This window comes from Streptomyces showdoensis (genome assembly GCF_039535475.1).
GTDB lineage: Bacteria > Actinomycetota > Actinomycetes > Streptomycetales > Streptomycetaceae > Streptomyces > Streptomyces showdoensis.
Map to the genome: position 1 here is coordinate 115,344 of NZ_BAAAXG010000002.1, position 57,671 is coordinate 173,014.

A 57,671-nucleotide genomic window follows, 5' to 3' on the forward strand; every position below is an offset into this window, starting at 1 on the left:
ACTCTGTCGCGCATTTACGAAATCAGCGCGATATCTTGCGTTCACTTGTCGCGGGTGGTTGAGTGTGGCCCACCCCACTCACCCACCCGCGCATCGCCCGAAGGGGACCACCCATGAGAAGTGCCCGGCTCCGCCGTGCCCGCAGAACCGCCGCCGTCGGCCTCGTCTCCGCCCTCACCCTGACCGCTCTCGCCGCCTGCGGCACGAGCAGCAGCAGCGACGACGGCAACGGCGGAGCCGGGGCCGGGGGATCCTCCGACCCCTCGAAGCCGCTCGACCCCAAGACCAAGGTCACGCTCACCATCGACTGCATGCCGCCCGCCGCCAAGGCCGCCGAGCTCAAGGAATGGCAGGCGGACGTCGCCGAGTTCAACAAGACGTACCCGAACGTCACCATCGAGGGCCGCTCCACCCCCGGCCAGTGCCTCGAACCCCCGCGCTTCACCGCGATGCTCAAGGCCAAGTCGCAGCCGGACGTCTTCTACACCTACTTCACCGACCTGCCGCAGGTCCTCTCCGAGGACGGCGCCGCCGACATCACCGCCTACGTCAACGACAAGACCGTCCCGGCGCTGGCGGACATCGACACCAACGTCCTCGGCTCCCTCAAGCACGACGGCAAGCTCTACGGCCTGCCCACGAGCAACTACACGATGGGCCTGCTCGTCAACCGCAAGCTCTTCAAGGACGCCGGCCTCGACCCCGACAACCCGCCCCGCACCTGGGAGGAGGTCCGGGCCGCCGCCAAGAAGATCGCGGGCCTCGGCAACGGCGTCGCGGGCTTCGGCGAGTACAGCGCCGGCAACACCGGCGGCTGGCACTTCACCGCCCAGATGTACAGCCTCGGCGGCGACGTCGTCGACGCGAGCGGCACCAAGGCCGCCTTCAACGACGAGATCGGCAAGCAGGTCGCCAGGAACCTCCACGCCATGCGCTGGGAGGACGACAGCATGGGCAAGACCCAGCTGCTCAAGTGGGGCGACCTCCAGAAGCAGATCGCCACCGACAAGCTCGGCATGTTCCTCGCCGCCCCCGACGACATCGCGTACATGGTCCAGCAGCTCGGCGCGAAGTACGAGAACTTCGGCATGGGCCCCATACCCGGCGGCAAGAACACCCTCGCCGGCGGCAACAACTACATGATCAAGAAGGGCATCTCCGGCGACAAGATCAAGGCCGCCGTCGCCTGGCTGAACTTCAAGAACCTCACCGTCGGCAAGGGCCAGTTCGACTGGGCCCGAGCCAAGACCGACGGCCTCCCGGTCGGCGTCCCGCAGCCCAACTTCTGGCTGAACGACTCCAAGACCAAGGACGACGCCCAACGCGTCCAGCACGCGACCATGCCCGTCGCCAACTTCAAGACCTTCATGGACAACCCGGTCGCCGGCAAGGCCGAGCCGCCGAAGGCCCAGGAGGTCTACAAGGTCCTGGACAACGTGATGTCCGCGCTCCTCACCAACAAGGACGCCGACGTCGACAAGCTCCTCGCCACCGCCGAGACGCAGGTCAACCAGGTCCTGGCCCACCAGTGACCCGCCCGGGCGGCGGCGGACCGGCCCGGTCCGCCCCGCCCGTCCGCACCCTCAGCAGCGGCACCCAGCACCAAGGAGCGACGATGCCGGCCCTCAGCACGATCCCGAGCGAGGCGGGAACCCGCCGCCCCGCCCCGACCGGCGCGGCGGACCCCCGCCCGGCCACCGGACGGTTCGCCACGTCCCTGCGGCGCAACCTGACCGCCCACGGCTTCCTCATCGGCGCCGTCCTCTGCTTCGCGGTCTTCTCCTGGTACCCGATGATCCGCGAGGTCCTGCTCGCCTTCCAGAGGACCGAGAGCGGCCGCACCACCTGGGTCGGCCTCGACAACTTCCGCACCGTCGCCGACGATCCCGCCTTCTGGCAGGCCTGGGGCAACACCGTCCTCTACACCGCCCTCGCCCTCGTCCTGGGCTTCGCCGTCCCCTTCGTCGCCGCCCTCGTCATCAACGAGTTCCGCCACGCCCAGGCCTACCTCCGGCTCCTCGTCTACCTGCCGGTCATGCTGCCCCCCGGTCGCCGCGGTACTCCTCTTCAAGTACCTGTACGACCCCGGATACGGCCTCCTCAACGAGCTCTTCGGCTTCCTCGGCCTGCCCGAGCAGCAGTGGCTCCAGGACCCGGACCTCTCCCTGCTCGCCGTCGTCGTCGCCTCCACCTGGATGAACATGGGCGGCGCGACCCTCATCTACCTCGCCGCGCTCCAGACCATCCCCGGCGAGCTGTACGAGGCCGCCGAACTCGACGGCGCCGGCCTGCTCCGCAAGATCTGGCACGTCACCGTCCCGCAGACCCGGCTCGTCCTCTCGCTGATGCTGCTCATGCAGGTCATCGCCACCATGCAGGTCTTCGTCGAGCCGTTCCTGCTCACCGGCGGCGCCGGACCCGAAGGGTCCACCACCACCGTCGTCTACCTCATCTACCAGTACGCCTTCAGCTTCAACAACTACGGCGCCGCGGCCGCCCTCGGCCTGATGCTGCTCGTGCTCCTCGCCGGATTCTCGGCGGCGTACGTGAAGCTCAGCCGCGCCGAGGACGAGTAGCACCGGGGAGACACAGATGTCCACACGCACGCTCATCGCACCCGGGCGGCTCGCCCGGCCCGGCGGCAAGGCCGCCTACCGGATCGTCCTCGGCCTGGTCCTCCTCCTGTTCACCCTGGTCTTCCTCGGCCCCCTCTACTGGCTGGCCTCCAGCGGCCTCAAGGACGCCCAGGAGGTCATCCAGACCCCGCCCACCCTGGTCCCGGCAGCTTCACACCGGGGAACTACACCCGGGCCTGGGAGGTCATGGACCTCGCCACCCTCCTCCTCAACACCCTCTACTACGCCTTCGGCGCCCTCGCCTTCCAGCTCGTCCTGGACGTCGCCGCCGCCTACTCGCTCTCCAAGCTGCGCCCCGTGCTCGGCAAGGCCGTCCTCGGCATGATGCTCGCCACCCTGATGATCCCGGCGACCGTCCTCGTCGTCCCCCAGTACCTCACCGTGCTCGACGTGCCGATCGTCGAGCGCAACCTGCTCAACAGCCCCTGGGCGATCTGGCTCCCGTCCGTCACCAACGCGTTCAACATCTTCCTGCTCAAGCGCTTCTTCGACTCCATCCCCGGGGAACTCCTGCACGCCGCCTCCATCGACGGCGCCGGCCCCCTGCGGACCCTCTGGTCGATCGTCCTGCCGATCTCCCCGGCCCATCCTCGGCGTCGTGTCGATCTTCGCGGTCGTCGGCGTCTGGAAGGACTTCCTCTGGCCGATGCTGACGCTCCCCGACCCCACCAAGCAGACCCTCAACGTGGGCATCTACTCCCTCTCCAACGGGGTCCCGGTCAACATCCTCATCGCCGCCCTGACCATCGCGTCCCTGCCGACGCTCGTCGTCTTCCTGCTCTTCCAGCGGAACATCATGAGCGGCCTCACCGCCGGCGGCCTCAAGGGCTGACCCGCCCCCCGCCCACGGCCCTCCGCACCTCCACCGCACACACCCCTGCCCGAAAGGACCGTCACGTGGCAGCCCCCAACCCGTCCCGCACCGCCGACTGGTGGCGCGACGCCGTCATCTACCAGGTCTACCCGCGCAGCTTCGCCGACGGCGACGGCGACGGCACCGGAGACCTCGCGGGCGTCCGGGCGAGACTGCCCCACCTCGCCGAACTCGGCGTCGACGCCGTCTGGTTCACCCCCTGGTACGCCTCCCCGATGGTCGACGGCGGCTACGACGTCGCCGACTACCGCGCCATCGACCCCGCCTTCGGCACCCTCGACGAGGCGGAGAAGCTCATCGCCGAAGCCGCCGCCCTCGGCCTGCGCGTCATCGTCGACATCGTCCCCAACCACGTCTCCGACCGGCACGCCTGGTTCACCGCCGCCCTCGCCGCCGGCCCCGGCAGCCCCGAACGCGCCCGCTTCCACTTCCGCCCCGGCCGCGGCGAGCACGGCGAACTCCCGCCCAACGACTGGCCCTCCCAGTTCTCCGGCGACACCTGGACCCGGGTCCCCGACGGCGAGTGGTACCTCCACCTCTTCACCCCCGAACAGCCCGACCTCAACTGGGCCCACCCCGACGTCCGCCGCGAACACGAGGACGTCCTGCGCTTCTGGTTCGAACGCGGCGTCGCCGGCGTCCGCATCGACTCCGCCGCCCTGCTCACCAAGGACCCCGAACTCCGCGACTTCGTCGAGGGCGTCGACCCCCACCCGTACATCGACCAGGACGAGATCCACGAGGTCTACCGCTCCTGGCGGGCCATCGCCGACGCCTACGGCGGCGTCTTCGTCGGCGAGGTCTGGCTGCCCGACGCCGAACGCTTCGCCCGCTACCTCCGCCCCGACGAGCTCCACACCGCCTTCAACTTCAACTTCCTCGCCTGCCCCTGGGAACCCGGACGGCTCCGCTCCACCATCGACGACACCCTCGCCGAACACGCCCCCGTCCACGCCCCCGCCACCTGGGTGCTTTGCAACCACGACGTCACCCGCACCGCCACCCGCTACGGGCGCGCCGACACCGGCTTCGACTTCGCCGCCAAGCGCTTCGGCACCCCCACCGACCTGGAGCTCGGCACCCGGCGCGCCCGCGCCGCCGCCCTCCTCACCCTCGCCCTGCCCGGCTCCGTCTACCTCTACCAGGGCGAGGAACTGGGCCTCCCCGAGGCCGACATCCCCCGGGACCGCATCCAGGACCCCATGCACTTCCGCTCCGGCGGCACCGACCCCGGCCGCGACGGCTGCCGGGTACCCCTCCCGTGGGAGGCCGCCGCCCCCTCGTACGGCTTCGGCACCGGCACGGACCCCTGGCTGCCGCAGCCCGAGGACTGGGCCCGCTACGCCGTCGACCGGCAGAGCGAGGACCCCGGCTCCATGCTCACCCTCTACCGCACCGCCCTCGCCCTGCGCCGTACCGTGCCCGGCTTCGGCGACGGGCCGCTCGCCTGGCTCCCCGCCGAGGACGGCGTCCTCGCCTTCGCCCGCACCCACGGCCTCGTCTGCGTCGTCAACCTCTCCGGCGCCCCCGTCGCCCTCCCCGGCCACGAGGAACTCCTCCTCGCCAGCGGCCCCCTCGGCCCCGGGGACACCCTCCCGCCGGACACCGCCGTCTGGCTGCGCGCCTGAGCCGCTCCCGCCACCCCGAGAGAAACGAGAGCCCCGCATGGCCCACCCGTACGGGAGGGCGACGGCGGTCGCCGCCGCCCTCCTCGCCCTCGGCACCGTCCTCACCAGCGCCCCCGCCGCGGCGGCGGACCCCGACCCGGCCCGGCCCGTCGTCACCCGGGCCGGACTCGACCCCGCCCTGGTCGCCGGGAGAGGCGCCGACGTCGCCTTCGACGAGCAGGAGGCGGAGAACGCCCGCACCGACGGCACCGTCATCGGACCGGACCGCACCCCGTACACCCTCCCCTCGGAGGCCTCCGGCCGGAAGGCGGTCCGGCTCGCCCCCGGGCAGTACGTCGAGTTCACCCTGCCCCGCGCCGCCAACGCCCTGACCGTCCGCTACAGCATCCCGGACGCGGCCGGCGGCGGCGGGATCACCGCACCCCTGGACGTCACCGTCGGCGGACACCACCGCCGCACCATGACGCTGACCTCCCAGTACTCCTGGCTCTACAACCAGTACCCCTTCACCAACGACCCCGGGGCCGGCCTGCTCCACCCGGACTGGTGGCTCGCCGAATGCTCCTGCGTCCCGGCCGCCACCACCCCCGCGCCCGAGCTCACCAAGCCGTTCCGCCCCACCCACTTCTACGACGAGCAGCGCCTCCTCCTCGGCACCACCCACCGGGCCGGGGAGCGCGTCCGCCTGACGGTCCCGGCCGGCAGTCCCGCCGCCTGGACCGTGATCGACCTCCTCGACACCGAACGGGTCGCCGCCCCGCACGTGGAGCGCGGCGGGGTCGACGTCCGCGCGTTCGGCGCCGACCCCACCGGCCGCCGGGACGCGGCCCCCGCCATCGAGCGAGCCATCGCCTTCGCCCGCCGCGCGCACCGGCCCGTCTACCTGCCGCCGGGCACCTTCCGGGTCGACCGGCACCTCGTCGTCGACGACATCACGATCGTCGGCGCGGGCAACTGGCACACCGTCCTCAAGGGCCGCCGGACCGCCCTCCCCGAGCCCGCCCCCGACGGCTCCCGCCACACCGGCGTCGGCCTCTACGGCAGGAGCGCCGCCGAGGGCGGCAGCCGGAACGTGCACCTCTCCGGCTTCACCGTCGAGGGAGACGTCCGCGAACGGATCGACACCGACCAGGTCAACGCGATCGGCGGCGCCCTGAACGACTCCACGATCCACGGCCTCCGCCTGCACCACACCAAGGTCGGCATCTGGCTCGACGGCCCCCTGCGGAACGTACGGATCACGGACAACCTGATCACCGACCAGATCGCCGACGCCGTCAACCTCCACACCGGCGTCACCGATTCGCTCGTCCGCGGCAACTTCGTCCGCAACACCGGAGACGACGGCATCGCCCTCTGGTCGGAGAAGACCGCCGACGCCCGCAACACCCTCGCCCGCAACACCGTCCAGTCACCCACCCTCGCCAACGGCATCGCCGTCTACGGGGGAGCGGACACCACGGTCACCGGCAACCTCGTCGCCGACCCCGTGCGCGAGGGCAGCGGCCTGCACGCCGGCGCCCGCTTCGGCGCCGAACCCTTCACCGGCGCCCTCCACTTCACCGACAACACCACCGTCCGCGCCGGCACCCTCGACCTCAACTGGCGGATCGGCCTCGGCGCCCTCTGGTTCTACGCCCTGGACGGCTCCGTCGACGCGGACGTCCGGGTCACCGGCGACCACTACCTCGACTCCACCCACAACGCGATCATGCTCGTCAGCGAGTACGGGGTACGGGACCGCTACGGCATCCCGGCCGTCCACTTCAAGGACATCCGCGTCGACGGCACCGGCAACTCCGTGCTCAGCGCCCGCACCAAGGGCTCCGCCACCTTCGAGAACGTCGACGCCCGCAACGTCGGCGCCGTGGGCGTGAACAACTGCGGCTCCTTCGGCTTCCCCGCCACCGGCTCGGAGTTCTCCCTCACCGACCTCGGTGGCAACGACGGCGGCTGGCTGGCCCCCTGGCTGCTCCCCAACACCGTCACCTGCGACGACCGCCCGCCGGTCGTCACACCCCCCGGCCCCCGCGCCCTGGTCCTGACACCGGGGCGCGGGACCCGACCGAGGCGGTGGAGGACCTGGGCCTGGCAGCGGGATCCTCGGACAAGGCCCTGGTGAAGTCGGCCGAGATCTCGCTCGCCTCCGCCTGATCCACCCGGGCCGCACGACGGGAAGGCCGCGCCCCCCGAGCGGGGGCGCGGCCTTCGCGCGTGCAGGGGCCCGCGAGCGGACCCCTTCCCGGGCTCAGAGCACGACGACCGTCGCCTCCGTCGCCTTGACGCTGGCCCACACGGACACTCCGTCGGCGAGAACCAGTTCGGCCGCCGCCTGGGGCGTGATCTCGGCGACGACGTCCGGCGCCCGGTCGGACGTGACCAGCACCCGCAGCCTGCTCCCGCTCGCGGTGATCTCGCGCACGGTGCCGGGCCAGACGTTACGGGGGCTGCCGGCCGGCTTCTCGCGGTGCAGCGACACCGCCTCCGGCGCGACGATCGCGAGCGCGGGCGTGCCGGCGGGCGGCGCCTCGGCCGCGACCAGGGTGCCGCCTCCGTCGAGCGCGAGGCCCTCGGCGGTCGCGGTGCCGGGCCAGGCGTTGCGGCCCAGCATCCGGGCCACCCAGGGGGAGCGGGGATGACGGGTGACCTCGGCCGGCGTGGCGTCCTGCAGGGCCCGCCCGTCCTCCAGCACGAGCACCCGGTCGGCCAGCGACACCGCCTCGACCGGGTCGTGGGTGACGATCAGGCAGACGCCGCCGAAGCCGGTGAGGTGGGTGCGCAGGGTGTGCCGCACGTGCGCCCGGGTGGTCTGGTCGAGGGCGGCGAGCGGCTCGTCGAGGACCAGGAGCCGGGGCCGGGCGGCCAGCGCCCGGGCCAGGGCGACGCGCTGGGCCTGGCCGCCGGAGAGCTGGCCGGGGCGGCGGAGCGCGAGGTGCCCGACGCCCAGGCGGTCGAGCCAGGCCTGCGCCTCGCGGCGGGCCTCGGCGCGGGCGACGCCCTGGGCGCGCAGGCCGTACGCCGTGTTGGCGAGCGCCGTCAGGTGCGGGAACAGGGCGCCGTCCTGCGGCACCCAGGCGACCCGCCGGCGGTGCGGGGGCAGCGCGGTGACGTCCGTGCCGCCGAGGGCGAGCTCCGCGTGGGCCCGGGGCGTGAGGCCGAGGAGGGCCCGGAGCAGGGTGGTCTTCCCGGCTCCGTTCGGCCCCACGACCGCGATGGTCGTGCCGGGTTCGGCGTCCAGGGTGAGCCGGGTGAAGCCGGTGACCTCGGCGTGCAGCGAGCAGCGGGCACCGGCCGGGGCGGGGCTGACCTCGACGTCCGCCGCCGGCTCCGCGGGCGCGGCATCGGCGTCGGGAACGGCCGCGGCGGGGCGGACCCGGTCCACCGGGGTGCCGGTCCAGCGTCCCCGCAGGGCGATCAGGACCGCCATCGCGATGGCGAGGAGCAGCAGGGAGACCGAGGTCGCGGCCTCCGGCTCGTCCTGGAGCAGGAGGTAGACCTGGAGCGGGAGGGTCTGGGTGGTGCCGGGCAGGTTGCCGGCGAAGGTGATCGTGGCGCCGAACTCGCCGAGCGCCCGCGCCCAGGTCAGGGCGGCGCCCGCGACGACTCCGGGCGCCACCATCGGCAGGGTGACGGTGAAGAAGACCCGCACCGGTGAGGCGCCGAGCGAGGCCGCCGTCTCCTCGTACCGGGGACGCAGCCCGCCCAGCGCGCCCTCCAGGCTGATGACCAGGAACGGCATGGCGACGAACGTGGCCGCGAGGACGGCGCCGGAGGTGTGGAACGGCAGGGTGATGCCGAAGGTGGACTCCAGCCAGGGGCCGAGGAGCCCGCGCCGCCCGAACGCGAGCAGCAGCGCGACACCGCCGACGGTCGGCGGCAGCACCATCGGGAGCAGGACGAGCGAGCGGACGAAGGCCTTGCCGGGGAACGGCACCCGGGCCAGGAGCCAGGCGAGCGGCACGCCGAGCAGGAGGGACAGGCCGAGCGCCCACAAGGAGACGAGCAGCGAGAGCTTCAGGGCCTGGACGGTGCCCGGCGAGGTGAGGTGGCCGGCGAGTTCGCTCCACTCGGTCCGTACGAGGATGCCGAGGAGCGGGAGGCCGAGGAAGGCCACGGCCGCCAGCGCGGGCAGCGCCAGCAGGAGGGGCGGACGGGCGCCGGAGCTTCGGCGGCCTGCTCGTTTCATCGATGATCCCGGAGACATGGGTGCGTGGGGCGGAGGGGCCGTCCCTTCCCCCGGGAGGGACGGCCCCTCACGAGCTGAGGGAAGCACGGGGACGGGGCCGCCCGCGCCGACGGCCGGGAGGTCCCGGCGCCGGGACCTGGGTGAGGGGTGGTCAGGTGCGGTCGATGTGCACGCTGGTCGACTTCACGCGGGCGGTGGCCTGCATGCCGACTTCCAGTCCCAGTTCCTCCACGGCCTCCCGGGTCAGGAGGGAGACCAGCCGGTGCGGACCGGCCTGGATCGTCACCTGGGCCGCGATGTCGCCGAGCTTGATCGCCGTGACGATGCCCGGGAACGCGTTGCGGGCCGACGTGTACGACGCGTCTTCGCCGTCGCCCTGCGCGATCTCCACGGAGAAGGCGGCCAGCGACTTCCCGTCGATCACGCGCCGGCCGCTCTCGTCGCGGTGCGTCGCGACCCGGCCGGCGTCGGCCCAGCGCCGCGCCGTGTCCGGGCTGACGCCCAGCAGACGCGCGGCCTGCCCGATGGTGTAGGACTGCATGTTCGACACCGTAGGACGCTCAGGATCGCATCTGCAAGAAAGCCGTGCGACCCTCCATGGTGAATGAGAGAGCGCTTGGAGGAACTGACGAGCTGTGGGGCCGGTGGTCTCACCCTGCGGAGCACGGCGCCGGCCCCGTCGAGGGGCTCGGTGATGTTTCGCGATGGTGTTCGACGAGAACGGGCGGGTAGCGGGACTCGTGGGGGCGCAGGAGAAGGCGCTCGCGCCGTTCGCCGGGCACTCCGTGCCCGGCACTCCGGCGGGCCACGGGCGAAAATACGTGGACGGAACCGCGGAGGATCTCGTACGGTGTGGCCCCACGCCCTGAGACGGACGGAAGGAGGCGAGTGCCGTGCAGTTCACACCATCCCAGCGCTCCCTCTTCCGCGTTCCCGGCGTGGTCCGTCGGTTCTGACCGGGAGCGCTCCGAGCAGCCTGTTTCCCGGAGGAATCCATGACCGGTCCGGTCATCCGCGCGCTCTCCGCGAGCGACGCCCATCTCTTCGACGCACTCCCCGACCCGCTGGGGGCCCGTGAGGGCCATCGGCTCACCCGGTTCCGCCCCGACTGGAAGCGCGTCGCCCTGCGCGACGGCGTGGTCGTCGCCCGCGGCGCGTGGTGGGGCGGCCCCGACGACACGGAGCCCGTCAACATCAACTGGTTCGACGTGGCCGAGGGCGAGGAGGAGGCCGGGGCCGCGCTCCTGCGCTCCGCTCCCCGGCGGGTCGAACTCGAGATCAACCTGCCCGGCGGCTGGCGGGAGCGGCCCGGCCTGCGCGCCGCCGCCGAGGCCCGCTTCGCCGCCGCCCGCGCCGCCGGGTACGCGCTCCTGGTGGAGCGCTTCCTGTACCGCTGGACCCCCGAGCGGGGCCTGCCCGAGCGGCCCGGACGCCTGCGCTTCCGCGCCGAACCCGACGACGCCGTGTTCTTCGACGCGCTGCGCCGCATCCACTCCGTCACCCTGGACGCCCACGCGCTCCGGACGAGGGAGGAGAGCGGCCTCGACCGGGTCGCGCAGGACGAGCTCGACTTCTTCCACTGGTGCCCCTCCCCGCGGGAGTGGTGGCAGGTCGCGCACACGCCCGAGGGCGACCTGGCCGGCATCCACATCCCGGCCCACAACCCCTCCGGCCCGACCGTCGGCTTCGTCGGGGTGGTCCCGGAACAGCGCGGCCACGGGTACGCCTACGACCTCCTCGCGGAGTGCACCCACGTCCTCGCCGAGGAGGGCGCGGAGTTCATCGGCGCGGCGACGGACCAGGGCAACGTCCCCATGGCGGCGACCTTCGCCAGGGCCGGCTTCCCGGTCGTGAGGGAGCGCGTCAACTTCCACCCGTCGGGCGAGGTCGCCTGACGGGCGGGAGCGGGCGCGCGCGGTGACCGGCCGGTCGGACCGGCCTCAGCGGCCCAGCCGGGCGTCCAGCCAGGTGAGGACCTCGGGGGTCACGGGGTCGGTGATGTCCGCGAACTCCTCGTGCTTCTTGAGGAACTTCGCCACGTACGGGCAGACCGGGACGATCCGCAGTCCCGCGGCGCGGACGTCGGTCAGGGCCTGCTCGACCAGGATCGCGGCGAGGCCCTGACCCGCGTAGGCCTCGTCGATCTCGGTGTGGAAGAACACCCGGCGGTCCTCGCGGTCGCGGTAGGCGGTCAGGCCGGCGCGCTGCTCGTCGACGAGGATCTCGTAGCGGTGGCGCGCGTCGACGCGGCGGACGACGGGGGTGGCGGCGGTCGTGGCGGTGGTCTGCTCGGTCATGGCGGGGTTCCCTTCGGGAGTGAGTGCGCGGGGACCGCGCGGGGCTTGCGCCGGGGTGGTTCGGGGGTGGCCCGGGCGCGGGAGGAGCGGGGTGGTCAGGGGCGGGGCGGGTTCTTCCGCGGGGTGATCACCGCGTTCGGCAGTGCCGGGGCCGGGAGCCGGGCGCCGGGGTAGCCGTCGACGGCGCCGAAGCGGTCGGAGGCCCGCTCCCACTCCTCCCGCGCCTCGACGATGTCCTGGTGGTCGCGGCCGATGAAGTTCCACCACATCACGATCTCCTCCTCGAACGGCGGGCCGCCGAGCAGGACCGTCCGGGCCGTGCGGCCGGAGTGGTTGGTGAGGCTCAGGGCCGTGCGCCCGGGCGCGGCGTAGCCGAGCTCGGCGGGCTTCAGGGGCGTGCCGTCGAGGCGTACGTCCCCCTCGTCGACGAGCAGGCCGTGCTCGAACTCCGGGTCGACGTCCAGGGTGACCGTGGTCCCCGCGTCGATCAGGACCTCGGCTCCGAGGAGCGGGGTGAACGTGCTGACGGGGGAGGTCTCGCCGGCCAGCGTGCCGAGGAAGACGCGGAGTTCGGCGCCGTCGACGCGGAGCGGCCGCGGCGCGTGGTGCTGGAAGGCGCGCGGCGCGTGCCGGTGCGCGTCGGGCAGGGCCACCCAGAGCTGGACGCCGTGCAGGACGGTGGTGCCGGGGGTGGAGACCTCGGTGTGCGCGATACCGTGGCCGCCGGTCATGAGGTTGACCTCGCCGGGGCGCACGAAGGCGTGGGTGCCGAGGCTGTCGCGGTGCTCGATCTCGCCGGCGAACAGCCAGCTCACCGTCTGCAGGCCGGTGTGCGGGTGCGGGGCCACGTCCATGCCGCCGGAGTCGGCGACCCGGTCGGGGCCGTAGTGGTCGGCGAAGCACCAGGCGCCGATGAGCGTCCGGGCCCGCTGTGGCAGGGTGCGGCGTACGGTCATCGCGCGGGGTCCGCCCAGCGGGACGTCCCGGGCGGTGAGGACCTGAACCTCCGTGTCATCCATCGTTCTCGGCCCTCTCCGTCTCGGGTAGTTTCGTTTTCAACAATGATGGGTGATCATAGACCCGATGGCAACCCACGACAACGGGCGAAGGAGCACAGGGTGACCGAGACGGCACAGACCACGGCGGCGGCCCACCGGACGAACGGCCGGATCTACCTCGACAAGCAGAGCCCCGCCGCGTACCGGGCGCTGGTGGGGACCGCCGACGCCGTCCGCGCGACGGCCGCCGAGGCCGGGCTCGACCGGATCCTGGTCGAACTGGTCAACCTGCGCGTGTCCCAGCTCAACGGCTGCGCCTCCTGCCTCGACGTGCACACCAGGGCCGCGCTGCGCGCCGGGGAGAGCACGCGGCGCCTCGGCGTGCTCGCCGCCTGGCGGGACACCGAGCTCTTCACCGCCCGCGAGCGCGCGGCCCTCGCCCTCGCCGAGGCCACCACCCACCCCGCCGACGCCCTCGCCCAGGAGCGGGCCTACGCGGAGGCGCGCACGGTCTTCGCCGACGACGAGCTCTCCGCCGTCCTCTGGGTGGCCGTCACCATCAACGCCTTCAACCGGGTCGCGATCCTCAGCAAGCACCCCGTACGGGAGACCCCCGGGCACTGAACCGGCTACGGCGCCGCCGCCCAGACCGCGCCCGCCGCCGAGACCCGCCACAGCACCGCCGCGCCCGCCGCGAGGAGGGCCAGGACCGCGCCCAGGACCACGGAGAGGCCGACCGACAGGAGCGCGGCACCGGCGAGGGCGCCGAGGAACATCGCGAGTACGGAGAGGGCCCGTCGGCCGGGCCGGGGCGCCGTCCCGCCGACGGGGCCGGAGTCGGCGGCGAGCCCGGTCAGGGTGCGGGTGAGCACGGTCGTCGTCAGGTCCGGGACGCCGAGCCGCCGGACCGTCGCGTTCTGCAGCCCCATCGAGAGCCCGAGCAGCACGATCAGGGGGTACCGGAAGGCGGCGTCCGCCCGGTCGTGCCCGGCGAGGGCCACGACCAGCGCCCCGGCGACCAGCACCGCCTGCACGGTCATGCCCGAGGCGAGCAGCCGGCCCCGGTGCGTCCCGAACCGGACGCCGAAGCGCCCGCCGGCCAGGGCGCCGGTGAGGAAGGCGGTCAGGGAGACGACCGAGGCCAGGGCGGACAGGCCCTCGGCCTCGGCCAGGGCGAAGCCGAGGAACACCACGTTGCCCGTCATGTTGGCGACGAAGACGTGGCCGAGCCCCAGATAGCTCACCGCGTCCACCAGGCCCGTGACGACCGTGAGGACCAGCATCAGCGGCGGCAGCGGGCCGTGCGGGTCGCCCTTCGGCGGAACCAGCGTGCGGGCCGCGTCGGCCAGCAGTGCGCGCATCCTCGGGGCTTCCTTCCGGGGGAGCGGGGCGGGGCGGGGTGGGGGAGGGGTGGTGGTGCGGGGCAGCAGCGTACGCGCGTCGCGATCATGCTCCGTGGCCGTTCACCCGTGTGGGCCATGACGGCGTGGCCCCGGCCCAGCGGGCGGGGCGGGACGCCATGTACGGGAACATCGCCCCCATGACGGTCGGTCAGGGCATGCAGGGCGGCTGGGGGTTCGGCATGGCGGTCCGCACCCGACGCGGCGACTACGCGCCGCTCGGCCAGTTCGGCTGGGACGGCGGCACCGGCACCTCCGTGTACGCCGACCCGGTCCACGGGGTCACCGGGGTGCTGCTCACCCAGGTGGGCGTGTCCACCCCCGATTCCCCCCGTCTCGTCCACGACTTCTGGACCACCCTCTACCAGGCCGTGGAGGACTGACGGCGGCTTCCCCGGCTCAGCGGACCGGGGAACCGGCGGTCTCCGGGGAACAGGTGAGCACCGTCTTCGCGATCGTCGCGCGGGCCTCCAGTGCCGTGTGGGCGTCCGCCGCCCCGGCGAGGGGGAAGCGCCGGCCGACGCGGACGTCCAGGGCGCCGTCACGGGCCAGTCGCAGGACGGCCGTGCCGCGGCGCAGCAGCTCGGACCGGGCCGTGATGTGGTGCTCCAGATTGGGGCGGGTGACGAACAGGGACCCGGCGGCGTTGAGGCGTTGCAGGTCGAACGGGGGGACCGGGCCGCCGGACTGGCCGTAGACCGCCAGGACCCCGCGGGGGCGCAGCGCGGCGAGGCTCTCGTCGAAGGTCGGGCCGCCGATGCCGTCGAAGACCGCGGCGGCGCCGAGGCCGTCGGTGTGCTTCCGGACCGCGGCGAGCAGGGCGCCCGGCCGGTAGTCGACGACCTCGGCGGCGCCCGCCTCCCGTGCCGCCTCCGCCTTGGCCTCGGTCGAGGCGGTGCCGATCACCGTGCCGCCGCGCATCCGCACGAGCTGGGTGAGCAGCATGCCGACGCCGCCCGCGGCCGCGTGGACGACGACGGTGTCGCCCGGCCGGACCGGGTGGGTGTCGTGGCACAGGTAGTGCGCGGTCATGCCCTGGAGGAGGACGGCCGCCGCCGTCTCCGGGTCCAGTCCGGCCGGCACCGGCACCAGGCGGTCGGCGCTCAGCAGGGCGTACTCCGCGTAGGAGCCGGGCAGGTTGGCCCAGGCGACCACGTCGCCGACGGCGACCTCGGTCACCCCGGGCCCGAGCTCGACGACCGTGCCGGCGCCCTCCTGGCCGGGGACGTACGGCAGTTCCCTCGGGTAGCGGCCGGACCGGAGGTAGACGTCGATGAAGTTGACCCCGGCGGCGGCGAGGCGCACCAGCGCCTCGCCCGGTCCCGGTGACGGGCGGGGCACGTCGACGAGCTCGAGGACCTCGGGCCCGCCGGCCCGGCTGACGCGGATGGCTTTCATGGAGGGGATCGTACGGAGGCCGGACCGGGCGGGACCGGCGTTCGGGCGGTCAGGCGCGGTCATAGCCGGCTTCCTCGGCGAGGTCGGCGACGAGCGGCAGGACCTGGCGGATCTCCTGCTCGTGGCGGCGCCACTTGTCGGGGTCGGGGACGGTCTGGGTCATCACGACGGGGAGGTCGCGGCGGCCCCAGGCGTCGGCGAAGGGCAGGTCCACGGCCTCGGCCACGGCCTCCATCGTGGCCACCGGGTCGGCCTGCACGTCCTCGTAGCGGACCAGGACGGAGTTGCCGGTGGGGGCGAGGGCCCGGGCGGCGTCCAGGACGGCCCGGTTGTGGGCCAGCCAGTTGCGGGCGCAGACCTCGGCCAGCGGCAGGTCCACCCAGTCCCGCCAGCCGGGCGGCAGGCTGAGGTTCCACCACTCCTTGCCCCAGGGGAAGACGTCCGAGTACCCCTTGATGCGCAGCGGCTCGGGCACCGGGTAGGAGAAGAACATCCGCGGGTTGAGCCAGGCGTCCATGAGCGAGCCGATGCTGGTGCGCGGGTCGCGGACGACGAAGACGTACTTGGCGTCGGGGTAGAGGGCCTGCAGGAACGGGATCCGGAAGCAGGACTGGATGCTCTTCTCCACCAGCCGGATGCCGTCGGCGAGTTCGGCCTCGGTGGGGCGCGGGCCGCGCGGCGGGAAGCAGAACGGCGTGATCTCGTCGAGCTCGCCGCCGTCCCGCGTGGTGGGCGGGCCCTCGGGGAGCTCGCCGGGGAAGCGCTGCCGGAGGGCCTTGAGCGGCACGTCGTAGTAGTACGGCTGCGGGCCCTGGGCGCTGATGAAGTCGAGGTAGTCGAGCTTGTCGTCGACGGACCACTCCGCGCCGGGCCTGCGTGCGGCGGCGAGCAGGTCGGCGTCGAGCCGGGCCGCCACCTCGGGGGTCGCGTCGGAGGCGTCCAGGGCGTTGGAGTGCCAGCCGCGCCGGCTGGGGTGCAGTCCGTCGCGCTCCCAGATCGGCTTGCCCTCGCGGCCGATGCTCCAGACGTGCTCGCTGCGTTCGATGAGGCTGCGGACCAGACTGGTGCCGGAACGGGGGTGGCCGACGATGAAGATGGGCTGCTTGAGCATGGCTGAGGTCGCTTTCGTGAGGAGGCGGGTACTCATGCGGGCCAGCGGGCGGACCGGACGTGCCGGTTGGCGAGGCCGGCCGCGGTGATCAGGGCCTGGGCTCCGGCGATCAGCACGATGGCGCCGGTGACGCCGAGGAACTGCAGGGCCAGGCCGCCGACCAGCGAGCCGAGCGGGGATCCGGCGCCGATGAGGGTGATGGTCGCGGCGATGGCGCGGCCCCGGCGGTGGTCCGGCGTCTGCCGGAAGATCATGATGTCGACGAGGATCTTCAGGGCCGGCAGCCCGAGCGCCGCCAGGGTGAGCATCGCGAAGACCCAGACCGGTCCGAACGGAAGGGCCAGCAGGGCCACCGCGAGGGTGGTGAGCGTGGACGCGGAGAGCAGCAGGCCGCCGGGGCTGAGCAGCCGGTTGAGCCGGGGCACCAGCGCCGAGCCGACGAGCATGCCGACGGCGGTGCCGGACAGCGCCAGACCGATCGTGCCGGCGGAGTGGTCCTGCTCGCGCAGGGTCACCATCACCATGAGGATCGCGGCGGTGATGCTGAAGTAGAAGATGCTGATGAGGAGGAGGGCCGAGCGCAGCAGGCGGTCGGTGAGGAGTTCGACCAGGCCGGAGAAGGCCGTGGTCAGGGGGCTCAGCGCGCTCTTCGGCCCGGCGCGCTCCGGCCCGACCGGCCCGTCAGGACCGTCCGGTTCGTCGGGCGCGGTCGCTTCCGTGGTCTTCGGTACGCGGACGAGCAGGGCGCAGACGAACGAGATCACGAAGCCGGCGATCGCCGCGAGGAACGGGAAGGTGCGGGAGACCAGGTAGAGCGCGCCGCCGAGGGGCGGTCCGGCGAGGGCGGCCGCGCCGCTGCGCGCCTCGTCCTGGCTGAGTGCGGCGGTGAGTTGATGGTCCGGCACCACGGCCCGGATCAGCAGCATCCGGGCGGGTGCCCCGAAGGCCGTACCGGCGCCCAGCACGACCGCGGCGAGGATCAGAAGTCCGAAGTTCGCCCGGCCGGCCATGAGACTGATCACGATGAACGCGAGAGTGAGGGCGCGGACCGCTTCGGAGATCAGCAGGATGCGGCGCCGGTCCCACCGGTCGACCACCGCGCCGGCCGGCAGGCCGACGAGGAGGGCGGTACCGATCTGGGCGAAGCCGAACAGGCCGGCGAGTGCGGGGGAGCCGGTCAGGGACATGATCAGGAGGGGGTAGGCGACTTCCACGGTTTCGAGGCCGAGGTTGGCCGATGCGGCCCCGATCCAGAGAATTTGGAAGCGCCGGTTTCGGCGCAGGGGTGTCGGCGTGGGAAGAGTCGCGCTATCACTTAGATGTAAGCGTTCACTCATGCGTGAACGGTAGCATGGACATGAATGATTTCGCTACGAGGAAACGGAGTTGGGCCCATGGCCGACGATGCCGACGCGGTGACGGTCGTCCGCGAGGTGGACGACGTGGAGACGCTGAAGGCCCTGTCCGACCCGCTGAGGCTGGCGATCCTGCGCACGATGATGAGCGACGTACGGGCCTCGCACCGGGTCAAGGACATCGCCCGGCTGCTGGACCAGCCGCCCACCCGGCTCTACCGGCACATCAAGGTGCTGGAGGCCGCGGGCCTGATCAAGGTGGCGCAGACCCGGATGGTCTCCGGGATCCAGGAGAGCCAGTACCAGGTGGCGCAGTTCGCCCTGCGGCTGAGCCGCGACCTGCTGGCCGCGCCGGGCAACGCGGGCGACCTGGCCGACGCGTTCGCGGCCACGCTCAACGACTTCCGCGACCGGCTCGTACGGGACATCATCAGCGGCCGCTTCCAGCCGGAGCCGGACCCGGAGGCCGCCGAGCAGCCGGATCCGCTCGGCCCGATGGTCGTGGCGCTCGACCGGCGGCTGACGCCGGAGCGCGCCGTCGAGTTCCGGTCCCGGCTGACCGCGCTGATGGACGAGTTCAACCGGCCCGACGACGAGGAGAAGGCCGATGTGCCGGTCGAGTTCCTGCTGATGTTCTGGGCGCCCAAGGAGCCGGCCGAGGAGTCCGGGGGGAAGTCCTAGGGAAGGCCGGGGACGCACACGGACGCCCTCGGGCCCGGCCGTCGAGGCCGGGCCCGAGGGCGTCGGGGGGAGGGCGGCACGGCCGTCAGGAGGCCGCCCGGATCACTCTGTCCGCTCTGTTCGCTCCGCTCACTTGGTCGCGATGAAGAGGCGGCCGCCGGGGAAGCGGTGCGGCACGCACTCGGCCTGCTCGAAGCCGGCCTGCCGGAAGCGGGCCAGCCAGTCCTCCTCCGGGGGCAGCGTCACGTTCATGAACCCGGCGTGCAGGTAGGTGAACAGCGCGCTGAACCGGCGCTCGCGCTCCGCCGACGCGTACGGCACCGCGTCGGTGATCGCCATGATGCCGCCCGGGCGCAGCGCCTCCCGGCACTGCCGCAGCACCCGGTCGAAGACGTCGCCCTCCAGCACGATGTCGTGGAAGACGAACCCGGCGTGGATGACGTCGGCGCCGGCCACCGGGCCGGGGTCGTCGGCGATGGACTGGATCGGCCGCTCCACCACCGTCAGGCGCTCGCCGACCCCCGCGTCCCGAGCCGCGCGGGCCGCCTCCTGACACGCGCCGGCACTCATGTCCAGGGCCACGCCGGTGCTCTCCGGCAGCCGGCCGAGCAGGTCGATCAGCAGGCCGGCGGCACCGGCACCGAGGTCGACGATGTGCTTCGGCCGCGCGGCCAGGATCGCCTCGGTCGCGGCCGGGTAGAAGCCCTGGCTGCCGATCCACCGGGAACTGACCGCCACCTCGCGCCCGTTGCGCCGGAACTGCGCTCCGGCGGCGGCCGGGTCGCGCAGGAACGCGGCGGGGTTCTGGACGTACGGCTGGTTGGCCCGCAGCGACCAGGTGAGGTAGCCGGAGTCGTGGATCCGGTCGGCGAAGTCCTCCGCGACCCGGAACTCCTTGACACCGGTCGGCACCACCAGCGCCGCGGCGACCAGGGTGGCCAGGAAGCCGTCCATGCCCTCCTCCGGCACGTCCGCGGCCACGGCCAGCTCGGCCGAGGTCACCGGCTCACCGCGCTCCAGCAGCGGGACGATGCCCAGCCGGTCGGCCATTTCGAGCAGCGTGGCGACGGCGGCGAGATCGGCTGCGGTCTCCCGGGGGCTGATGCTTGACATCGCGTTCTCCCACTCCAATTCGACGGTCATCTCGGGATCTACGGTCATCGGGGGTCCGGCTGGGCGCCGGAGGGTTCGGTGCGCCGGCGGAGCTTCGGCCGGCTGCGGCCGGCGGACCGGCCGAGGCGTTCGGCGAGCGCCGCCACCGTCGGGGACTCGAACAGGGCGGCCACGCTGAGGCTCGCGTCGAAGCGGGTGCGCACCCGGTTGAGCAGGCGGGTGGCGAGCAGCGAATGGCCGCCGAGGTCGAAGAAGTTGTCGTGCACGCCGACCCGTTCGGTCTTCAGGACCTCGGCGAACATCGCGCACAGCGCGGTCTCCCGCTCGTCCCGCGGCGCCACGTACTCCATGGCGGACGTGCCCGGGCCGGGGGCCGGCAGCGCCTTCCGGTCGACCTTGCCGTTGCCGGTCAGCGGCAGCCGGTCCAGCGTGACGAACACGCTCGGCACCATGTAGTCCGGCAGCGTCCGGGCGGCGTGCTCCCGGACGGCGGCCACGTCCACGTCCGCCGGCACGAGATAGCCGACCAGCCGCTCGCCGTCCCCGGTCACCGTCGCGTGGGCCACGTCCGGGTGGCCGGTCAGGGCCGCCTCGACCTCGGCCGGTTCGATCCGGAACCCGCGGACCTTCAGCTGCGCGTCGACCCGGCCCTCGAACTCCAGCACCCCGTCGGTCCGGTAGCGGGCGAGGTCGCCGGTGCGGTACATCCGCCCGCCGGCCGGGCCGTACGGGTCGGCGACGAAGCGGGCCGCGGTCACGTCCGGCTGGTGCGCGTAGCCGCGGGCCAGGCCGGTCCCGGTCACGTACACCTCTCCGGGCACCCCGGGGGCCACCGGCCGCAGCCGCTCGTCGAGCAGGTACAGCCGGGTGTGGTCCATCGCCCGGCCGATCGGCACCGTACGCGCGGGCACCGTGGCGATCGGGTACCAGGAGGAGATGACGGTGGTCTCCGTGGTGCCCCAGGCGGCGGCGACCGCGGTGTCCGGAGCGTCGGCCACCAGATCCGCGACCGAGGCGGGCGACACCACGTCGCCGGCCATCCACACGAGGTCCAGCGCGGCCAGCGCCGGCCGGGCCTCCGCCGCCATCAGGTTGAACAGCGCGGAGGTGAAGACCGCGGTGGTGGCCTTGCCCTCGACGATGGTGCGGGCCAGCACCTCGGTGTCCAGGTCTCCCTCGGGAGCGATCACCACCCGTCCGCCGGTCAGCAGCGGCAGCCAGATCTCGTACGTGGACGGGTCGAACGAGGTCGGCGAGTGCATCAGCGCGTCCGCCGGCCGCAGTTCCGCCCAGGCGCGGTCGGTGACGAACTCGGCGACGCTGCGGTGCGAGACGCCGACCGCCTTGGGCGTGCCCGTCGAGCCGCTGGTGAACATCGTGTACGCGGTGAGCTCGGGGTGGGTGGTGACGGCGGGTCCGTGCTCCTCGGCGCCCGGGGAGGGCGCCACGACCGTGACCCCGGTCAGCGCGGTGGGCGTGTCGGTGACGAGCAGCGACGCCCGCATGTGGTCGACCATCCGCTGCTGCCGGGCGAGCGGCGCGGACGCGGGCAGCGGCAGGTAGCCGCCGCCGGCCTTGACGACCGCGAGGACGGTCACGAGGTAGTCGATGCCGCGCGGCTGACGCACCGCCACCGGGTCGTCGGGCGCGCAGCCCGCCGCGACCAGGGCGTGCGCCAGGTGGTTGGCGCGCCGGTCCAGGTCCCGGTAGCTGATCGACCGGTCGCCCTCGACCGCGGCGACCGCGTCCGGGGTGGCGGCGGCCTGCCGGGCGAAGAGCACGGCGAGGTCCTCGTCGACGACCGGCCGCCCGGTGTCCGCCCGGTCCGACAGCGCGGCCCGGCGTTCGGCGTCGGAGAGCAGGTCGATCCGCCCGATCGGCAGGTCCGGATCGGCGACGGCCGCGCTCAGGACCCGTGTCAGCCGGTCCATCAGAGCGGTCACGGTCTCCCGGTCGAACAGATCGGTGCGGTAGCGCACCTCGCCGGTGATGCCCTCGGGCGCCCGGCCCTCCCCGTGCCGCTCGGCGAAGCTCAGGCTGAGGTCGAAGTCGACCGGGCCGACCCGGATCGCGTCGAGCGCGCCCCCGGTCGGCGCCGGCGACACCTCGACGCCCGGCAGGGCGAAGGAGGCCTCGGCGTTGTTCTGCAGGACCAGCATGGTCTGGAAGAGCGGGTGCCGGCTCAGCGTGCGGGCCGGGTTGAGCGCCGTGACGATCCGGTCGAACGGCAGCTCCTGGTGGGCGTAGGCCGCCAGGTCCAGCTCCCGCACCCGGGTCAGCAGTTCGCGGAAGCTCGGGTCCCCGCCGGTGTCGGTGCGCAGCACCAGGCTGTTCACGAAGCAGCCGACCAGCTGGTCGAGGCTGTCGTCGCTGCGGCCGGCGACCGCGGTGCCGATCGGGATGTCGGTGCCCGCCCCGAGCCGGGTGTAGAGCGTCGCGAGCGCGGCGTGCAGCACCATGAACAGCGTGGTGTGGGTGCGCCGGGCCAGAGCCAGCAGTCCGGCGTGCAGCGGTGCGGGCAGCGTGACCGGGAGCAGGGCGCCCCGCAGGTCCGAGGAGTCCGGCCGGGGCCGGTCGTAGGGGAGGGCCAGCTCCTGCGGGAGCGCGGCGAGCCGCTCGGACCAGTACCCGGAGAGGCGTTCGCCGTCCGGTCCTTCGAGCAGGGACCGCTGCCACAGGGTGTAGTCGGCGTACTGGACCGGCAGCGGGCGCCAGACCGGCGCGTCGCCGCGGACCCGGGCGGCGTAGGCCTGGGCGAGGTCGTGCGTCAGCGGGGCCTGGGACCAGCCGTCGCCGGCGATGTGGTGCAGGAGCAGCAGCAGGGTGTGCCGGTCCGGGCCGGTGGTGAACAGGTGCAGCCGCAGCGGCAGTTCGGTGGTCAGGTCGAAACGGTGGCCGGCCGCGGCCGCCAGCTCGCGGTCCAGGTCGGCCGGGTCCACCCGGAGCGCCCGCAGCACCTCGTCGGGGTCGGCCTCCTTCAGGATCTCCTGGCCGGGCGCCCCGTCGACCTCCGGGAAGCGGGTCCGCAGGGTCTCGTGCCGGTCCAGCAGGTCGCCCACGGCGGCGCGCAGCGCCCCGGTGTCCAGGGCCCCGTCCAGGCGCAGCACCAGCGGCCAGCCGAGCCCGTTCCACCGGGACAGGAACCACAGCCGCTCCTGGGCGTAGGACAGGGGCAGCGGGCTGGGCCGTTCGGCCGGCACCAGGGCGCCGCGGGTCCGGCCCGACGCGTCGCCGGAGGCGATGCGCGCGGCGAGCGCCGCCGCCGTCGGCGCCTCGAACAGGTCCGCGACGCCCAGGTCCGCGCCCAGGTGCGTGCGGACCCGGTTGACCAGCCGGGTGGCGAGGAGCGAGTGGCCGCCGAGGTCGAAGAAGTTGTCGTGGGCGCCGACCCGGGACCTGCCGAGCAGCTCGCCCATGAGCTCGACGAGGATCTCCTCGGTCGGGGTGCGCGGGGCCGTGTACCCGGAGCCGGTCTCGAACGCGGGCTCCGGCAGGGCCCGCCGGTCGACCTTGCCGTTGCCGGTCAGCGGCAGCCGGTCGAGGACGACGAAGGCGCTCGGCACCATGTAGTCGGGCAGCGCGGCGGCGACGTGGTCCCGTACGGCGGCGAGGTCCGGGGCCGCGTCCTCGGGGACGAGATAGGCGACGAGCCGGCGTTCGCCCCCGTGGTCCTCGTGGGCGGTGACGAAGGCCTGCCCGATCTCCGCGAGCGCGGTCAGCGAGGACTCGACCTCGGCGGGTTCGACCCGGAAGCCGCGGATCTTCACCTGGGCGTCGGCCCGCCCGACGAAGTCGAGGGTGCCGTCGGCACGCCACCGGGTGATGTCGCCGGTGCGGTACATCCGGCCGCCGGCCGGGCCCCACGGGTCGGCGGTGAACCGCTCGGCGGTCAGGTCGGGCCGGCCTGCGTATCCGCGCGACACCCCCGAGCCGGCGATGTAGAGCTCGCCGGGGACCCCGGCCGGCACCGGCTGGAGCCGCTCGTCGAGCACGTACAGCCGGGTGTTGTCCATCGGGGCGCCGATCGGCACCCGGCCGGGCACGTCCTGGCCTGCGGACATCGAGAACCGGGAGGAGCAGGTGGTGGTCTCGGTCGGGCCGTACAGGGCCCGGACCGTGAGGCCGGGGTGCCGGTCCAGCAGCCGCGCGACCGCCGCGGGCGGCACCACGTCGCCGCCGGTCAGGATCTCCCGGACGCCCGCGAAGCACTCCGGGTCCTCGGCGAGTGCCGCGAACAGGCCGGAGGTGAGCCAGACCCGGTCCACGCCGGACTCGGCCACCGCGCGGGCCAGACCGGCGTCGTCGAGGACGCCGTCGGGCGCCACGACGACCGTGCCGCCGGTCAGCAGCGGGGTCCAGATCTCGTGCACCGACGCGTCGAAGCCCGTGGCGGAGTGCATCAGCACCGTGCCGCCGGCCCGCCAGAGCCGGTCGCGGACGAACCCGGCCGCGTTGCGGTGCGTCAGGACCACGGCCTTCGGCACCCCGGTCGAGCCGCTGGTGAACATCACGTACGCGGCCTGGTCCGGGTGCGGGTCGGCGCGGGGCGGCTCGGCCGCCTCGCCCTCCTCGGGCGCCAGCACGGTCAGGCCCGTCAGCTCGTGCGGCCGGTCGGTCACGAGCAGGGCGGCGCCGGCCCGTTCGGCCATCGCGCGCATCCGGTCGGCGGGCACCGTCGAGGGCAGCGGCAGGTACGCGGACCCGGCCTTGAGCACCGCGAGCATCGACACGATCAGCTCGGCCGAACGCTCCTGCAGCAGCGCCACCGGCCGGTCCGGGAGCGCCCCGGCCGCGACCAGCCGGTGGGCCAGGTGGTTGGCCCGCCGGTCGAGCTCGGCGTACGTGAGGACGACCGGTCCGGCGACCGCCACCGCGTCCGGGGCCGCCGCGACGTGCTCGGCGAACAGCCCCGGCAGCGAGGCCTCGGGCAGCGCGCGCCCGGTGTCGTTCCAGGAGCGCAGGATGGTGTCGCGCTCGTCCTCGGCGAGCACGTCGAGCCCGCCGAGCCGGGCGTCGGGGTCGGCCGTGACGGCCCGCAGGACGCGGACGAACCGGTCGGCCAGGGCCTGCACGGTGTCCCGGTCGAAGAGCCCGGTGCGGTAGACGATCTCGCCGACGATGCCGTCGGCGGCGCCGTCCCGCCCGTACGCCTCGGTGAGGTTCACGAAGAGGTCGAGCTGGGCGGCGGACGGCGTCGACCGGACCACCTCGACGTCCAGGCCGGCCAGGGCGAAGTCGGCGTCCGCGTTGTTCTGCAGCACCAGCGTGGTCTGGAACAGCGGGTGGCGGCTCAGCGCGCGGGCCGGGTTGAGCGCCTCGACCAGCCGGTCGAAGGGCAGCTCCTGGTGGCTGAGCGCGGCCACGTCCTCGGTCCTGGTGCGCTCCAGGAGCTCGCGGAAGGTCGGGTCGCCCGAGGTGTCGGTGCGCAGCACCAGGTTGTTGACGAAGAAGCCGACCAGCTCTTCCAGCTGGTCGTCGCCGCGCCCCGCGACCACGGTGCCGACGGGGATGTCGGTGCCCGCGCCGAGCCGCGTGTAGAGCGCGGCCAGGGCGGCGTGCAGCACCATGAAGAGCGTGGTCCGGCTCTGCTGGGCCAGGCCGAGCAGGGCGGCGTGCAGCGGGGCCGGTATCCGCAGGGGGAGCAGCTCGCCGGCGTGGTCGGCGCCGCTCGGGCGGGGCCGGTCGTAGGGCAGGGCCAGTTCCTCCGGGAGGTCCGCCAGGCGGTCCCGCCAGAATCCCGTCAGCTGCTCCTGGTACGCCGTGCTGAGCAGGTCGCGCTGCCACAGCGCGTAGTCGGCGTACTGGACGGGCAGCGGCCGCCACTCCGGTGCGGCGCCGGTGACCCGGGCCGCGTACGCGGTGGCCAGGTCCCGGGCCAGCGGCTGCATCGACCAGCCGTCGCCGGCGATGTGGTGCAGCACGAGGACCAGCACGTGCCGGTCCGGGGCGGTGCGCAGCAGCCACACCCGGACGGGCACCTCGGCGGTGATGTCGAAGGGCTGCCGGCACGCGGTCCGCACGGCCTCGTCGAGCTCCGGCTCGGGCACGTCGAGCACCCGGACCAGGTCTCCCGCCGGCACCTGGGACAGGATGCGCTGGTACGGCTGTCCGTCCTGCTCCTCGAAGACGGTGCGCAGCGACTCGTGCCGCGCCGTCAGGTCCTCGACCGAGGCGGCCAGCGCGGCCCGGTCGACGGGGCCGGTCAGGCGCAGCACCACGGGCAGGTTGTAGGTCCAGCCGAGCGGATCCATCCGGTTCACGAACCACAGGCGCTGCTGCGCCCAGGACAGCGGGACGCGGTCCGGCCGCGGGGCCGCGACCAGGGCGGGCGCCTCCTGCCCGGCGGTCTCGGCGAGGGTGGCCGCGAGACCGGCGACGGTGGGCGTGGCGAACAGCGCGTCGAGCCCGAGCCGGACGCCGAAGGCGCCCCGGATCCGGTTGAGCAGGCGGGCGGCGAGCAGCGAGTGGCCGCCGAGCTCGAAGAAGTCGTCGTCGATGCTGACCCAGGCCCGGTCCAGGAGTTCGGCGGCGAGCTCGCAGAGCAGCCTCTCCCGCGCGTCACGGGGGGCCCGGCCGGACACGTCGCCGCGGAAGTCGGGCTCGGGCAGCGCCTGCCGGTCCAGCTTGCCGCTCGCCGTCAGGGGCAGGGCGTCGAGCACCACGAAGGCGGCGGGCACCAGGTAGGAGGGCAGCCGCTCCTTGGCCCAGTCGCGCAGCGCCGCGACGAGCAGCCCGCGACGACGGGTGGCGATGGGGTCGTTGGTGAAGCCTGCGGTGCCCGCGGTGCCGATGGCGTCGGTGGTGCCCGTAGTGCCCGCGGGGCCGGCGGAGCCCGTCGTTCCCGCGGGACCGCCGGGCAGGTACACCCCGTCCAGCGCCTCGCCCGCGCCGGCGGCCGGGAAGAGGACGTCGAGCAGGTCCGGGCCGTCCGCGGACCAGGTGACCACGGCGGATCGCCCGTGCGCGGCGGCGAGGGAGTGCCAGTACTCCGGGTCGATCCGGTCGTCCGGCCCGTCCAGCGCGGCGCGCGTGGTCTCCACCGGCGCGCCCGCCCGGACCGCCCGTGCCGCGGCGACCTCACCGGCGACCCGGGCGTTGCGCACCCCGGTGAGCCGCAGCGCGGTGCCGTCGGCCAGCCGGGCGGCCAGCTCCTCGGGGCCCCGCACCTCGGCCCCCCAGCCCAGCGCCGGGGCCGCCGACAGGTCCTGGGCGGCGGTGCCGTCCTTGTGCAGCACCACGTCGTAGCGGTGCTTGGTCAGCTCGTTGTGGTCGGCGCCGCGCTTGAGCCGCACGTCGACCGCGCCCGCGCCGACGGTGCCGAAGAGGCCCGGGTCGATCAGGAGCTCCTTCTCCAGGAGCACGGCCTGCTCGACCTCGCGGCGCAGCACCGCGGGGTCCGGGTCGTGGTCGAGCTGCGCGAGCCGGACGCCGGTCCACATGCTGTCGACGAGCGGCAGGCAGCGCACGTCGCCCACGAGCAGGCGGCCGCCCGGAGCGAGCAGGTCGAGCAGCTTGGTGAGCACGTCCCGCAGGTACCGCTCGTCGGGGAAGTACTGCACGACCGAGTTGATGACGATCGTGTCGAAGTGGCCGCGGGGCAGGCCGTCGGTGACGTCGGCCGCCTGGTGGCGCAGGGTGACCTTGCCGGCGGTGTCCGGCTCGCCGGCGAGCCGGTCGCGCAGACCCTCGATCGCGGACGCCGAGTAGTCGGTGCCCCAGTACTCGTCGACCCCGCCGACCAGCGGCGTGAGGATCAGGCCGGATCCGACGCCGACCTCCAGGACGCGCTTCGGCGCGAAGCCGCGGACGCGGGTGACGATCGCCTCCCGCCAGCGGGCCATCTCCTCGACGGGGATCCCCTCGCCGGTGTACGTGGAGTTCCAGCCCGAGAAGTCGGCGCCGAACGCGGAGCGGTCGGACTCGTCGTAGAAGGTCTCGTAGATCTGCTGCCACTCGTCGACGTGCCGCTCGGCGTTGCCGTCCTCGGTCTCCGGCGCCGGTGCCGCGACCAGATAGGCGGCGAGGCGCTTCTCGCCGAGCCGGTCCTCGTGCACCAGCACCCGGGCCTGCTCCACCGCCGGGTGCCCGGCGAGGGCCGACTCGATCTCGCCCGGCTCGATCCGCAGGCCGCGGATCTTGACCTGGTCGTCGGCCCGGCCGCAGTAGGCGAGCTGACCGTCGGGCAGCCGCCGCACCAGGTCGCCGGTGCGGTACATCCGGGTGCCGGGCTCCCCGAAGGGGTCGGCGACGTAGCGCTCGGAGGTGAGCCCGGCGCGGTCCACGTACCCGCGGGTCACGCCCTCGCCGCCGCTGTACAGCTCGCCGATCTCGCCGGGGGGCGTCGGGCGCAGCGCGTCGTCCAGGACGTACAGGCGGGTGGCGCCGGACCGGGAGCCGATCGGCGGGGCGTCCGGCCCGGGTTCGAGCGGGGCGGAGAGGGTGACGGCGATGGTGGTCTCGGTGGGCCCGTAGCCGTTGACCATCCGGCGGCCGGGGGCCCAGGCCTCCACCAGCCGGGCGCCGCACGCCTCGCCGCCGACCATCAGGGAGCGCAGCTCCGGCAGCTCGGCCGGCGGCACGGTCGCCAGCACCGACGGCGGGACGAACGCGTGGGTGATCCGGTGCTCCGCCAGGAACGCGGCCAGGTCCTCGCCGGCCAGCGGGTCGGGGGGCGAGACGACCAGGGTGCCGCCCGGCGCGAAGGCCAGCAGCACCTCGATGATCATCGCGTCGAAGCTGGGCGAGGCGAGCTGGGACACCACCGCGTCGGGGCCCGACGCCATCCGCTCCACCAGGTCGGCCGCGAACGGCGGCAGCCCGCGGTGCGGGACCGCGACGCCCTTGGGCCGGCCGGTCGAGCCGGACGTGTAGATGACGTAGGCCAGCGACAGCGGACGGTCCACCGGGTCCGGGGCGGTCACCGGCGCGGCCGCCGCCTCGGCCAGGAGCTCCGACAGCGGCACCTGGACGGTGCCCGGGGTGTCGGGCAGCCCGTGCCGCGCCGCCTCGGTGGTCAGCAGGAGGCGGGGCGCGCTGTCGGCGCACATGAACGCGATCCGCTCGGCCGGGTGGTGGACGTCGACCGGCAGGAACGCGCCGCCGGCCTTCCCGACCGCGAGCATGGCGACGATCAGCTCGGCCGAGCGGGGCAGCGCGAGCGCCACCACGTCCTCGGCGCCGATGCCGCGGGCCCGCAGCGCGTGGGCCAGCTGGTTGGCCCGGGCGTCCAGGTCGGCGTACCGCAGCTCGTCCGGGCCGCAGCGCAGCGCCGGCGCGTCACCGCGGTCCGCCGCGTGCCGGGCCACGAGGCCGTGCAAGGACTCGTGCGGGTCGATATCGGCCGAGGGCAGGCGCTCCGGCGAAAACGGCATCGCGGCTCTCCATGATCGATGTGTGCCGGTGGTCCCAGGCGGGCTGGCTCATGATGGGCGGACGCCGAGAAGGCCGACAACCCCTATCCGGGGCCGCGAAAACCCCTGTGGACAGGGGCTTTTGGGAGTCGTCGGCCGTCCGTCCGACGGAACCGTCCTATCGTGCGGCCGACGACCGTCGATGCCTCACAGGCGCAGGAGGATCCGTGTTCCCGTTGTCTTTCGCGCAGCAACGCCTCTGGTTCCTCAACCGCTTGGACACGGGCGCCTGGACCTACAACCTGCCGCTCGCGCTGCGGCTGGAGGGACCGCTCGACACCGAGGCCCTGCACGCGGCCCTGGGCGACCTGGTGGCCCGCCACGAAAGCCTGCGCACCGTCTTCCCCGAGGTCGACGGCGAGCCGCGCCAGCGGGTGCGCGCGACCGTGGACCTCGCCGAGTTCGTCACCGGACTCGACGTCACCGCCGACGAACTGCCCGCCACACTCGACCGGCTGGCCCGGCACGCCTTCGACCTGACCACCGACCTGCCGCTGAAGGTGTGGCTGCTGCGGACCGGCGAGCAGGACCACACGCTGTACGTGGTGCTCCACCACATCGTCGGCGACGGCTGGTCGACGGCGCTGCTCGGCCGCGACCTGGGCACCGCCTACGCGGCCCGCCGGGCCGGGGCACCGCCGGGCTGGGAGCCGCTGCCCGTCCAGTACGCCGACTACGCGCTGTGGCAGCGGGAGCTCCTCGAAGGACCGGACGGCGCGGACCTCCTCGACCACTGGACCGGGCGGCTCGCCGACCTGCCGGACGAGCTGCCGCTGCCCTGGGACCGGCCCCGCCCGGAGGTCTCCGGCGACGACGGCGGCGAGGTGCTGCTGGACCTCCCGGCGGAGCTGCACGGCCGCCTGCTGCGGCTCGCGCGCGACGCCGACGCCTCGCTGTTCATGGTCGTCCACGCGGCCCTCGCGGCCCTGCTCACCCGGCTCGGCGCCGGCACCGACATCCCCCTCGGCACGATGGACGCGGGCCGCTCCGAGGAGGACCTGGAGGACCTCATCGGGTTCTTCGTCAACACCCTGGTGCTCCGCCTGGACACCTCCGGGGACCCGACCTTCCGGCAGCTGCTGGCCCGTGCCCGGGAGACCGACCTGGCCGCCCTCGCCCACCCCGAGCTGCCCTTCGACCGGCTCGTCGAGGCGCTCAACCCGAGCCGCGCGCTCAACCGGCACCCGCTCTTCCAGGTCGCCCTGGTGCTGCAGAACAACGCCGCCGCGCAGTACGCCCTGGACGGCCTGACCGTGACGGAGCTGCGGAACCGGACCATCGCCGCCCACTTCGACCTGTCCGTCAGCTTCACCGACCGCCACGCCCCCGACGGCACGCCGCTCGGCCTGTCCGCGCAGCTCGTCCACCGCACCGAACTCTTCGACCGGGAGACGGTCACGGCCCTCGCGCACCGCCTGGCGCGGCTGCTCGAAGCGGTGGTGGACGACCCCGACCGGGCCCTCGGCGACCTCGACCTGCTGGACGCCCGCGAACGCGACACCCTGCTGCACGAGTGGAACGGCGAGCCCCGGCCCGAACAGCCCGTCGGACTGGCGCGGGCGTTCGCCCGGCAGGCCGGGCTGACCCCCGCCGCGCCCGCCGTCTCCGACCGGGACGGCACGCTGAGCTACGCCGAACTGGACCGGCGCAGCGACCTGCTGGCCGGCCGGCTGGCCCGGCTCGGCGTGGTGGCCGAGACGCGGGTCGCGATCCTTCAGCAGCGCTCCGCCGACCTGATCGTGGCGATGCTCGCGGTGCTCAAGGCCGGCGGCTGCTTCGTACCGCTGCCGCTGACCGCGCCCACCGAGCGGATGCGCGACATGCTGGAGCAGTCCGGCGTGGCGCTCCTGCTCGTCGACGACGCGCTACGCGAACACGAGCTGGCGACCGGCGCCGGGGTGAAGAGCCTGACGGTGACCGGCTTCTCGCCCACGGCGGCCGACCGCGCCGCCGTGCCGTCCGGCGACGCGCATCCCGAGCAGGCCGCGTACATCATGTACACCTCGGGCTCGACCGGCGCGCCCAAGGGCGTCGTCACCACCCAGCGCGGCGTGCTCGCCTTCGCCCGGGACCGGTGCTGGCACGACGAGCGCCCGCGCCGCGCGCTGCTGCACTCACCGCACGCCTTCGACGCCTCGACCTGCGAGATCTGGGTGCCGCTGCTCTCCGGCGGCGAGGTCGTCGTGGCACCCGTTGGCGATGTCGACGGCGCCGTCGTCCGGGCCGCCGGCCTCACCGACGTCCTGCTGGTCTCCGGCCTCTTCCAGGTCATCGCGGAGGAGGACCCGGACTGCTTCGCCGGACTGCGCGAGGTGATGACCGGCGGCGACGTGATCAGCTCCGCAGCCGTCCGCGCGGTCCTGCGCCGCCACCCCGACCTCCGGGTCCGGGCCACCTACGGGCCCACCGAACTCACCATGTGCTCCGTGCAGATGCCCCTGCACGACCCGGACACGGTGCCGGACAGCGTGCCGATGGGCCGGCCGATGGACAACACCGCCGTCTACGTCCTCGACGACCGGCTGCGGCCGGTGCCCGCCGGCGTGATCGGCGAGCTGTACGCGGCCGGCGCCGGTCTGGCGCGCGGGTACGACGGCCGCGCCGGGCTCAGCGCCGAACGCTTCGTCGCCGACCCCTTCGGCGCCCCCGGCACCCGCATGTACCGCACCGGCGACCTCGCCCGGTGGCGCTCCGACGGGACCCTGGAGTTCGCCGGCCGGGTCGACACCCAGGTGAAGATCCGCGGCTTCCGGGTCGAACCCGGAGAGGTGGAGAGCGTGCTGGTCCGCCACCCGCACGTGGCCCAGGCCCATGTGCACGCCCGCGAGGACCGGCCGGGCGACAAGCGCCTCGTCGGATACCTGGTCCCCGCCGTGCCCTCGCCCGACCTCGCCGGGATCCGCGCCGCCGCGGCCTCGGTGCTGCCGCCGTACATGGTCCCCGCCGCCCTGGTCACGCTCGACCAGCTCCCGCTCACCCCGAACGGCAAGATCGACCGGCGGCTGCTGCCCGAACCCGAGAAGGCCGCCGCCGACGCCGACCACGTGGCCCCCCGCGACGACCGGGAACGCGCCCTGTGCGCCCTGTTCGCCGAGGTGCTCCAGGTACCGCGGGTCGGCGTGCACGACGGCTTCTTCGCGCTCGGCGGCCACTCCCTGCTCGCGATCCGCCTGGTCAACCGGATCCGCACCACGCTCGGGGCGGACCTCGGCGTCGCGGCCCTGTTCCAGGCGCCCACCGTCGCCGAACTCGCCGGCCGGCTCGCCGAACCGGGCGGCACCGCGCGGATCCCCGCCGTCGCCCGGACCGACGCCATGCCGCTCTCGTACCAGCAGGAAGGGCTCTGGTTCCTGCACCAGCTCGACCCCGCCTCCCCGGTCTACAACGTGCCGCTCGCGCTGCGCCTGCGCGGCCCGCTCGACCCGGACCGCCTCTCCCGCGCCCTGGGCACGCTGGTCGGCCGGCACGAGAGCCTGCGCACCCGGTTCGTCACGGTGGACGGCGTCCCCGTCCAGGTCGCCGACCCCGCACCGGAGTCCTGGCCGCTCCCGGTGACCGCCGTCCACCCGGACGCCGTCCCCGAGGCGCTCGCCGAGGCCGCCACCCGCCCGTTCGACCTGGCCGCCGACCGACTGCTGCGCACGGAGCTGCTGCGGCTCGGCCCGGCCGAGCACGTCCTGGTGCTGTGCACCCACCACGTCATCGCCGACGGATGGTCGGCCGGCGTCCTGCTCGACGAACTGGCCGCCCTGTACACCGACCCCGACCGGACCCTGCCCGCCCTGGACATCCAGCCGGCCGACCACGCGGTCTGGCAGCGCGCCCGGCTCGCCGAGGACGCGCTGGACAAGCAGCTCGGCTACTGGCGCGAACAGCTCCACGCGCTGCCCCGGCTGGACTTCCCGACCGACCGCCCGCGCGGCACCGGCGCCGGACACCCCGGGGCCACCGCCGAACTGCACCTCCACGACGGCCTCGGCGCCTCGCTGCGCCGGCTCGCCGACACCGAACGCGGCTCCCTCCTCTCCGTGCTGACGGCCGGCTTCCTGGTCGTGCTCTCCCGGCACACCGGGCAGGACGACATCGGCATCGGCACGGTCCTCTACGGCCGCAACCGCCCCGAACTCGAACCGCTGGTCGGCTACTTCGCCAACACCGTCGTGCTGCGCGCCGACGTCGCCGGGAACCCGGCCTTCCGGGAACTCGTGCACCGCTGCGAACTGGCCGTGCGCGGCGCCACCGAACACCAGGACCTCCCCTTCACCACCCTGGTCGAAGAGCTGCGGCCGGCCCGCGAACCGGGCCGCAACCCGCTCTTCCAGATCAGCCTCACCCTGCACGCCGACGAACGCGCCGCGGCCGGCCCGGCCTTCGGCCCGGTCACCGTCGAACCGCTGCCGGTGGCCGGCCGGGTCGCCCGCTTCGACCTGGCCCTGCACGCCACCGTCACCGCCGACGGCGGGCTGCGCCTGCAGGCCGAGTACGCCACCGACCTCCTCGACGCCGACCGCGTCACCCGGCTCCTGGAACACCTGGGCAGGGTCCTGACCCGGGCGGCGGCGGAACCGGACGCCACCGTCGCCGCCTTCGTCCTGCCCGGCCCCGAGGAGGCGGCGCTGCTGCGCGGCTGGAGCGCGGCCCGCCGCGAGGTGCCGGCCGACGCCTCGCTCTGGGACCTCTTCGCCGAGCAGGTCCGGCTGCGCCCCGACACCGTGGCGGTCGTCGCCGGCGACACGCGCACGACCTACCGCGAACTGGCCCGGCGGGCCGAACGGCTGGCCGCCCGGCTGGCCGCCAGAGGAGTCGGCCGCGGAAGCCTGGTCGGCCTCTGCGCCCACCGCGACACCGACCTCGTCGTCGGGATCCTCGGCATCCTGCGGGCCGGGGCCGCGTACGTACCGCTGGACCCCGACCACCCGGCCCAGCGGCGGTCGTACATGGCCGACGACGCCGGCCTGTCGGTGGTCGTCACCCAGCGCGGACTCGACGTCCCCGGGACCGCGCTGCTCCTGGACGAGGACACCGACGGGGACCTCCCGGTGCCGGACGCGACCGCGACCGCCGCCGACCTCGCCTACCTGATCTACACGTCCGGCTCGACCGGCGCGCCCAAGGCCGTCACCGTCCCGCACGGCCAGGTCGTCCGGCTGCTGCGGGCCACCCAGGACTGGTACCGGTTCGACGAGCGGGACGTGTGGACCCTGTTCCACTCCTTCGCCTTCGACTTCTCCGTCTGGGAACTCTGGGGCGCCCTCGCCCACGGCGGCCGGCTGGTCGTCGTACCGCACTGGCAGACCCGCTCGCCCGAGGACTTCCAGCGGCTGCTGGCCCGGGAGGAGGTCACGGTGCTCAACCAGACCCCGGCCGCCTTCCGCCAGCTCGTCGCGGCCCACGAGGAACGCCCGGAGGAACTCTCCCTGCGTTACGTGATCTTCGGCGGCGACGCGCTGGACGGCGACTCGGTGCGCCGCTGGTTCGACCGGCACGGCGAGGACCACCCGCGCCTGGTCAACATGTACGGCATCACCGAGACCACGGTCCACGTCACCTACTGCCCGCTGACCCGGGAGCTCCTGCGGGACAACGCCAGCCCCATCGGCGAGCCCATCCCCGACCTGTCGCTGTGGGTCGTCGACAGGACCGGGCAGCCCGCCCCCATCGGCGTCCCCGGCGAACTCCTCGTCGGCGGCGCCGGCCTGTCCTGGGGCTACCTCAACCGGCCCGACCTGAGCGCCCGGCGGTTCGTCGCCGACCGGCTCGGCGGCGCCCCCGGCGCCCGGCTCTACCGCTCCGGCGACCTGGCCCGGCGCCGCTCCGACGGCGGCCTGGAGTACCTGGGCCGCATCGACCACCAGGTGAAGATCCGCGGCTTCCGCATCGAACTCGGCGAGATCGAGGCCGTGCTCGCCGCCCATCCCCGGGTCGACGACGCCTGCGTGACCGTGCGCGACGACCGGCTCGTCGGGTACGTGGTGAGCAAGGACGCGGTGGAGCCCGGCGACCTCCGGGCACACCTCGCGGCCCACCTGCCCGACTACATGGTGCCCTCGGCGCTGGTCCCCGTGGAGCGCATCGCGCTGACCGGCAACGGCAAGGTGGACCGGGCCGCGCTGCCCGCGCCGGAGCCGAGCCGCGACGGCGCGTTCGTCGCCCCGCGCGACGCCACCGAACACGCGGTCGCCCGGGTCTGGTCCGCCCTGCTGGGCACCGACCGGATCGGCGTCCACGACAGCTTCTTCGACCTGGGCGGCACCTCGCTCGACCTGACCCGGCTGCGCGCCGAGCTGCGTCGGCGGCTCGGCGTCGAACTGGACATGCGTGACCTGTACTCGGCTCCGACCGTGGAGATGACCGCCATGCTGCTCGATCCGTCCCGCCGCACCCGTACCCAGCCGTCGCCGCTGGTGCCCATCAAGCCCACCGGCGGCCGGCCACCGCTCTTCCTGGTCCACGCCGTCGGCGGGTCGGTGGTGCCCTACCTGCCGCTGGCCCGCCTGATCGACCCCGACCAGCCGCTCTACGGGCTGGAGGACCCGGGGCTCGACGGCGGCCCCGTCACCGCCTCGCTGACCGATCTGGCCGCGCGGTACGTCGAGGCGATCCGCGCGGTTCAGCCGCACGGCCCCTACCACCTCGGCGGCTGGTCGCTGGGCGGCGTCGTGGCCGCGGAGATGGCGCGCCTGCTCACCGCCGCGGGCGAGACGGCCCCGCTGGTCGTCATGCTGGACACCGGGATGCCCCCGTACCTGGGAGAGGCACTGCCGGACCGCGCGGTGCTCCTCGGCGGCTTCGTCCACGACCTGGCCGGCCTGGCCGGCGTGCCGGCGCCCCGGTACGACGAGGCCGCGCTGCGGGGCCTCACGCCGGACCGTCAGGACGAGGCGCTGCTGGACCTGCTGGAGCGCGCGGCCCTCGTGCCGGAGGGCATCCGCGACGACATGCGCGAGCGGATACGGGTCTTCGAGGCCAACACCCGAGCCCTGCTGCGGCACCGCCCCGGCCCGGTCGACGGACGCCTGGTGCTGCTGTCGGCGCAGCAGCAGCCGCGCCGGCCGAAGACCCGCCCGTGGCGCGTCCTCGCCCGCGGCGGCTTCGAACTCCACACGGTCCCCGGCGACCACCACACCATGCTGCAGCAGCCCCACCTGACCGCGCTGGCGCGGAGCCTGAGCGGGGTGCTGGAGCGCCTGGTCCGACCCTGACGGGACACCGCACCGCATACCACCGCAGCCCCGGCCCGGAGAGGCCGGGGCTGCGGCGTTCCCGGACGGCGGGGGCGGGGGCACGGGGCGCGGACGCGCGGGACGGGGAGAGCGGGCCGGCGCGTGGACGCGCGGGCTTGGGGAGACCAGGGGCGCGCGCGGACGCGCGGGACGGGGAGAGCGGGCGCGCGCGGACGCGCGGAACGGCGGGAGCGGGCGTGCGCGGACGCGCGGAACGGCGGGAGCGGAACCTCCGCTCCCGCCGTCCCGTCGGTCGGGTCCGCCGGGTCCTATCGGGTCCCGTCGGACTGCCCGAGCTCGGCGAGCCGTGCGGTGAAGTCCGCCAGCACCGGGTGCTCCAGCAGCACCCGGACCCGGACCGTGATGCCGAGGCGGCGGCGCACCGCGGCCACCACCTCCATGGCGGCCAGCGACTGGCCGCCCAGGGCGAAGAAGTCGTCGTCCTCCGTGACCGGGACGCCCAGGACCTCCTGCCAGATCTCGGCGATCGCGGCCGTGCCGGCGTTGCCGGCGTTCTCGGCGTTCTCAGCGGGGGCGGCGTTCGTCACAGTCCATCAGCTCCTTGACGGGCTCACGCCGGGCTCAGCCGCACCGGCAGTCGGGTCAGTCCATGGATGAAGTTGCCCGCGCCCCACACCGGCTCGCCGGCCGGGGCGATCACCCGCACCCGGCGGATCAGCGCCGTCAGCAGCGCGGTGAGCTCCAGCCGGGCGACCCGGGCCCCGACGCAGACGTGGGGGCCCCAGCCGAACGCCAGGTGCTTGTTGGGCGTGCGGTCGGGCCGGAAGGTGTCCGGGTCGGGGAAGACGGCCGGGTCGCGGTTGGCCGAGCAGATCCAGGCGGTCACCCGGTCGCCGGGGTGCAGCACGGTGCCGGCCACCGTCACCGGGCGGGTCACCGTGCGCAGCGCGTGCAGCCCGGGGCTGGTCCAGCGCAGGATCTCCTCGACGGTGGTGGGCAGCAGCTCCGGCGCCGCGCGGAGCGCCGTCCACAGCTCCGGCCGGTCGCCGAAGACCAGCAGCGCCCCGGCCGCCGCGTACCGTACGGTCTCGCTCGCACCGGTCAGCACGCCGCTGCAGTTGAGGATCAGCTCGTCGTCGGTCAGATCGCCGTCGGCCGCGAGCAGCGCGCTGATCAGGTCGTCGCCGGGACGGGCCCGGCGCTCGGCGATCAGGTCGGCGAAGTAGCCGAAGATCTCGGCGTTGGCGTCCAGCCGGTCGATCGGGTCGGGGGAGTCCAGGCCGTCGGTGGTGAGCCTTCCGATCAGCGGCCAGTCGGCCCGGGGCAGGTTCATCATGGCGCAGATGACCTGGTTGGGGAGCCGCTGCGCCAGGTCGCCGACGGCGTCCCGGACCAGCGGCCCGCCGGCGTCCGCGGCCACCACCTCGTCCACCAGGTCGGTGACTCCGGCGACGATCCGGTCGTGCCACTGGCGCAGCGCCGCCGGGGTGAACGGGGCGCCCACCACGCGGCGGATCCGACCGTGCCGCGGCGGGTCGCTGACCACCATCATCCGGTCGGCGACCAGGTCGGCCGCCTCGCCCGACCCGCCGAGCCTGATGCCCGCGCGGGAACTGAACGTGCCCGGGTCGGACAGGACCGCCTGGACGTCGTCGTACCGGGCGGCCACCCAGAACCCGGGGCCGTCCGGCTCCGGATGCCAGGTCAGACCCGGCCGTTCGCGGACGGCCGCGAGCCGGTCGAGGAACCGGTGCCCGGCGAAGACGCCGGGGGAGAGCAGATCGATGTCCATCGCGGCTCAGCGCGCCTCGATCACGGAGAACGGCGACTCCGGGATCGTCAGGACCCGGTGCATGCCGAACCCGGCCGCCTCCAGGATCCGGGCGAAGCCGGCCCGGTCGCGCTCCCGGCCGCCGGTGAGCACCATCATGCCGAGGTCGCTCCAGTGGCTGACGTGCCGGCCGCCGTCCTCCGGCACCAGCATCTCGATCACGAGCAGCCGGCCGCCGGGCGCCAGCGCGCGGCGGCTCGACCGCAGGATCTCCACCGCCTGCTCGTCGGTCCAGTCGTGCAGGACGCTGCAGAGCAGATGGGTGTCCGCGCCGGCGGGCACCGAGACGAAGAAGTCCCCGGGCACCGCGCGGCAACCGGGGACGCCGCCGCGGAGGTTCACCTCGTCGATCACCGAGGGGCGGTCGAACAGGACGCCGCCCGCGTGCGGGGCCACCGAGAGGATCTCGCCGAGGAGGAAGCCGTCGGCGCCGCCGATGTCCAGGATGACCCGCGAGTCCGACCAGTCGACGGCCTCGGCCGCCTGCCGGTACAGGCGGCCGGTGCGCTCCCGCATCCGGCGCAGGAACGCGAGGTTCTCGCCGCGGCGGGTGTTCTTGACCCCGAAGAAGCCGTCGGCGCCCTCGTTGCCCGCGCCGCCGTTGAAGGAGGCGGTGCCGGTGCGGAAGGTGTCCGTGGCGCGCAGCCAGGCCAGCTGGCTCTCGGCGTTGACCAGGGAGGCGGAGAGGCTGTGCGGGTCGTCCCGGCGCAGCCGCGCGCCGAGCGGGGTCAGCCGGAAGCCGCCCGCCGGATCGCCGGCGAAGAACCCGGCGGTGGTGAGGGCGGCGAGCAGCCGGCCCAGGGAGTCGGGGTCGGCGTCGATCAGTTCCGCGGTCTTCGCCACGGGCTGTGCGGTCGAGAAGTCCATCACGTCGGCGACGCCGAGTTCGACGGCGATGCGCAGGGCGTGCGGCAGCACCGCGACCATGCTGTCGTCGACGAGCGTGAGGTAGTCCCGCACGATCGGGTCGGCGGCCTCGACGGGCGCGGTGTCGGCGGTCGCCGCGGAGCCGGCGGTTCTGCCGGCTCCGCCGGTTCTGCCGTCCGCGACGGCCTCCGCGACGGCCTCCTCGGCGCGTGCGGGCGGCGTGGTCGCTCCGGCGGCCGTGGTCGCCACGGCTTCGGTGGTCTCGGTGTACGTGGTCATCGTCAGCCCTTTTCCGGGGGTCGGGACGCGCAGCAGTTCGGTGACGGCTCGGTGGTCGACCTTGCCGTTGGCGTTGTGCGGGAGTTCGTCGAGGCGGCGCACCACATCGGGCACCAGATGGCCGGGGAGCCGCTCGCGCAGCTCCGTCCGGACCCGGTCCGGGTCCGCGTCTCCGGTGAAGGCCAGCGCCAGACGCTCGTACGCGCCGCTCCGGCCGGCCAGTGCCACCGCCACGCAGTCGCGCACGCCGGCGCGTCGCGCGGCGTGGCTCTCGACCTCGCCCAGCTCCACCCGGTAACCGCGGATCTTCACCTGCCGGTCGGCGCGGCCCAGGAAGTGCAGCACGCCCTCGGCGTCGCGCTCCGCGCGGTCGCCGGTGCGGTAGACCCGGGTCGGCACGCCCTCGACGTCGACCGTGACGAACACCTCGGCGGTGCGGTCCGGGTCGCGCAGGTATCCGTGGGCGAGACCCGTGCCGGCGACGCACAGTTCGCCGTCGATGAGATGGATCGCGGTGCCGGGCACCGCCCGCCCGATGGGCACGCCGTGCGGGAGGTCGCAGTCCTCCGGCCGGATGGGGTGCATGGTGGCGAAGGCGAAACTCTCCACCGGGCCGTAGCAGTTGATGACGGTCGTGTCCGGATGCGCCAGCAGCAGCGCGCGCACCGGCTCGGGCGACAGGCGTTCGCCGCCGATGAACATGAGGTCCACCCCGCGCAGGCAGTCGGGGTCCAGCCGCACCAGCAGGTTCACCACGGAGGCGACCAGGACGAGGGTGTTCACGCCGTGCCGCTCGACCAGGTCGCGCAGGGTGTCCGGCAGCAGGTGGTCCTCGTCCGGCAGCACCACGGTGCCGCCCCGGCTGAGCATGCCCCACAGTTCCAGTCCGCAGGCGTCCCACCCGACCGGGGCCAGTTGCGGCAGCACCCGCCCGGGGCCGAAGGCCGCGAGCGGGCCGCTGTCGAAGAGCCGCAGCACCGCCCGGTGCGGGGTCACCACCCCCTTGGGGGCGCCCGTGCTGCCGGAGGTGAAGAAGACGCAGGCCGGGGCGTCCGGCCCGAGGTCCGCCGGGACGGCGGGGGACCCGGGCGAGGGAACGGCCGGCGGCGCCCAGCACGGGGCGCCGGCGAGCGGCGTGTCCGTGACGAACAGCTCCGCCCGCAGCAGGCGCAGCAGTTCCCGTACCCGCTCGTCCGGCCACTTCACGTCGATCGGGCAGTACGCCGCGCCCGTCTTGAGCACGGCCAGCAGGACGGTCACCATCCGGGCCGAGCGGGCGATGCGCACCGGCACCAGGCTCCCCGGCCCCACTCCCGCCTCGGCCAGCGCCGCGGCGTACGAATCGGCCGTGGAAACCAGTTCGGAATAGGTGACCGGGCCGTTTTCGTCAATCAGCGCAATATGGTCGCCATATTCCGCCGCGCGCTCGTCGAGTGCCTGATGAATCAGCACGTACCGCTCCTTGTCCGCAGCTTCGATCGGTCGCATACTCACCTGTCACCATGGTGTGCGCAACCCCTATGCACCCCATAGGGGTTGCTTCGAAACCCAAGTGCGAGAAGGCGGGTTCCGCACTGTTCGGCGGCTGGCGGCACGGTTCGTTGACATTCTCCGACGCCCGTCCTTAGCGTTTTTCCGTCGCGGTACCGGGATCTGAACAATTCTTGTTCCCGACGTCGAAACCGATTATCGAGCCTTGGGGGAATTAATGTCGTCCGGACCCCAGACCAGAAATCAGCACGCCGTCGACGCCGAGATCGACCACATCACGCTCTCGGTCGGGGACGCCCGTGCCCGTGCGGCCGAGTACGTCGAGCGCTACGGCTTCGAGGTGATCGCGGCGGGAGAGACCCCGGAGTTCACCGCCGTGGCGGTGGGCCAGCGGGACACCGTCCTCCTGCTCCTGCAGGGCCTCACCGACGACCACCCGTCCACCCTGTTCACCGCCCGGCACGGCGACGGCGTCAGCGACATCGCCCTGCGGGTGGCGACACCCGACCCGACGGTGCTCCAGGCCTTCGGCGACGTGACCCACAGCTTCGTGAGCCGGCCCGCCGGCGCGCCCTGGTCGCTGCCCGGCATCGCGCCGGTGCGGACCGAGGGCACCACGGAGACCGCGGCCACCTCGGCGCCGGCCACCCGTCACCTGCTCCGCGTCGACCACATAGCGGTCTGCCTGGAGACCGGCGAACTCGACGGAACCGTCGAGTTCTACCGCCGGACGCTCGGCTGGGAGGTGGTGTTCGAGGAGGACATCCACGTCGGAGCGCAGGCCATGCAGTCCAAGGTGGTGCAGAGCCCGAACGCGGGCGTGACGCTGACGCTGCTGCAGCCCATGAGCGGCGCCGTGCCCGGCCAGATCGACGACTTCCTGAAGAAGCACGGCGGCGGCGGCGTCCAGCACCTCGCCTTCGCGGTGCCGAACATCGTGGACGCCGTGGCCGAACTCGGCGGCTCCGGCGTGCGCTTCCTCTCCACGCCCGACACCTACTACGAGGACCTGCACGAGCGGCTCGGCTCGTCCGGCTACGCGGTCGCCGAACTGCGCAAGCACAGCGTGCTCGCCGACCGGGACCACGACGGCGAGCTGTTCCAGATCTTCACCCGGTCCGAGCACCCGCGCCGCACCCTCTTCATGGAGATCATCGAGCGCCGCGGCGCGACCACGTTCGGCAGCAACAACATCCGCAAGCTGTACGAGGCGGTCGAACGACAGGACCTCGCGTGACGGGCGGACCGGGCGTCCTGGCGCCCGACCCGCTCACCCTCGCCGACGTCGAGGACCGCGCCCGCGCCGTCCTGGCGCCCGAGGTCTACGACTTCGTGGCCGGCGGCAGCGGCGACGAGTCGACGCTGCACGCCAACCGCACCGCCTTCGACCGCTGCCACCTCGTGCCCCGGGTCCTCAACGGGGTGGAGACCGCCGACACCACGACCACCCTGCTGGGTGCCGCGTCGTCGATGCCCGTCGCGGTGGCGCCGATGGCCTTCCACTCGGTGGTGCACCCGGACGGCGAGCCGGCGGTGTCCCGGGCCGCGGCCGCGGCCGGGATCCCCTTCACGGCGGCGACCCTGGCCAGCCGCCCGCTGGACGAACTGGTCCCGGCCGGCGGCGAACTGTTCCTCCAGCTGTACTGGCTGCGCGACCGGGCCCGCACCGCATGGCTGATCGCCGAGGCCGAGCGGCTTGGCGCCCGCGCCCTGATCCTCACCGTGGACGTCCCGTTCATGGGCCGCCGGCTGCGCGACCTGCGCAACGGGTTCGCCGTGCCGGCGCACGCCGCGCCGGTGAACCTGGCCGACACCCAGCGCGGTGCCGGGCAGACCGTCGGCGGGCACGCGGCCGCGGTGATCGACCCCACCCTCTCCTGGGCCGACCTGGAGTGGGTGCGGCGCCGGACCCGGCTGCCGCTGGTCCTCAAGGGAGTCCTCGACCCGGCGGACGCGCGGCGCGCCGTGGACCTCGGCGCGGACGGCCTGGTGGTGTCCAACCACGGCGGCCGGCAGCTCGACGGCGCCGTGCCCAGCCTGTTCGCCCTCCCGGCGATCCGGGACGAGGTCGGCGACGCGTGCGAGCTGCTGCTGGACAGCGGCGTGCGAGGCGGCACCGACGTCCTGCGCGCGCTGGCCCTCGGCGCGTCCGGGGTGCTGCTCGGCCGGCCGGTCCTGTGGGGACTGGCCGACGGCGGGGAGTCCGGGGTGACCGGGGCGCTGCGCCTGCTGCGTACCGAACTCGAGGTGTCGATGGCCCTCGCCGGGGCGCCGAACGTGGCCGCGGCCCGACGGCTCGGCGTGCGCTGGGCACCCGGAACCGACGAACGGGAGGGGTCATGACCGAGGCGTCCCACGCCTCGACGGCACGGCCGGGAACGGTGCTGGACCTGGCCGACCTGCACGGGTCGCTGTCCGATCCGGCGCTGCTCTCGATGAACCTGCTGAACGAGGTGTCCGAACGGTACCCGGACGCGGTCTCCTTCGCGCCCGGCCGGCCGGACCCCGGCGGGTTCGCGATCGAGGACGTCCACCGCTATCTGCGCGCCTGGACCGAGCACGTCACCGACGGCACGGACCAGGGCGCGGAGACGGCCCGCAACCGGCTCTACCAGTACGGCAGGACGAAGGGCGTCATCCAGGACCTGGTGGCCCGCAACCTGGCGACCGACGAGAACATCCACGTCGACCCCGAGACGATCCTGGTGACCGTCGGCTGCCAGGAGGCCATGGTCCTGGTGCTGCGCGCGCTGCGCGCCGACGAGCACGACGTGCTCCTGGCCACGTCGCCGTCCTACGTGGGCATCACCGGCGCGGCCCGCCTGGTCGACCTGCCGGTCGTGCCGGTCGACAGCGGCACCGCCGGGATCGACCTGGACGACCTGGCGGCCAAGGTGAAGGGCGCGCGCGAGGCCGGACTGCGGCCCCGGGCCTGCTACCTGGTGCCCGACTTCGCCAACCCGACCGGGCTCAGCCTCGACGTGCCGACCCGGCACCGGCTGCTCGACCTGGCGGCGGAGCTCGACATCCTGATCATCGAGGACAACCCGTACGGCTTCTTCGGCGACGGCGCGGCCCCGAAGCCGACGCTCAAGTCGCTGGACTCCGGCCACCGGGTGGTCTACCTCGGCTCGTACGCCAAGACCCTCCTGCCCGGCGCCCGGATCGGGTTCGTGGTGGCGGACCAGCCCGTCGTCCGCGGCGGCGAGACGGCCGGCACCCTCGCCGACGAGCTCTCGAAGATCAAGAGCATGATCACGGTCAACACCCCGCCGATCGCCCAGGCGGTCATCGGCGGCGCGTTGCTGGAGAACGACTTCGCCCTGCGCGAGGCGAACCGGGACGCCACCGCCCGGTACGGAGAGCGGCTGCGGCACCTGCTCGACGGGCTGGCCGCACGCTTCCCCACCCCGTCCCCGGTCGGCTGGAACCGACCGGACGGCGGATTCTTCCTGGTCGTCACGGTGCCGTTCGTCGCCGACGACGACCTGCTCGCCTACTCGGCCAAGCGGCACAAGGTCATCTGGACGCCGATGCACCACTTCTACGCGGCGGAGGGCGGGGCGCGGCAGCTGCGCCTGTCCCTCAGCTCGCTCACGCCGGAGAAGATCGACCTCGGTCTGGACCGGTTCGCTGCGCTGGTGACCGACCTTCTGGAGAGGACCTGACAACCATGAGAGCGCTGACGATAAACGAGCGGATCGTCTCGGACGACACCGACGCCTACGTGATCGCCGAGATCGGCCACAACCACGAGGGCGACCTCGGCAAGGCGGAGGAGCTGGTCCGCCAGGCGGCGGCGGCCGGGGCCAGTGCCGTCAAACTGCAGAAGCGGGACAACCGCTCGCTCTACACCAAGGCCATGTACGACTCCCCGTACACCGGGCGCAACAGCTTCGGCCCGACGTACGGAGCCCACCGCGAGTTCCTGGAGTTCGGCACCAAGGAGTACACCCACCTCCAGCAGCTCGCCGCCGAACTGGGCGTCGACTTCTTCGCGACCGCCTTCGACTTCGCCAGCGTGGACTTCCTCGCCGAGCTCGGCGTCCCGGCGATCAAGATCGCGTCCGGCGACATCAGGAACACCCCGCTGCTCGCCTACGCGGCGAAGGCGGGCAAGCCGCTCGTCGTCAGCACCGGCGGCGCGGACATGGAGTCGGTGCGGCGGGCCTGCGGCACCATCCTGCCCATCAACCCCGACCTCGCGCTGCTGCAGTGCACCGCGACCTACCCGGCCGAGCCGGAGGAGCTGAACCTGAAGGTGCTGGGCACCTACCGGGCCGAGTTCCCCGACACGGTGATCGGCTACTCCGGGCACGACCTCGGCCCGTGGGCCGCCTGGACCGCGTACGCGCTCGGCGCCCGCGTGGTGGAGAAGCACGTCACCCTCGACCGCACCCGGCCCGGCAGCGACCACAAGTTCTCGCTGGAGCAGGAGGACATGGCCGAACTCGTCGAGGGGCTGCGCCGGGTACGGCGCTCGCTCGGCAGCCCGGACAAGCAGGTCCTGCCGCGCGAACGGCCCGCCATGGACAAGATGGGCAAGAAGCTGGTCGCCCACCGGGACCTGCCGGCCGGACACCGCCTCACCCTGGAGGACGTGGCGATCAAGTCGCCCGGCGACGGGCTGACCCCCGACCGGCTCGCCGACGTGGTCGGCCGCCGCCTCGGCCGGCCGCTGGCGGCCGACGCCGACATCGTCCTGGACGACCTGGTGGACGGCGATGCCGGCCGCGATTGACCTGACCGGATCGGTCGCCGTCGTCACCGGCGTGTGCGGGCGGCTCGGCGCGGTGTGGGTGGACGCCCTGCTGGGCGCCGGCGCCGACGTCGTGGGCCTGGACGTGCGGGACACCGTCGGACCGGAGCTGCGGGCGGTGCTCGACGCCCACGACCCGAAGCGGTTCCTGCCGCTGGTCGCGGACGTCACCGACACCGCCGGCCTGCGCCGGGCGCTCGACGCCTGTCTCGAACGGGCCGGAGAACCCGCCGTGCTCGTCAACAACGCGGGCATCGACAGTCCGCCCTCGGCCGAGGGCACCGGCTGGCGCTTCGAGGACATCCCGGACGAGGTGTCGGGCGGCGTCCTCGACGTCAACGCCCAGGGCACCCTGCGGATGTGCCAGGTGTTCGGCTCGCGGATGGCCCGCAACGGCCGCGGGTCCATCGTCAACATCGGCTCGATGTACGGCGGGCTGGCGCCCGACCCGCGGATGTACGAACACCTGCCGGTGGACCCGCCGTTCCTGAAGCCGCCCGCGTACGGCATGTCCAAGGCCGGCGTCGCCGCGCTGACCCGGTACCTCGCGGCGCTGTGGGGACCGGCCGGGGTGCGGGTCAACACCCTGTCGCCGGGCGGCGTGCTGGGCGCGCAGGACCCGGTGTTCCGGGAGAAGTTCGACGCCAAGGTGCCGCTGCGGCGGATGGCCCGCCCCGAGGACCTGACCGGACCGCTGCTGTTCCTCGCGTCCGACCTGAGCCGCTACGTCACCGGCACCGAACTCGCCGTGGACGGCGGGTTCGGGTGCTGGTGACCCCTACCCCTGCACGAGGAGAAGCCATGGACAGGTCCCTGGCCTGGATCCCGCGCGCCGAGTTCGAGCGCGTCCTGGGCGAGGTCGTCGACCCGCACCGAAGGGTGCTCGCCTTCTCGGCGATGTGCCGCATCAACACCCTCTACATGATCACGCGCGCCGGCTCGGGCCACATCGGCTCCAGCTTCAGCGCCGCCGACGTGGTCAGCCGGCTGGTCCTGGAGGAGCTCTACCGGCCCTTCGAGGCCGACGGGGACGTGTACTTCTCCTCCAAGGGCCACGACGCGCCCGGACTGTACGCCGCGATGATCGGGCTCGGGCTGCTCGACGAGGAGCTCCTGCACCGGCTGCGGCGGATCGACGGCCTGCCCGGACACCCGGACGTCGGCACCCCCGGCATGCCCTTCAACACCGGTTCCCTGGGCATGGGCATCTCCAAGGCGAAGGGCCTGGTCCTCGCCCACCGGCTGGCCGGCCGCAGCTCCCGGGTGGTGGTGATGACCGGGGACGGCGAACTGCAGGAGGGCCAGAACTGGGAGGCGCTGCCCAGCGCCGCGCGGTACGGCATGGGCGAGCTGACGGTGGTGGTCGACCACAACCGCCTGCAGTCCGATACCTTCGTCGCCGACGTCAGCGACCTCGGCGACCTGGCGGGCAAGTTCACCGCCGCCGGCTGGGGCGTGCTGCGCTGCGACGGGCACGACCCCCGGCAGCTGGCGGAGGCCTTCGCCCGCCGGGCCGCCGAGCACCCGGAGCGGCCCGCGGTGATCATCGCGGACACCGTGAAGGGCGGCGGCTGCGCCACCTTCGCCGCGACCTCGATGGCACCCGGCGAATGGCGCTACCGCCACCACAGCGGCGCGCCGGGTCCCGCGGACCACGACTCCGCCTACCGGGAGCTGCTCGGCACCGCCGACGGGATCCTCCGCGGGTGCGGCCTCGCACCGCTGCGGCCGGTCGAGCTCACCGTGGACCTCCCGGCGAAACCGGCCGCGGTGCGGCTTCCCGAGCTGTACGGCCGACTGCTCACCGAGGCGGCCCACGAGGACCGGAGGATCGTCGCCCTCGACGGCGACCTGGTGCTGGACACCGGCCTGATCCCGTTCCGCGAGACCCACCCGGACCGGTTCGTCGAATGCGGCATCGCCGAGCAGGACATGGTCTCGATGGCGGGCGGACTGGCGGCCGGCGGACTGCGGCCCTTCGTCCACTCGTTCTCCTGCTTCCTGCACGCGCGGCCCAACGAGCACATCTACAACAACGCCACCGAACGGCGGCCGGTGGTCTACGTCGGCTCGCTCGCCGGACTGCTGCCCGCCGCCCCCGGCCACTCCCACCAGGCGGTCCGCGACGTGTCGGCGCTGTCCGGCGTGCCCGGCCTGACCATCCTGGAACCCTCCCACCCCGCCCAGCTGGCCGCCGCCCTCGACCACTGCAGGTCCACCCCGGACAGCGTCTACCTGAGGCTGTCCAGCCAGCCGGTCCCGCCGGAACTCGCCGAACTGCCGCCCGCCCCGCTGGCGGTCGGCCAGGGGCAGGTGCTGCGGGCCGGCGGCCAGGCGGTCGCGTTCGGCGCCGGCCCGGTGGTCCTCGGGCAACTGCTGGGCGCCGCCGACCTGCTCGCGGAGCGGGGCGTCACGCTCACCGTGGTGGACCTGCCCTGGCACAACCGGGTCGACCCGGTGTGGCTGGGCAAGCTGCTGGCCGGCGTCCGGCACGTGTTCGTCGTCGAGCACCAGTACGGCAACGGCGGCCAGGCCGACCTGCTCGCCCGGCACCTGCTGGAGACCGGCACCGCGGACGGCCTCGCCTTCCGCGGCATCCACCTCACCGAGGTGCCGCGCTGCGGCACCGAGGCCGAAGTCCTCGCCGCCCACGGCATGGACGCCGCGCACCTGGCCCGGCTCATCGGCGCGGACGTCCTGGACGCCGCACCCGCACCCACCGACTGACGAGGAGACACCCCCCGTGGAAACCGTACGCAACGAGCTCAACCGCCCGCCCCAGGAGATCGTCGAGGGCTTCCGCGCCGTACTCGCCGAGTACAGCCCGAGCTGCCTGGTCACCGACGCGCGGCGACGGGTCGGCGCGCTCGGCGGGCTGCTGCCCGTCAAGCACCACCACAAGATCGCCGGACCGGCGCTCACCGTCAACCTCTCGATCGACGACCTGGTCGACTGCATGCCGGTCCTCGTCCAGGCGCAGCCGGGGGACGTCATCGTCGTGGCCTGCCACGAGACCACCCGCACCGCCATGTGGGGCGGCCTCATGTCCACCCTGTCGAAGCAGATCGGCATCGCCGCCGGCATCGTCGACGGCGCCGTCCGCGACGTCGACGAGATCCGCGACCTCGACTTCCCGGTCTGGTACCGCAGCACCGTCCCGAGGCCCTCCCCGACCGCCGTGCACGACCGCACCGAGCCCGTCCAGGTGAACGTGCCCGTGGTGATCGACGGCCAGGTGATCAACCCCGGGGACATCGTCGTGGCCGACGAGAACGGGATCGCGGTGGTCCCCAAGGACACCGCCGGCACCGTGCTGGAGCGCACCCGGATGAACATCGACCGGGAGCGCGTCATCCGCGAGAAGATCAGCTCCGGCCTGACCGTCGCCGAACTGATCGCCGAGTTCGGTCACCTGTGATGCGGGTCTACCTCACCGGCGCGGACGGGATGCTGGGCACCGCGCTGCGCCACGAGCTCGCCTCGCGCCCGGAGACCGCCGACTGGCCCGTCCTCGGGGTCTCCCTCGCCGACTTCGACATCGGCGACGCGGCCGCCGTACGGGACTCGATCGACGCGTTCCGGCCGGACGTGGTGGTGCACACCGCCGCCAACGCGGTGGTGGACTCCTGCGAACGCGACCCGGCCCTGGCCCTGCGCGTCAACGTGGGGGGCACCCGCCACGTCGCCGAGGCCTGCCGACGGCACGGCAGCCGCCTGATCTACATCTCCAGCGACTACGTGTTCGACGGCCGGGCCCCCGGGCCCGCCGGGTACAACGAGGACGACATCCCCGCCCCGGTCAGCGTGTACGGCCTGAGCAAACTGGCCGGCGAGCGGATCGTGGAGGCCGTCCCCGACCACCTCGTGGTGCGCACCTCCTGGCTGTACGGCGGCACCGACCCGCGCCTCGACCAGGTCCTCGCCGCCGCCCGGGAGTTCCTGGACGGCGGCCGGCCGCGGCTGATCGACGACCAGTTCAGCAGCCCGACCTACATCCCCGACCTGGCGTCCGCGCTGGTACGGCTGCTGCCGGGCGCCCTCGCCGTGCGCGGCCTGCTGCACATCGCCAACCGGGGCCGGGCGAGCTGGTACCAGGTCGGTCTGGCCCTCGCCGAACGGCTCGGCACCGCCCACCCGGTGCCGATGTCCATGGCCGAGGCCGGCTTCGTCGGCGGCCGGCCGCGCGACTCACGCCTGGACAGCACCCGCGCGGCCGCCTTCGTCCACGCGATGCCCCACTGGACCGACGCCCTCTCCCGCTACTGCGCCCTGCTCACCGCGGGCGACCGAGGGACGGTGGACCACTGATGGACCAGCCGTTCCTGCTGCTGGACTTCGACGGCCTGGTGTGCGACACCGAACGGGCCGCGCTGCTGGCCTGGCAGGACCTCTACGACCGGCTCGGGGTGCCCCTGACCGCCGGCGTGCGGGCCGGGATGCTCGGCAACTCGGCCGGAGCCCGTGTCGCGCTGGCCGACCTGGCCTCCCGGCTCGGCCGGCCGGTCGAGGACGCCGAGTGGACCTGGCAGCGGGAGCGGCGGGCCGTCCGGTGCGCCGCCGCGCCCGCCCGGCCCGGCGCGGAACGGCTGCTGCGCACCGCCGAGGGGGCGGCCGCGATCGTGTCCAGCAGCCCGGCCGCCTGGGTCGAGGACCACCTGCGGCGGCTCGGGCTGCGGCACCACCTCGCCTTCCTGGTGACCGGCGACGACACCGACCGGCACAAACCCGCACCGGACCTCTACCTGCTCGCGCTGGCACGCGCCGGGGTTGCCGCCGGCGACGCGCTCGCCGTCGAGGACTCCCCGACGGGGCTCCGCGCCGCCCGGGCCGCCGGCCTGCGCTGCGTCGCGGTCCCCTGGGAACCGGCCGGGGCGGCCGACCTGGCCGGTGCCGACGCGGTGCTGGCCGACCTGAGCGAGCTGGATCCGCAGCGCTACCGGCACGACGAGGAATGACATGGAGATCACGGCGGACAACGCCCTGGAGGAACTGTCCCGGCACGTCCTGATGGACGGCCTGGACCTGGTCCTGGACCTGGAACGCAGCCGCGGCAGCACCCTGGTGGACGCGCGCGGCGGCGAGGAGTACCTGGACCTCATCACGTTCTACGGTTCGCTGCCCCTGGGCATGAACCACCCCGGCATGGCCGAGGACCCGGCGTTCCTGGCCGGACTCGCCCGGGCCGCCCTGCACAAGGTGACCAACTCCGACATCTACACCGTGGAGTACGCCCGCTTCGCGGCGACCTTCCGCCGCGTCCTCGGCGACCCGAGGCTGCCGCACCTCTTCTTCATCGACGGCGGCGCCCTGGCGGTCGAGAACGCGCTGAAGGTGGCCTTCGACTGGCGCGCCCAACGGCGGGGGACCGACCCGTCGCGGCCCCTCGAAGTCCTGCACATGGAGCACGCCTTCCACGGGCGCAGCGGCTACACGCTGAGCCTGACCAACACCTCGCCGGCGGTGACCGCGCGCTACCCCGCCTGGAGCTGGCCGCGCGTGCCGGTGCCCCGGCCCGGTGCCGAGCGGGAGGCGGTGGAGGCCGCACGACGGCACCTGGCCGAACGCGGCGACCGGATCGCCTGCTTCATCGCCGAACCGGTCCAGGGGGCCGGCGGCGACCGGCACCTCGGCCGGGAGTTCCTGCTGCGCATGCAGGACCTGTGCCACGAGCACGACGTGCTGTTCGTGCTCGACGAGGTGCAGACCGGCTGCGGCCTGTCCGGCGCGCCGTGGACCTACCAGCGGCTCGGGCTCGAACCCGACGTGGTGGCCTTCGGCAAGAAGACCCAGGTGTGCGGCCTGATGGCGGGCGGCCGGGTGGACCGGGTGCCCGAGGGCGCGCTGACCGTCCCGGACCGGCTCGGCTCCACCTGGGGCGGCAACACCGCGGACATGGTGCGGGCCACCCGGATCCTGGAGATCGTCGAGCGGGACGGCCTGGTGGCCGCGGCCGAGACCAAGGGCGCCCACCTCGGCCGGCTCCTCGCGGACCTGGCCGAGGCCCACCCGGCCCTCGTCCACGACGTGCGCGGCCTCGGCCTGATGTGGGCCTTCGACCTGCCCGACACGGCGCTGCGCAAGGAGCTCCTGGACCGCCTGCGGCGGGTCCACCGGGTGCTCCTGCTGCCCGGCGGGCCCCGCGCCGTACGGTTCCGCCCGGCGCTGACCATCGGGCTCGACGAACTGGACAAGGCGGTCGCCGCGGTGGACGCGGCGCTCACCTCGATGGGGGTGCGATGACCGGGTCGGGCGGGCCCCGCGTACGGGGATGTAGGGGTTGTCAGGAGTTTGCCACGCGGACAGAATGCGGGCAGCTCGTCCCATCCGCAGCGAAAAAGGAGTGCGCTGGCTCATGAGCAATCCGTTCGAGGATGAAAATGCCTCATACCGCGTTCTGGTCAATGCGGAGGAGCAGTATTCCTTGTGGCCGGATTTCGCGGAGGTCCCGGCCGGCTGGACCGTCGCCCTGGAGAGCACGTCCCGGCAGGAATGCCTGGACTACGTGAACGAACACTGGGTCGACATGCGCCCCAAGAGCCTCGTCGAGGCGATGGGTCAGTCCGGCTGACGCACCGCCCTCGAAATCCGCCAGGGACCACGCCGCACGGCAGCGTGGTCCCTGGCCGCGTTCTGCGACGACTCCCTTCGCATTTCCTTTCCGCGCGGCGGCCGAACGGCACCCGGGACGACCGATAGCGCGCTGATAGCCGGTCGATGAGCCGGACGGGAAGCATGGGCCAAGACCTTACGGCCCGTCCGAGGAACGGCTTTCCCTCTTTGCTCACCGACCCATGGGAGGAGTTCGCGGTGGAACTGGTGGAGCGCGAAGTACCGCTGGCGCTGCTGTCCGTACTGGCCGAACAGGCACGGGACGGACACGGGCGTGCCGTCCTGGTCTCCGGACCGGTGGCGGCGGGCAAGAGCGTCCTGCTGCACGACTTCGCCGACCTCGCCCTGAGCCTGGGCATGCTCACCCTGTCGGCACTGGCCTCCGAGGCCGAGCGGCACCTGCCCCTGGGCGTGGTCCGGCAGCTCGTCGACGACGCGCCGCTGGACGAGGAGGACCGGACGCGGGCCGTGGAGCTCATCGAGCGCGGCGTGCACGCGGCCCGCCACCAGGGACCCGGCGCCCGGATGGACGCCGGCATCGTGCACGGGCTCTGCACCGTCCTGCTGGAACTGGCCGAACGCTGCCCGCTGTTCCTGTCCGTCGACGACGTGGAACAGGCCGACCAGGCCTCGCTGACCTGCCTGGCGTACCTGGCGCGCCGCCTCAACAACGCCCGGGTGCTCGCGGCGTTCACGCACAGCGGCCACGGGTGCGACACCGACTTCCGCTTCGGCGCCGACCTGCTGCGGCAGCCCAACTGCCACCGCGTCGAGGTCACCCCGCTCTCCCCGGCGGGCGTCCGGGCGCTGACGGCCCAGCACCTGGGCGAGGCGGTCGCCGACGAGCGGTCCGCCGACTGGTACGCCTACAGCGGGGGCAACCCGCTGCTGGTCGAGGCGCTGGTCCGCGACCACCTGGGCGGCGGCGAGGCCGGCCCCCGCTACCGCGAGGCCGTCCTGTCCTGCCTGCGCCGCAGCTGCCCGGACATGCTCCGCGCGCTGAACGGCTACGTGGTGCTGGGGGAGTGGGACCACCTGGACGGTCTTGTGGACCTCAGCCCGGCCCGGACCACGGAGGCGGTGCACGCGCTGATCGCCGGCGGACTGCTCACCATGGACGGCTTCCGGCACGAGGCCGCCCGCTCCGCGGTGGCCGGCGCGATCGAGGCCGACGAACTCGCCCGGCTGCACGCCCGCGCGGCCTTCCACGCCCACGAGCGCGGCGCCGGCACCACGGTCGTCGCCGGCCACCTGCTGCACGTCGACGCGCCCGCCCGGGGCGGTGTGCTGCAGGAGCCCTGGGCGCTGCCGGCGCTGGAGGACGCCGCGGCGCACGCCCTGCGCGACGGCGCGGCCGACCGGGCGGTGGACTGCCTCCGGCTGGCCCGGACCGTCTGCGCGGACCCGCTCCGCAGGTCACGCATCACCGCCGCCCTGATCCGGGCCGAGTGGAGCATCAACCCCGGTGTCTCCAGCGGCCGGCTCGGCGAACTTGTCGAGGCCATGCGCAAGGGCTGCCTGCGGGGCGCCGACGCGCTCACCCTGGCCCGGGCGCTGCTCTGGCACGGCCGATTCGAACAGGCCCAGGAGGTCCTCGGCCACCTGGCCGGCTCCGGCCAGACGACCGACCCGGAGACGGCCACCGAACTGCAGATCACCCGGCGCAGGCTCCGGCACACCTACCCGTCGTTCCTGGCCGCGCTCGGCCCGCGGTCCGGCGCCGGACGTCCCCCCACCCACTCGGTGAGCGCCGACCGCCGCCTGCAGGCGGTGTCCGCGCTGGCCGCCGTGCTCAGCGAGGGCCCCCACCACGAGGCCGTCGGCGTGGCCCAGCGGGTGCTCCACGGCACCCGCCCCGACGAACTGTCCACCGAGACCGTCGAAAGCGCCCTCCTCACCCTCGCCTACAGCGGGCGCGCCGAACGCGCGACCGCCTGGTGCGACCTCTTCCTCGACCGGATGGAGGCCCGGCACACGCCGAGCCGCCGGGCCAGGCTCGGCGCGGTGCGGGCCGAGATCGCCCTGCGCCGGGGCGACCTGTCCGACGCCCGGCGCTACGCGAGCGAGGCGCTCGCCACCCTGCCGGCGATCAGCTGGGGGGTGACCGTCGGCGCGCCCCTGAGCACCCTGATCCTGGCCACCACCGCGATGGGCCGCTACGACGAGGCGCAGACCTATCTGGACCACCGCGTCCCGGAGGCGATGTTCGAGACCCGCTACGGCATGCACTACCACTACGCGCGGGCCCGGTTCGGACTCGCCACCGGCTACCTGGAGATGGCCCTGGAGGACCTGCGCCGCTGCGGTGCCAAGCTGTCCCAGTGGGGGATGGACACGCCCGGCCTGATCCCCTGGCGCACCGACGCCGCCGAGGTGTACCTGGGCCTGGGCCGTCCCGAGGACGCCCGGCGGATGCTCGCCGAGCAGTCGGCCAAGTTCACCTTCATGCCGAACCGGGTCCGCGGCACCGCGAGCCGGGTCCTCGCCGGAGCCAGCGCCCCGGCGCACCGGCCGACGCTGCTGCGCCAGGCGGCCGAACTGCTGCAGTCCGACGACGGCGACCGGTACGAACTCGCCCTGGCCTTCGCCGACCTGGCCCGCGCCTACCGCACCCTGGGGGAGTTCCGGCGCGCCGCGGCGGCCGAGCGCCGGGCGGTCATCGTGGCCGCCGACTGCCATGCCGAGGCACTGGTGCGGGGCCTGGCGGTGGAGAGCGCCACCGCGCTGCCGGCACCGTCCGACGGCGGCGACGGGCTCACCGAGGCGGAGCGCCGGGTGGCCCAGATGGCGGCCGTCGGCTGTTCCAACCGGGAGATCGCCGAAGGCCTGCACGTCACGGTCAGCACCGTCGAGCAGCATCTGACCCGGACCTACCGGAAGCTGCGCATCAGCCGCCGCGCGGACCTGCCGCCCCTGCTGGGCGGGCCGGTGACCGGAGACCTCACGGAGGCGCGAAGGCGGTGAGCGCGCACGGCGGTTCCGGCCGCGGCGGGCCGCCGCCGTCCCGGAGCCCACCGCACCTGACGACCTGACATCCCGCCGACGCATCCCCGGCCCCTCGGGCAACACCGCTCACTGGACAGACCCGATCGGGTTAGGTAGATATGGTGTTGCTGCGTAGCTGACCGGCGGAAATCGTGTCTGGATGTGAAGGACGGTCATGCGCTTTCGATTACTCGGGCCGTTGGAAGTCGTCGGTCCCGGTGGCCCGGCGCTGATCACCGCCGAGCGTCAGCGCATCGTCCTGGCGGTCCTGCTCCTGGAGCCCAACCGGATCGTCCCGATGGGCCGGCTCGTCGACGCGGTCTGGGGTGCCTCCCCGCCGCCCACCGCGCGCGCCCAGATCCAGATCTGCGTCTCCATCGTCCGCGCCAGCATGGCGAAGGCCGGCCTGCCCGACGTCATCCAGACCCGGTCGCCGGGCTACTTCGTCGAGGTCGAGGACGAGGAGCTGGACCTCCAGGTCTTCGAGCGGACCGCGTCCGCCGGGCGGACCGCCGCCGAGGCCGGCCGCTTCGAGGAGGCGGCCACCGCCTTCGAGAGCGCCCTCGGGCTCTGGCGCGGCTCCGCGTGCTTCGGCGGCGGCATCACCAGCACCGTGCTCCAGGCCCCGGCCGCCCGGCTCGACGAACAGCGGCTCGCCGTCGTCGAGCAGTGGGTGGACGCGCGCCTCGCCCTCGGGCTGCACCAGCAGCTCGTGGCCCGGCTGATCGACCTGGTGATGCAGAACCCGCTCCGCGAGCGCCTGCGCGCCCAGCTCATGGTGGCGCTGTCCCGGTCGGGCCGCCAGGCCGAGGCGCTGGAGGTCTACCGGCGGGGCCGGCGCGAGCTGATCGACGAACTCGGCATCGAGCCGGGGGAGGAGCTCCGCAGGCTCCAGGAGTCCATCCTGGCCGGCCGGCTGGACGGCGCCCCGCAGACCGTCGCGGTGCCGGTGGTCCGTACCGCGGCACCGGCGGCGCCCCCCGCCCCCGCGGAGCCGTCGGCGTCGGCGGCGCCCGTGGCACCGGCCGCGGCCGCGCCGGGCGTCGAGCCGCCGGCCGTCCCCCCGCCTGCTGCCCGGCGCCATCGCCGACTTCACCGGACGCGACGACCTGCTCGCCCGGCTCAAACGCGCGCTGGAGGAGGACCCGGAGACCTCGTACGCCCTGCGGATCGTCTCGATCACCGGCCGGGGCGGCGTCGGCAAGACCACCCTCGCGGTGCATCTCGGACACTCCTTGGCGAAACGATTCCCCGACGGCCAGATGTTCGCCAAGCTGCGCGGCCCCTCGGCCCAGCCGATCCTGCCGGCCCGCATCCTCGAACGCTTCCTGCGCAGCCTGGGGATACCGGGCTCGGCCATGCCGCAGACCATCGAGGAACGGGCGGAGCTGTTCCGGAACCTCATCGCCGACCGGCGCATGCTGATCGTCCTCGACGACGCGATCGACGAGGAGCAGGTGCGCTGGCTGTTACCCGGCTCCTCCAACTGTCCGGTCCTCATCACCAGCCGCTCCCGGCTCGCCGGCCTGGAGGGCGCCAGCTCCGTCCAGATCGACGTGTTCTCCACCGAGCAGGCGCTGGAACTGCTCAGCCGGATCCTCGGCGCCGAGCGGGTCCACAGCGAACTGCCCAGCGCCCTCCAGCTGATCGAGCTCTGCGGCAACCTGGCGCTCGCGCTGCGGATCGTGGCGGCGCGGCTGGCCGCCCGGCCGCACTGGCCGCTGAGCAAGATGGTGGCCCGGCTCCGCGACGAGAGCCAGCGCCTGGACGAACTGACCCACGGCGGGGTCGGCGTCCGGGCCGGCCTGGCCATGGTCTACCAGGGTCTGCCCGCGGACGCCCAGCGCCTCTTCCGGCGCCTGTCCATGCTGGAGGCGGCGGAGTTCTCCAGCTGGGTCGCGGCCCCCCTGCTCGACGTGGCCGTGGCGGAGGCCGAGGACGTCCTGGAGATCCTCGTCGACGCCCAGCTCGTCGACGTCGAGGTGGTGCGGGGCCGCCGGCCCCGCTACCGCCTGCACGACCTGGTCCGGGTCTACTCCCAGGAGTGCCTGGCCGAACACGAGAACACCGCCGAGCGCTCCGTCGTGCTCGGCCGGGTGCTGAGCACCTGGCTGCTCCTGGTCGAGGAGGCGCACCGGCGGGCCTACGGCGGGGACCACACGCTCATCCACGGCGACGCGCCGCGCCTGGCGCTGGACGCCTCGGTCCTCGACCGCGAACTCGACGACCCGCTGCGGTGGTTCGAGGACGAGCGGGCCAGCCTCATCACGGCCGTCAGACAGGCCGCCGGCGCCGGGCTCGACGAGCTCTGCTGGGACCTGGCGCTGACCCTGGTCACCCTCTTCGAGATGTACGGCTACTTCGACGACTGGCGCACCACGCACGAGATCGCGCTCGCGGTCACCCGGCACAACGACAACCGGCGCGGCCAGGCGGCGATGCTGTACTCCCTCGGTGCCCTGCACATGTTCGAGTACAAGCTGGACGAGGCACGGGGCAGGCTCGGGCCCGCCTGCGAGCTGTTCCGCCAGGTGGGCGACGTGCACGGCGAAGCCCTCGCCCTGCGCAACCTCGCCTTC

General features: G+C 73.9%; 33 protein-coding genes and 4 pseudogenes (1 of these 37 only partly in view). 24 read left to right on the forward strand and 13 right to left on the reverse strand.

Going from position 1 to position 57,671, the window contains the following annotated elements; genetic code table 11:
- The first annotated feature begins 113 nt into the window (after positions 1–113).
- The 5 genes and pseudogenes from ABD981_RS00695 (at position 114) to ABD981_RS00715 (ending at position 7,260) form a co-directional block, all read left to right on the forward strand.
- A complete protein-coding gene (locus ABD981_RS00695; protein ID WP_046905972.1) occupies positions 114–1,532 on the forward strand; it encodes an extracellular solute-binding protein in 1,419 nt (472 codons plus the stop codon).
- Between the two features lie 83 nt (positions 1,533–1,615).
- A pseudogene (locus tag ABD981_RS00700) lies at positions 1,616–2,576 on the forward strand (carbohydrate ABC transporter permease).
- 16 nt (positions 2,577–2,592) lie between these two features.
- A pseudogene (locus ABD981_RS00705) lies at positions 2,593–3,468 on the forward strand (carbohydrate ABC transporter permease).
- Positions 3,469–3,533: 65 nt separating this feature from the next.
- Positions 3,534–5,138 (forward strand): glycoside hydrolase family 13 protein, encoded by a 1,605-nt coding sequence (locus ABD981_RS00710; protein ID WP_046905975.1) that lies wholly within the window; start codon positions 3,534–3,536, stop codon positions 5,136–5,138.
- A 37-nt stretch (positions 5,139–5,175) separates the two neighbouring features.
- Complete coding sequence (locus ABD981_RS00715) at positions 5,176–7,260, forward strand: glycosyl hydrolase family 28-related protein (protein ID WP_345527349.1); 2,085 nt, start codon at positions 5,176–5,178, stop codon at positions 7,258–7,260.
- Between the two features lie 126 nt (positions 7,261–7,386).
- Here the strand turns inward: ABD981_RS00715 and ABD981_RS00720 are convergent, their stop codons facing one another.
- Together ABD981_RS00720 and ABD981_RS00725 are read right to left on the reverse strand one after the other, a co-directional pair.
- The gene (locus ABD981_RS00720; protein WP_046905977.1) at positions 7,387–9,324 is read right to left on the reverse strand and encodes an ABC transporter permease; all 1,938 of its coding nucleotides are present in this window, start codon (positions 9,322–9,324) and stop codon (positions 7,387–7,389) included.
- Between the two features lie 151 nt (positions 9,325–9,475).
- Positions 9,476–9,865: a TOBE domain-containing protein gene (locus ABD981_RS00725; protein WP_046905978.1), complete on the reverse strand. Its 390-nt coding sequence runs from the start codon at positions 9,863–9,865 to the stop codon at positions 9,476–9,478.
- Positions 9,866–10,319: 454 nt separating this feature from the next.
- Between ABD981_RS00725 and ABD981_RS00730 the strand changes: the two genes are divergently transcribed.
- On the forward strand, positions 10,320–11,219 hold the full coding sequence (locus ABD981_RS00730; RefSeq protein WP_046905979.1) for a GNAT family N-acetyltransferase: 900 nt from the start codon (positions 10,320–10,322) through the stop codon (positions 11,217–11,219).
- A gap of 45 nt (positions 11,220–11,264) precedes the next feature.
- Here the strand turns inward: ABD981_RS00730 and ABD981_RS00735 are convergent, their stop codons facing one another.
- Both ABD981_RS00735 and ABD981_RS00740 read right to left on the reverse strand, forming a co-directional pair.
- On the reverse strand, positions 11,265–11,621 hold the full coding sequence (locus ABD981_RS00735) for a GNAT family N-acetyltransferase (protein ID WP_046905980.1): 357 nt from the start codon (positions 11,619–11,621) through the stop codon (positions 11,265–11,267).
- 95 nt (positions 11,622–11,716) lie between these two features.
- Positions 11,717–12,640: a pirin family protein gene (locus tag ABD981_RS00740; protein ID WP_046905981.1), complete on the reverse strand. Its 924-nt coding sequence runs from the start codon at positions 12,638–12,640 to the stop codon at positions 11,717–11,719.
- Between the two features lie 99 nt (positions 12,641–12,739).
- Between ABD981_RS00740 and ABD981_RS00745 the strand changes: the two genes are divergently transcribed.
- Positions 12,740–13,243 carry a carboxymuconolactone decarboxylase family protein gene (locus tag ABD981_RS00745; protein WP_046905982.1) on the forward strand — a complete coding sequence of 168 codons (504 nt, stop codon included), beginning with the start codon at positions 12,740–12,742 and terminating at the stop codon, positions 13,241–13,243.
- Between the two features lie 5 nt (positions 13,244–13,248).
- Here the strand turns inward: ABD981_RS00745 and ABD981_RS00750 are convergent, their stop codons facing one another.
- Positions 13,249–13,980, reverse strand: a complete 732-nt coding sequence (locus tag ABD981_RS00750; RefSeq protein WP_046905983.1) for a YoaK family protein — start codon at positions 13,978–13,980, stop codon at positions 13,249–13,251.
- 125 nt (positions 13,981–14,105) lie between these two features.
- Here ABD981_RS00750 and ABD981_RS00755 point away from each other — a divergent pair, with 125 nt between their 5' ends.
- Positions 14,106–14,402, forward strand: coding sequence for a serine hydrolase (locus ABD981_RS00755; protein WP_046905984.1), 297 nt, complete (start codon positions 14,106–14,108; stop codon positions 14,400–14,402).
- A gap of 16 nt (positions 14,403–14,418) precedes the next feature.
- On the opposite strand, the gene ABD981_RS00760 is transcribed toward ABD981_RS00755, so the two are convergent.
- From ABD981_RS00760 to ABD981_RS00770, 3 genes are read right to left on the reverse strand one after another with little or no spacing between them, the layout of a single operon-like run.
- Positions 14,419–15,417, reverse strand: coding sequence for a quinone oxidoreductase family protein (locus ABD981_RS00760; RefSeq protein WP_046906074.1), 999 nt, complete (start codon positions 15,415–15,417; stop codon positions 14,419–14,421).
- 49 nt (positions 15,418–15,466) lie between these two features.
- Entirely contained in the window at positions 15,467–16,528 is a 1,062-nt protein-coding gene (locus ABD981_RS00765) for a sulfotransferase family protein (protein ID WP_046905985.1), read from the reverse strand.
- A gap of 32 nt (positions 16,529–16,560) precedes the next feature.
- A complete protein-coding gene (locus ABD981_RS00770) occupies positions 16,561–17,865 on the reverse strand; it encodes an MFS transporter (protein WP_046905986.1) in 1,305 nt (434 codons plus the stop codon).
- A gap of 57 nt (positions 17,866–17,922) precedes the next feature.
- Between ABD981_RS00770 and ABD981_RS00775 the strand changes: the two genes are divergently transcribed.
- Positions 17,923–18,564, forward strand: a complete 642-nt coding sequence (locus ABD981_RS00775) for a winged helix-turn-helix domain-containing protein (protein WP_046905987.1) — start codon at positions 17,923–17,925, stop codon at positions 18,562–18,564.
- Between the two features lie 129 nt (positions 18,565–18,693).
- Here ABD981_RS00775 and ABD981_RS00780 read toward each other — a convergent pair whose 3' ends face one another.
- Both ABD981_RS00780 and ABD981_RS00785 read right to left on the reverse strand, forming a co-directional pair.
- The gene (locus ABD981_RS00780; protein WP_123954196.1) at positions 18,694–19,677 is read right to left on the reverse strand and encodes a methyltransferase; all 984 of its coding nucleotides are present in this window, start codon (positions 19,675–19,677) and stop codon (positions 18,694–18,696) included.
- 44 nt (positions 19,678–19,721) lie between these two features.
- Positions 19,722–29,048: a non-ribosomal peptide synthetase gene (locus ABD981_RS00785; protein ID WP_123954171.1), complete on the reverse strand. Its 9,327-nt coding sequence runs from the start codon at positions 29,046–29,048 to the stop codon at positions 19,722–19,724.
- A 206-nt stretch (positions 29,049–29,254) separates the two neighbouring features.
- On the opposite strand from ABD981_RS00785, the pseudogene ABD981_RS00790 reads away from it, so the two are divergent.
- Positions 29,255–36,289, forward strand: a pseudogene (locus ABD981_RS00790) (amino acid adenylation domain-containing protein); the annotation flags it as partial.
- Positions 36,290–36,579: 290 nt separating this feature from the next.
- Here ABD981_RS00790 and ABD981_RS00795 read toward each other — a convergent pair.
- The 3 genes from ABD981_RS00795 to ABD981_RS00805 are packed head-to-tail and all read right to left on the reverse strand — an operon-like array spanning position 36,580 to position 40,700.
- Positions 36,580–36,858 carry a phosphopantetheine-binding protein gene (locus tag ABD981_RS00795; protein WP_046905990.1) on the reverse strand — a complete coding sequence of 93 codons (279 nt, stop codon included), beginning with the start codon at positions 36,856–36,858 and terminating at the stop codon, positions 36,580–36,582.
- Positions 36,859–36,881: 23 nt separating this feature from the next.
- Positions 36,882–38,063, reverse strand: coding sequence for a cytochrome P450 (locus tag ABD981_RS00800; RefSeq protein WP_046905991.1), 1,182 nt, complete (start codon positions 38,061–38,063; stop codon positions 36,882–36,884).
- Positions 38,064–38,069: 6 nt separating this feature from the next.
- Positions 38,070–40,700, reverse strand: a complete 2,631-nt coding sequence (locus tag ABD981_RS00805) for an AMP-binding protein (protein ID WP_165590893.1) — start codon at positions 40,698–40,700, stop codon at positions 38,070–38,072.
- 256 nt (positions 40,701–40,956) lie between these two features.
- On the opposite strand from ABD981_RS00805, the gene ABD981_RS00810 reads away from it, so the two are divergent.
- The 14 genes and pseudogenes from ABD981_RS00810 to ABD981_RS00875 form a co-directional block, all read left to right on the forward strand.
- Positions 40,957–41,976: a VOC family protein gene (locus tag ABD981_RS00810; protein WP_046905992.1), complete on the forward strand. Its 1,020-nt coding sequence runs from the start codon at positions 40,957–40,959 to the stop codon at positions 41,974–41,976.
- Complete coding sequence (locus tag ABD981_RS00815) at positions 41,973–43,082, forward strand: alpha-hydroxy acid oxidase (RefSeq protein WP_046905993.1); 1,110 nt, start codon at positions 41,973–41,975, stop codon at positions 43,080–43,082. Before ABD981_RS00810 ends, ABD981_RS00815 begins: the two co-directional genes overlap by 4 nt.
- Positions 43,079–44,407, forward strand: coding sequence for an aminotransferase-like domain-containing protein (locus ABD981_RS00820; protein WP_046905994.1), 1,329 nt, complete (start codon positions 43,079–43,081; stop codon positions 44,405–44,407). Before ABD981_RS00815 ends, ABD981_RS00820 begins: the two co-directional genes overlap by 4 nt.
- A gap of 5 nt (positions 44,408–44,412) precedes the next feature.
- Positions 44,413–45,480, forward strand: coding sequence for an N-acetylneuraminate synthase family protein (locus ABD981_RS00825; RefSeq protein WP_046905995.1), 1,068 nt, complete (start codon positions 44,413–44,415; stop codon positions 45,478–45,480).
- Entirely contained in the window at positions 45,464–46,273 is an 810-nt protein-coding gene (locus ABD981_RS00830) for an SDR family oxidoreductase (RefSeq protein WP_046905996.1), read from the forward strand. Before ABD981_RS00825 ends, ABD981_RS00830 begins: the two co-directional genes overlap by 17 nt.
- 26 nt (positions 46,274–46,299) lie before the next feature.
- Entirely contained in the window at positions 46,300–48,225 is a 1,926-nt protein-coding gene (locus ABD981_RS00835; RefSeq protein WP_046905997.1) for a 1-deoxy-D-xylulose-5-phosphate synthase N-terminal domain-containing protein, read from the forward strand.
- A 16-nt stretch (positions 48,226–48,241) separates the two neighbouring features.
- A complete protein-coding gene (locus ABD981_RS00840) occupies positions 48,242–48,916 on the forward strand; it encodes an RraA family protein (protein ID WP_046905998.1) in 675 nt (224 codons plus the stop codon).
- The gene (rfbD, locus tag ABD981_RS00845) at positions 48,916–49,806 is read left to right on the forward strand and encodes a dTDP-4-dehydrorhamnose reductase (protein ID WP_046905999.1); all 891 of its coding nucleotides are present in this window, start codon (positions 48,916–48,918) and stop codon (positions 49,804–49,806) included. The genes ABD981_RS00840 and rfbD overlap by 1 nt, the downstream gene beginning before the upstream one ends.
- Positions 49,806–50,453 (forward strand): HAD family hydrolase, encoded by a 648-nt coding sequence (locus ABD981_RS00850; protein ID WP_046906000.1) that lies wholly within the window; start codon positions 49,806–49,808, stop codon positions 50,451–50,453. Before rfbD ends, ABD981_RS00850 begins: the two co-directional genes overlap by 1 nt.
- A gap of 1 nt (position 50,454) precedes the next feature.
- Positions 50,455–51,738 (forward strand): L-lysine 6-transaminase, encoded by a 1,284-nt coding sequence (gene lat / locus ABD981_RS00855; RefSeq protein ID WP_046906001.1) that lies wholly within the window; start codon positions 50,455–50,457, stop codon positions 51,736–51,738.
- 112 nt (positions 51,739–51,850) lie between these two features.
- Positions 51,851–52,066, forward strand: coding sequence for an MbtH family protein (locus tag ABD981_RS00860; RefSeq protein WP_046906002.1), 216 nt, complete (start codon positions 51,851–51,853; stop codon positions 52,064–52,066).
- A 209-nt stretch (positions 52,067–52,275) separates the two neighbouring features.
- The gene (locus ABD981_RS00865; RefSeq protein WP_205628109.1) at positions 52,276–55,071 is read left to right on the forward strand and encodes a helix-turn-helix transcriptional regulator; all 2,796 of its coding nucleotides are present in this window, start codon (positions 52,276–52,278) and stop codon (positions 55,069–55,071) included.
- A gap of 412 nt (positions 55,072–55,483) precedes the next feature.
- A pseudogene (locus ABD981_RS38720) lies at positions 55,484–55,939 on the forward strand (AfsR/SARP family transcriptional regulator); the annotation flags it as partial.
- A gap of 316 nt (positions 55,940–56,255) precedes the next feature.
- Positions 56,256–57,671, forward strand: partial view of an ATP-binding protein gene (locus ABD981_RS00875; protein ID WP_240495104.1) — the 5' portion only. 648 nt of this gene lie beyond the right edge of the window; 1,416 of the gene's 2,064 nt are visible here — the first part of the coding sequence; its start codon is at positions 56,256–56,258; the stop codon falls past the right edge of the window.

Excerpts from the sequence above, each read along its gene's own strand:
- ABD981_RS00785 (WP_123954171.1), bottom strand. The coding sequence starts at position 29,048 with ATGCCGTTTTCGCCGGAGCGCCTGCCCTCGGCCGATATCGACCCGCAC.
- ABD981_RS00775 (WP_046905987.1), top strand. The coding sequence starts at position 17,923 with ATGGCCGACGATGCCGACGCGGTGACGGTCGTCCGCGAGGTGGACGAC.
- ABD981_RS00720 (WP_046905977.1), bottom strand. The coding sequence starts at position 9,324 with ATGAAACGAGCAGGCCGCCGAAGCTCCGGCGCCCGTCCGCCCCTCCTG.
- ABD981_RS00810 (WP_046905992.1), top strand. The coding sequence starts at position 40,957 with ATGTCGTCCGGACCCCAGACCAGAAATCAGCACGCCGTCGACGCCGAG.
- ABD981_RS00730 (WP_046905979.1), top strand. The coding sequence starts at position 10,320 with ATGACCGGTCCGGTCATCCGCGCGCTCTCCGCGAGCGACGCCCATCTC.
- ABD981_RS00830 (WP_046905996.1), top strand. The coding sequence starts at position 45,464 with ATGCCGGCCGCGATTGACCTGACCGGATCGGTCGCCGTCGTCACCGGC.
- lat (WP_046906001.1), top strand. The coding sequence starts at position 50,455 with ATGGAGATCACGGCGGACAACGCCCTGGAGGAACTGTCCCGGCACGTC.
- ABD981_RS00860 (WP_046906002.1), top strand. The coding sequence starts at position 51,851 with ATGAGCAATCCGTTCGAGGATGAAAATGCCTCATACCGCGTTCTGGTC.
- rfbD (WP_046905999.1), top strand. The coding sequence starts at position 48,916 with ATGCGGGTCTACCTCACCGGCGCGGACGGGATGCTGGGCACCGCGCTG.
- ABD981_RS00715 (WP_345527349.1), top strand. The coding sequence starts at position 5,176 with ATGGCCCACCCGTACGGGAGGGCGACGGCGGTCGCCGCCGCCCTCCTC.
- ABD981_RS00735 (WP_046905980.1), bottom strand. The coding sequence starts at position 11,621 with ATGACCGAGCAGACCACCGCCACGACCGCCGCCACCCCCGTCGTCCGC.
- ABD981_RS00820 (WP_046905994.1), top strand. The coding sequence starts at position 43,079 with ATGACCGAGGCGTCCCACGCCTCGACGGCACGGCCGGGAACGGTGCTG.
- ABD981_RS00750 (WP_046905983.1), bottom strand. The coding sequence starts at position 13,980 with ATGCGCGCACTGCTGGCCGACGCGGCCCGCACGCTGGTTCCGCCGAAG.
- ABD981_RS00800 (WP_046905991.1), bottom strand. The coding sequence starts at position 38,063 with ATGGACATCGATCTGCTCTCCCCCGGCGTCTTCGCCGGGCACCGGTTC.
- ABD981_RS00765 (WP_046905985.1), bottom strand. The coding sequence starts at position 16,528 with ATGCTCAAGCAGCCCATCTTCATCGTCGGCCACCCCCGTTCCGGCACC.
- ABD981_RS00780 (WP_123954196.1), bottom strand. The coding sequence starts at position 19,677 with ATGTCAAGCATCAGCCCCCGGGAGACCGCAGCCGATCTCGCCGCCGTC.
- ABD981_RS00770 (WP_046905986.1), bottom strand. The coding sequence starts at position 17,865 with ATGAGTGAACGCTTACATCTAAGTGATAGCGCGACTCTTCCCACGCCG.
- ABD981_RS00760 (WP_046906074.1), bottom strand. The coding sequence starts at position 15,417 with ATGAAAGCCATCCGCGTCAGCCGGGCCGGCGGGCCCGAGGTCCTCGAG.
- ABD981_RS00725 (WP_046905978.1), bottom strand. The coding sequence starts at position 9,865 with ATGCAGTCCTACACCATCGGGCAGGCCGCGCGTCTGCTGGGCGTCAGC.
- ABD981_RS00740 (WP_046905981.1), bottom strand. The coding sequence starts at position 12,640 with ATGGATGACACGGAGGTTCAGGTCCTCACCGCCCGGGACGTCCCGCTG.
- ABD981_RS00825 (WP_046905995.1), top strand. The coding sequence starts at position 44,413 with ATGAGAGCGCTGACGATAAACGAGCGGATCGTCTCGGACGACACCGAC.
- ABD981_RS00695 (WP_046905972.1), top strand. The coding sequence starts at position 114 with ATGAGAAGTGCCCGGCTCCGCCGTGCCCGCAGAACCGCCGCCGTCGGC.
- ABD981_RS00850 (WP_046906000.1), top strand. The coding sequence starts at position 49,806 with ATGGACCAGCCGTTCCTGCTGCTGGACTTCGACGGCCTGGTGTGCGAC.
- ABD981_RS00835 (WP_046905997.1), top strand. The coding sequence starts at position 46,300 with ATGGACAGGTCCCTGGCCTGGATCCCGCGCGCCGAGTTCGAGCGCGTC.